Origin of the sequence: Allochromatium warmingii (assembly GCF_900107145.1) — a bacterium.
Lineage (GTDB): Bacteria > Pseudomonadota > Gammaproteobacteria > Chromatiales > Chromatiaceae > Thermochromatium > Thermochromatium warmingii.
This window is the reverse complement of sequence record NZ_FNOW01000025.1, coordinates 1-44700: the sequence shown is the minus strand read 5'-3', so window position 1 is coordinate 44700 and position 44700 is coordinate 1. Positions and strand designations below refer to the sequence as shown.

General features: G+C 56.3%; 46 protein-coding genes, 1 other RNA gene and 1 pseudogene. 29 read left to right on the top strand and 19 right to left on the bottom strand.

Annotation, left to right across the window (positions count from 1 at the left end; translation table 11 throughout):
• The 11 genes from BLW10_RS08875 to BLW10_RS08825 form a co-directional block, all read right to left on the bottom strand.
• The coding region (locus BLW10_RS08875) for a transposase (protein ID WP_143117043.1) at nucleotides 1-239 on the bottom strand (239 nt) is incomplete at its 3' end.
• A gap of 160 nt (nucleotides 240-399) precedes the next feature.
• Nucleotides 400-885 (bottom strand): efflux RND transporter periplasmic adaptor subunit, encoded by a 486-nt coding sequence (locus BLW10_RS08870; RefSeq protein WP_177169034.1) that lies wholly within the window; start codon nucleotides 883-885, stop codon nucleotides 400-402.
• A gap of 41 nt (nucleotides 886-926) precedes the next feature.
• Nucleotides 927-2438: a site-2 protease family protein gene (locus BLW10_RS08865; protein WP_091334010.1), complete on the bottom strand. Its 1512-nt coding sequence runs from the start codon at nucleotides 2436-2438 to the stop codon at nucleotides 927-929.
• A 30-nt stretch (nucleotides 2439-2468) separates the two neighbouring features.
• On the bottom strand, nucleotides 2469-3812 hold the full coding sequence (locus BLW10_RS08860) for an efflux RND transporter periplasmic adaptor subunit (RefSeq protein ID WP_091334008.1): 1344 nt from the start codon (nucleotides 3810-3812) through the stop codon (nucleotides 2469-2471).
• Nucleotide 3813: 1 nt separating this feature from the next.
• The gene (locus BLW10_RS08855; RefSeq protein ID WP_281241132.1) at nucleotides 3814-4455 is read right to left on the bottom strand and encodes an efflux RND transporter periplasmic adaptor subunit; all 642 of its coding nucleotides are present in this window, start codon (nucleotides 4453-4455) and stop codon (nucleotides 3814-3816) included.
• Between the two features lie 9 nt (nucleotides 4456-4464).
• The gene (locus tag BLW10_RS08850) at nucleotides 4465-4725 is read right to left on the bottom strand and encodes a hypothetical protein (RefSeq protein WP_091334004.1); all 261 of its coding nucleotides are present in this window, start codon (nucleotides 4723-4725) and stop codon (nucleotides 4465-4467) included.
• 18 nt (nucleotides 4726-4743) lie between these two features.
• A complete protein-coding gene (locus BLW10_RS08845) occupies nucleotides 4744-5817 on the bottom strand; it encodes a TolC family protein (RefSeq protein WP_091334002.1) in 1074 nt (357 codons plus the stop codon).
• Between the two features lie 3 nt (nucleotides 5818-5820).
• Entirely contained in the window at nucleotides 5821-6180 is a 360-nt protein-coding gene (locus BLW10_RS08840) for a hypothetical protein (protein WP_177169033.1), read from the bottom strand.
• 324 nt (nucleotides 6181-6504) lie between these two features.
• Nucleotides 6505-7425 carry an ornithine carbamoyltransferase gene (gene argF / locus BLW10_RS08835; RefSeq protein ID WP_091333999.1) on the bottom strand — a complete coding sequence of 307 codons (921 nt, stop codon included), beginning with the start codon at nucleotides 7423-7425 and terminating at the stop codon, nucleotides 6505-6507.
• A gap of 26 nt (nucleotides 7426-7451) precedes the next feature.
• A complete protein-coding gene (locus BLW10_RS08830; RefSeq protein ID WP_091333997.1) occupies nucleotides 7452-8630 on the bottom strand; it encodes an aspartate aminotransferase family protein in 1179 nt (392 codons plus the stop codon).
• 315 nt (nucleotides 8631-8945) lie between these two features.
• Nucleotides 8946-9527 carry a superoxide dismutase gene (locus BLW10_RS08825; RefSeq protein ID WP_091333996.1) on the bottom strand — a complete coding sequence of 194 codons (582 nt, stop codon included), beginning with the start codon at nucleotides 9525-9527 and terminating at the stop codon, nucleotides 8946-8948.
• A 166-nt stretch (nucleotides 9528-9693) separates the two neighbouring features.
• Between BLW10_RS08825 and BLW10_RS08820 the strand changes: the two genes are divergently transcribed.
• Complete coding sequence (locus BLW10_RS08820; RefSeq protein WP_091333994.1) at nucleotides 9694-11475, top strand: N-acetylglutaminylglutamine amidotransferase; 1782 nt, start codon at nucleotides 9694-9696, stop codon at nucleotides 11473-11475.
• A gap of 139 nt (nucleotides 11476-11614) precedes the next feature.
• Entirely contained in the window at nucleotides 11615-11974 is a 360-nt protein-coding gene (gene grxD / locus BLW10_RS08815; protein ID WP_091333992.1) for a Grx4 family monothiol glutaredoxin, read from the top strand.
• Here grxD and BLW10_RS08810 read toward each other — a convergent pair.
• Entirely contained in the window at nucleotides 11868-12911 is a 1044-nt protein-coding gene (locus BLW10_RS08810; RefSeq protein WP_091333990.1) for an IS481 family transposase, read from the bottom strand. The two genes, grxD and BLW10_RS08810, sit on opposite strands and share 107 nt — an antisense overlap.
• A gap of 183 nt (nucleotides 12912-13094) precedes the next feature.
• Between BLW10_RS08810 and BLW10_RS14535 the strand changes: the two are divergent.
• The 3 genes and pseudogenes from BLW10_RS14535 to recQ all read left to right on the top strand — a co-directional run.
• Nucleotides 13095-13289, top strand: a pseudogene (locus tag BLW10_RS14535) (transposase family protein); the annotation flags it as partial.
• A gap of 162 nt (nucleotides 13290-13451) precedes the next feature.
• Nucleotides 13452-14051, top strand: coding sequence for a hypothetical protein (locus BLW10_RS08800; RefSeq protein WP_091333987.1), 600 nt, complete (start codon nucleotides 13452-13454; stop codon nucleotides 14049-14051).
• A 4-nt stretch (nucleotides 14052-14055) separates the two neighbouring features.
• Entirely contained in the window at nucleotides 14056-15885 is a 1830-nt protein-coding gene (gene recQ, locus BLW10_RS08795) for a DNA helicase RecQ (RefSeq protein WP_091333986.1), read from the top strand.
• Between the two features lie 125 nt (nucleotides 15886-16010).
• Here recQ and BLW10_RS08790 read toward each other — a convergent pair whose 3' ends face one another.
• Nucleotides 16011-16901, bottom strand: a complete 891-nt coding sequence (locus BLW10_RS08790) for a phosphoribulokinase (protein ID WP_091333985.1) — start codon at nucleotides 16899-16901, stop codon at nucleotides 16011-16013.
• Nucleotides 16902-17074: 173 nt separating this feature from the next.
• Here BLW10_RS08790 and BLW10_RS08785 point away from each other — a divergent pair, with 173 nt between their 5' ends.
• Nucleotides 17075-17731, top strand: coding sequence for a DUF4124 domain-containing protein (locus BLW10_RS08785; protein WP_177169032.1), 657 nt, complete (start codon nucleotides 17075-17077; stop codon nucleotides 17729-17731).
• 8 nt (nucleotides 17732-17739) lie between these two features.
• Here BLW10_RS08785 and BLW10_RS08780 read toward each other — a convergent pair whose 3' ends face one another.
• The 3 genes from BLW10_RS08780 to BLW10_RS08770 all read right to left on the bottom strand — a co-directional run bounded on the left by BLW10_RS08780 (nucleotide 17740) and on the right by BLW10_RS08770 (nucleotide 19872).
• A complete protein-coding gene (locus BLW10_RS08780) occupies nucleotides 17740-18033 on the bottom strand; it encodes a YkgJ family cysteine cluster protein (RefSeq protein WP_091333982.1) in 294 nt (97 codons plus the stop codon).
• Complete coding sequence (gene asd / locus BLW10_RS08775; RefSeq protein ID WP_091333980.1) at nucleotides 18030-18923, bottom strand: archaetidylserine decarboxylase; 894 nt, start codon at nucleotides 18921-18923, stop codon at nucleotides 18030-18032. The genes BLW10_RS08780 and asd overlap by 4 nt, the downstream gene beginning before the upstream one ends.
• Nucleotides 18924-19014: 91 nt before the next feature.
• Nucleotides 19015-19872: an NAD(+)--dinitrogen-reductase ADP-D-ribosyltransferase gene (locus BLW10_RS08770; protein ID WP_091333979.1), complete on the bottom strand. Its 858-nt coding sequence runs from the start codon at nucleotides 19870-19872 to the stop codon at nucleotides 19015-19017.
• Between the two features lie 180 nt (nucleotides 19873-20052).
• On the opposite strand from BLW10_RS08770, the gene nifH reads away from it, so the two are divergent.
• The 18 genes from nifH to minE all read left to right on the top strand — a co-directional run bounded on the left by nifH (nucleotide 20053) and on the right by minE (nucleotide 36785).
• The gene (gene nifH / locus BLW10_RS08765) at nucleotides 20053-20937 is read left to right on the top strand and encodes a nitrogenase iron protein (RefSeq protein WP_091333977.1); all 885 of its coding nucleotides are present in this window, start codon (nucleotides 20053-20055) and stop codon (nucleotides 20935-20937) included.
• A gap of 112 nt (nucleotides 20938-21049) precedes the next feature.
• Nucleotides 21050-22510 (top strand): nitrogenase molybdenum-iron protein alpha chain, encoded by a 1461-nt coding sequence (gene nifD / locus BLW10_RS08760; protein WP_091333976.1) that lies wholly within the window; start codon nucleotides 21050-21052, stop codon nucleotides 22508-22510.
• A 170-nt stretch (nucleotides 22511-22680) separates the two neighbouring features.
• Nucleotides 22681-24252: a nitrogenase molybdenum-iron protein subunit beta gene (gene nifK, locus BLW10_RS08755; RefSeq protein WP_091333974.1), complete on the top strand. Its 1572-nt coding sequence runs from the start codon at nucleotides 22681-22683 to the stop codon at nucleotides 24250-24252.
• A 133-nt stretch (nucleotides 24253-24385) separates the two neighbouring features.
• Nucleotides 24386-24604 (top strand): putative nitrogen fixation protein NifT, encoded by a 219-nt coding sequence (nifT, locus tag BLW10_RS08750; RefSeq protein ID WP_091333973.1) that lies wholly within the window; start codon nucleotides 24386-24388, stop codon nucleotides 24602-24604.
• A 21-nt stretch (nucleotides 24605-24625) separates the two neighbouring features.
• Nucleotides 24626-24826, top strand: coding sequence for a 4Fe-4S binding protein (locus BLW10_RS08745; RefSeq protein ID WP_091333972.1), 201 nt, complete (start codon nucleotides 24626-24628; stop codon nucleotides 24824-24826).
• A 139-nt stretch (nucleotides 24827-24965) separates the two neighbouring features.
• A complete protein-coding gene (locus tag BLW10_RS08740) occupies nucleotides 24966-25673 on the top strand; it encodes a dinitrogenase iron-molybdenum cofactor biosynthesis protein (protein ID WP_091333970.1) in 708 nt (235 codons plus the stop codon).
• Nucleotides 25670-25939, top strand: coding sequence for a DUF6129 family protein (locus BLW10_RS08735; protein ID WP_091333968.1), 270 nt, complete (start codon nucleotides 25670-25672; stop codon nucleotides 25937-25939). Before BLW10_RS08740 ends, BLW10_RS08735 begins: the two co-directional genes overlap by 4 nt.
• Nucleotides 25932-26894, top strand: coding sequence for a hypothetical protein (locus BLW10_RS08730; RefSeq protein ID WP_091333967.1), 963 nt, complete (start codon nucleotides 25932-25934; stop codon nucleotides 26892-26894). The genes BLW10_RS08735 and BLW10_RS08730 overlap by 8 nt, the downstream gene beginning before the upstream one ends.
• A 182-nt stretch (nucleotides 26895-27076) precedes the next feature.
• Nucleotides 27077-30130, top strand: a complete 3054-nt coding sequence (locus tag BLW10_RS08725) for a PAS domain S-box protein (protein WP_091333965.1) — start codon at nucleotides 27077-27079, stop codon at nucleotides 30128-30130.
• A gap of 139 nt (nucleotides 30131-30269) precedes the next feature.
• Nucleotides 30270-31298 carry a quinone-dependent dihydroorotate dehydrogenase gene (locus BLW10_RS08720; protein ID WP_091333964.1) on the top strand — a complete coding sequence of 343 codons (1029 nt, stop codon included), beginning with the start codon at nucleotides 30270-30272 and terminating at the stop codon, nucleotides 31296-31298.
• 135 nt (nucleotides 31299-31433) lie between these two features.
• An RNA gene (gene ffs / locus BLW10_RS08715) (signal recognition particle sRNA small type) lies at nucleotides 31434-31530 on the top strand.
• Nucleotides 31531-31616: 86 nt separating this feature from the next.
• On the top strand, nucleotides 31617-33242 hold the full coding sequence (gene dnaX / locus BLW10_RS08710) for a DNA polymerase III subunit gamma/tau (protein ID WP_091333962.1): 1626 nt from the start codon (nucleotides 31617-31619) through the stop codon (nucleotides 33240-33242).
• Between the two features lie 116 nt (nucleotides 33243-33358).
• Nucleotides 33359-33688 (top strand): YbaB/EbfC family nucleoid-associated protein, encoded by a 330-nt coding sequence (locus BLW10_RS08705; RefSeq protein ID WP_091333961.1) that lies wholly within the window; start codon nucleotides 33359-33361, stop codon nucleotides 33686-33688.
• Between the two features lie 16 nt (nucleotides 33689-33704).
• Nucleotides 33705-34304: a recombination mediator RecR gene (gene recR / locus BLW10_RS08700; RefSeq protein WP_091333959.1), complete on the top strand. Its 600-nt coding sequence runs from the start codon at nucleotides 33705-33707 to the stop codon at nucleotides 34302-34304.
• A gap of 48 nt (nucleotides 34305-34352) precedes the next feature.
• Complete coding sequence (locus BLW10_RS08695) at nucleotides 34353-34697, top strand: histidine triad nucleotide-binding protein (protein ID WP_091333957.1); 345 nt, start codon at nucleotides 34353-34355, stop codon at nucleotides 34695-34697.
• A gap of 146 nt (nucleotides 34698-34843) precedes the next feature.
• Nucleotides 34844-35635, top strand: a complete 792-nt coding sequence (gene minC / locus BLW10_RS08690) for a septum site-determining protein MinC (RefSeq protein ID WP_091334016.1) — start codon at nucleotides 34844-34846, stop codon at nucleotides 35633-35635.
• A gap of 61 nt (nucleotides 35636-35696) precedes the next feature.
• On the top strand, nucleotides 35697-36506 hold the full coding sequence (gene minD, locus BLW10_RS08685; protein ID WP_091334014.1) for a septum site-determining protein MinD: 810 nt from the start codon (nucleotides 35697-35699) through the stop codon (nucleotides 36504-36506).
• Between the two features lie 3 nt (nucleotides 36507-36509).
• Nucleotides 36510-36785 carry a cell division topological specificity factor MinE gene (minE, locus tag BLW10_RS08680; RefSeq protein ID WP_091333956.1) on the top strand — a complete coding sequence of 92 codons (276 nt, stop codon included), beginning with the start codon at nucleotides 36510-36512 and terminating at the stop codon, nucleotides 36783-36785.
• 41 nt (nucleotides 36786-36826) lie between these two features.
• Here minE and dapE read toward each other — a convergent pair whose 3' ends face one another.
• The 3 genes from dapE to dapC all read right to left on the bottom strand — a co-directional run bounded on the left by dapE (nucleotide 36827) and on the right by dapC (nucleotide 40235).
• Nucleotides 36827-37954, bottom strand: coding sequence for a succinyl-diaminopimelate desuccinylase (dapE, locus tag BLW10_RS08675; protein WP_091333954.1), 1128 nt, complete (start codon nucleotides 37952-37954; stop codon nucleotides 36827-36829).
• Between the two features lie 150 nt (nucleotides 37955-38104).
• Nucleotides 38105-38926, bottom strand: coding sequence for a 2,3,4,5-tetrahydropyridine-2,6-dicarboxylate N-succinyltransferase (gene dapD, locus BLW10_RS08670; protein WP_091333953.1), 822 nt, complete (start codon nucleotides 38924-38926; stop codon nucleotides 38105-38107).
• An 88-nt stretch (nucleotides 38927-39014) separates the two neighbouring features.
• Complete coding sequence (gene dapC, locus BLW10_RS08665) at nucleotides 39015-40235, bottom strand: succinyldiaminopimelate transaminase (protein ID WP_091333950.1); 1221 nt, start codon at nucleotides 40233-40235, stop codon at nucleotides 39015-39017.
• 219 nt (nucleotides 40236-40454) lie between these two features.
• Between dapC and BLW10_RS08660 the strand changes: the two genes are divergently transcribed.
• Genes BLW10_RS08660 through BLW10_RS08640 form a run of 5 tightly spaced genes read left to right on the top strand, consistent with a single transcriptional unit; the run spans nucleotide 40455 to nucleotide 44674 of the window.
• Nucleotides 40455-42131, top strand: a complete 1677-nt coding sequence (locus tag BLW10_RS08660) for a TM1802 family CRISPR-associated protein (RefSeq protein WP_091333949.1) — start codon at nucleotides 40455-40457, stop codon at nucleotides 42129-42131.
• On the top strand, nucleotides 42128-42577 hold the full coding sequence (locus BLW10_RS08655) for a DUF29 domain-containing protein (RefSeq protein ID WP_091333947.1): 450 nt from the start codon (nucleotides 42128-42130) through the stop codon (nucleotides 42575-42577). Before BLW10_RS08660 ends, BLW10_RS08655 begins: the two co-directional genes overlap by 4 nt.
• Nucleotides 42578-42616: 39 nt before the next feature.
• On the top strand, nucleotides 42617-43603 hold the full coding sequence (cas7b, locus tag BLW10_RS08650) for a type I-B CRISPR-associated protein Cas7/Csh2 (RefSeq protein ID WP_091333945.1): 987 nt from the start codon (nucleotides 42617-42619) through the stop codon (nucleotides 43601-43603).
• Between the two features lie 2 nt (nucleotides 43604-43605).
• The gene (cas5b, locus tag BLW10_RS08645; RefSeq protein ID WP_091333942.1) at nucleotides 43606-44322 is read left to right on the top strand and encodes a type I-B CRISPR-associated protein Cas5b; all 717 of its coding nucleotides are present in this window, start codon (nucleotides 43606-43608) and stop codon (nucleotides 44320-44322) included.
• The gene (locus tag BLW10_RS08640; RefSeq protein ID WP_091333941.1) at nucleotides 44291-44674 is read left to right on the top strand and encodes a CRISPR-associated endonuclease Cas3''; all 384 of its coding nucleotides are present in this window, start codon (nucleotides 44291-44293) and stop codon (nucleotides 44672-44674) included. Before cas5b ends, BLW10_RS08640 begins: the two co-directional genes overlap by 32 nt.
• Nucleotides 44675-44700 lie beyond the last annotated feature (26 nt).

Genomic DNA, 44700 nt, shown 5'->3' with positions numbered 1-44700 from the left:
CACTTATTGTAGTAATAGTTAACCAGTTTGTAAGATGGAAAATCATTTGGGAGATAACGCCACGGACAACCTGTTTTGTTTAAATAAAAGATAGCGTTCAAGATTTCGCGTAGATCACTTGATCTTGGGCGGCCTGTTGTATAAGGCTCAAGTTCTTCGAAAATTTTTTCGACAATCTCCCATTCTTCATCGGAGATATCGCTTGGATATTTTGGCGAAGAGTTTTTTTCTGAAGTCATATTCACGATATGAGTGATGTTAATTAACTCGCAAAATTTGCCATATTCTCGAAAAAATCTACTTCAAAATCAATAGTTTAGTTTTTAGACAGCCTCTTAGGGTATTAAGCAACCAACTTTCCGGGCGTCCGCTGATAACACCGACACCACGCAACACGCACTAGGTGCGTGGTCGATCAGCCAGCGCCACCCGAATACGATAGAGCGCATCGCGTGGGGTCGGTGCGGTCGCATTTGGAATCAACGGAATCGGGCCTCCATGCTCCGAAGACAGCAAATCCAATGGCAGCGCCGCCGTGCGCGTTGTGGCAATATCAATAACCTGTCCGCGCATCGGATATAATGCCTCACCCTCAATATAAAAGCGCACATCCGCGCCTAATTCAATTCGTGCCAGATCATCCTGATCGACAAAGAGTTCGACCTGCCACGCATCCGACGCAATCAGCCAAGCTAATGCTGTTTGTGGATTAACCCACACGCCCGCCGCTAATTCGGGATCGATATCCACAAGCTGACCGGCAAACGGAGCCGTTAAAATCAAACGCGCCCGTTCATCTTGTTGCGCTCGCTGTTCGGCTAAATGCAGCGCTCGTTGGCGTTCTAGCGCCGCACGATATTCTTCACCGCTGTCTAATCCACGCAAACCGCGTAATTGTTCAGTTAAAGCCGCTGCCGAAACCGCCGCTAATTGAGCGCGATAAGTTGACTCCGGTGCGGTGCTTCTAATACAAACAACGATTGACCGGCTGTGACGGCACCTAATTCCGGCGGCGCGGCGAGTAATTGCGCCGGTAGCGGGCTATAGATCGCGTGCATCTGTTCAGGATGTGCATAACCTGGGCCATGTACCACTGTTTGCCACGGCCAGACGGCTAACAGCATTAAACCGGCAATCAAGACGAGCCAAAAAACTCGGCGACTGAGGCGAATTTCGGCTCGACGTTGATGCCACACAGTTAGCTCGCGCCAGATTGGAAATAATATAAACCAGAGCAACTCAATGGCAAACAAGATGAGGCCGAGAAGCTTAAAAAACAAGAGATAAACAGCAACCGCAATACCAATAAAAACAATTAAACGATACAGCCATGTCAACCAAGCGAAGACAATTAACGCTCGACGACGGCTGGGTGCAAAGTATTCGGGATCGGGATCACCAAAATCAAAGAGTGTGTTACGCAATGCAACCCGCGCAAGGGCGAACGCACGTTCATGCAAATTCGGCAAATCAAGCCAATCTGACAGAATAAAATAACCATCAAAGCGCATGAAGGGACTGGCATTCAGCGCCAGCGATAACACCCAGGAGGTTGTCGCTAAAAAAAACAGCGCCTGCTTCAAATCGCCATCATCGGTTAAATTCCACGCCAGCGTTGCGAATGCGGCAATGGCCAGTTCAGTGAGAATACCCGCCGACGCAATCGCCAACCGCTGGCGGGATTGCGCTAATCGCCAAGCTTCGCCAGTATCAGTATAGAGCATTGGCCACATCACCACGAAAGCAATGCCCATGTGCGCCACTCGCAAACCATAGAGCGTTGCAGTCAGCGCGTGACCGAGTTCATGCAGACTTTTGGTAATCGCTAAAGCAATTAAATAGCCAAAAATACCGCTCGGAGAGAGCGTATCAACAAAGCTTGAAGTAAAAACATCCCATTGACGTGCTGTAAGTGCTAAACCAATTACACCAAGCAGCAATACAATCAATACAGTTGTGCGTGAAAAAATCCAACTCAGCCAGGGCAGTAACCGCTGCAATGTCTGTGCGGGATAGAGCAGCGGCAGGCGAAAAAACAGATAATTATGAATCAGCCATTTGACGCGGTTAGTGCGCTGTTCGCGTAAGCGTGTGATAAGCGCCTGTTTATAGGCAGGATCGCGCTGTTCAAGTAATTGATGCTGTAATAAAAATGCGTGTAGATGTGCTAATTCATCGCGGCTAGGGTCTAATAATGTTTCGGCGTGCGTGCTGGCTAAAATCGCTTCAGGGTTTGCCAAATCCCACCGCGCCAGCAATTCAAATTCTAACCAACCAATGCGATAAAACGCATTCGAGATCGGATCTTGAATCACCCAAGCCGGTGAGCCGTCACGATTCGTACCTACAGCAAAGAGCTTTAAATCTTCGCGCAATGGCGGTAAAGCTGCTGCGGCTGGTTTAGCAATCAGCGCCAAGGCCGGATTGAACGTTAACATAATAGCGCCGGAATTGGTTACAGTCAGCCGCTATATACCAACCCATTGGCGCAATGCGCCCAATGGACGACGCAGAATCCAATACAACAGCGGCTGGGATTCGCCGTAAATTTTTGCCACGCCGCGCAAACCAATATGCACTGGTTCCGCCGTTTGCAGCCGCCCGCGTAGACGGTACGCGGCAATTCCTTCGGGTGAAAGCGTCGCCTGATAACTAGTCTGGATCAATTCAGCCTCCAGCGCATCTAAAGGCGACACTTGTAAATAAACGCGAATCAGCGCACCGAGCTGCAAGGCAATTGCGTCATTGACTGGCAACCAAATCAATACGCCTAATGCATTCGGCTGGGCTAATTGGGCGATACGTTCGCCAGTAACAACAGGTTTACCCAGCCAATCATTCGGATCGCCATAAATCAATACTCCAGCGTGCGGGGCGGTTATTTCCACGCGACCGAGTAATGCTTCGATATATAAAACTTCAGCTTGTTTTTCACGCACATGACCGCGTAAGGCAGCTAATTCGGCTTTGCTATCAAAATGATCGAAGGCTTTTTGTTCGGCTTTGAGCGCCTCAGTTTCCGCAACAGCGAGGGCTTCGCGGGCAATATCAAGCCGATTACGCAGCGTTGTATCATCGAGTGAAAAGAGTCGCTGCCCGGCGCTTACTGGCTGATTAGGTCGCACATGCACATTCCGAATCACCCCCTCCATCGGCGCGGCGACAACTTCAGATTGCAAGGCGATGATTTCCCCCGGAGCCAGCGCCGACAGGCGCACCGGAATCGCGGCCACGCCTACCAGTAGCAGCGCCAGCACCCCCCACCACAGCATCCGCCAGCGTTGCGCTCGCCATCGTGCCAGCAGGCCGATGCGCCGCTGCACATGCGCGAGGCAATAGGCGTACTGCACATGCAGCTGCGTCAATGCATCGCGTTCGGGCGCTGTCCAGGGTGCATCCCGAACATAGATCACGGCACCGAGCATCTGCCCGGCTGGGGTAAGCAGCGGTTGATAGAGCGCGTGCGCTTCCCACCATTCGCCCCAATCAGCGTGTAAAGCATCTGGCAGATCGTGTGCAGTAAACACCGCAGACTGCGTCGCCGCGACCCGCGCTAAATGGGCACCGACCTGCCCGGCCCAGAGCGTAAAAGGCGTGTCGTCGAGCACGCTGATGAGACCCGACACGGCACGCAAACGCGGACGCTCTAGCGCATCGTTGACAAACACCAGCGCCTGACGATAGGAAACCAGATGCCAGGTGTCATTGGCGATGGTGAAACTCAGCGTCTGGCTGTCGGTAGCCGTTAGCGCCTGCTGTTGCAGACTGACCAGCAGCGGCCAGTTGAGATCGGGTGCCGTGGACGTGGCCACATCAGCTCGACGGATTCGGTGACGGACTCAGCGACGGATGAAACTGCGCCGTGCCGCTCATCCCGGGCAGCAGTTCGGGCGCGTGATTGAGCATTTTGGCTTCGATTTCGACAGTTTGACTGACAGCATCAATCCGCCCATTCAGCGTGCTCACCTGCGCTGGATAGCGTTTGCCGGTCTCGTCGATCATCACGTCAAAGCGTGCGCCCGGTTGTAGCCAGTTGACCCAGCGTGCCGGAACATTGACGCGCAGTTTCAGCGGGCCATCACTGACAATTTCTAGCAGCGGCTGGGCGACTGCGACGCTTTGATACGCTTTGGCGGCAAGCTTCACCACGCGCCCAGCAAAGGGGGCTTTGAGCGAGCAGTATTCCAGTTGCACCCGTAGCAGCTTGACCTGCGCTTGAGCCTTTTCCAGTGCGCCAGCAGCCAACGCCACCTCAACTTTACCCGCCTGCTTGAGTTCCTGCATTCGGCGCTTAGCCTCATGCGTAGCCTGCGCAGCGGCGCGCTCGGCAGTAGCCATATCAAGCCGTGCTTGCTGTTCGGCGCAATCAAAACGCGCTAACGTCGCACCGGCAGCAAAACGCTCGCCTAAGCCGACAGCGAGTGCTGTTAAGCGCCCGGCCATTGGACTGGCCAGCGTCGTTTCCTATGCTGGGGCGAGTAACACACGCACTTGATGTTCAGGGTTAACGGCGTCTGTGTTGTCAGCGATTGGCGCTACGATTGCTGAGGCGCTGGTGGCGTCCTGCGATGACGGTGACGCGGTCTCATCTGCGGCCGTCAATGTCGGTAGCAACAGCAGCAGGCCGAGGAACGCACGCCACGACAATTGCGGCTGCGCATGTCCTACTACGTATTGCAGTATGCGGGTCTGCATTCGCTGCATCATCTGGAGCATAGAAAACATGGCGCATTCCTCAGCGGATCAGAGCGTTTCAGGGAGCGTGGCACGCTGCACCTGCGAGACATGCGTTGCCACCACCTCGGCGAGTTCAGTCAGCGACAGCTCAGGTTTGAGCGTCGCTGGCAGCACTGCCAACCCAACCGAGTTGTAAATCCGCCCATACGCTGATTGCGCACTCGCAAAGGCACTGTAGAGCGCATAGTCGGAATTGAGCGCACGAGTGTTGGCACGGATAACATCGAGTTCACCGCCGGTTTGTGCTTGCAGACTCGCTTTGGCGTGATTAGCCAAGCGCGTATCCAGTGCCTGCGATTGCTGCGCCAGTTCATAGGCATGCAGCGCCAAGCGATAGCGTTCGAGGGCCACCCGTACTTGCGTCAGAATTGCCATCGACAGCGCCATGCGCCGTGCATCATCGACCTTAACTTGCGCGTCATTCACACGTTTTGCTGCGGGCAACGCTGGCAATTTCAACAAATTGAAGCCAATTTGCAGCCCAGAGTCGATCCAATCCTGATTACGGTTGTAGGTATTAGAATCGTATTGCAGCGTGACACTTGGACTCAAACTTGGAAAAAATGATAGAAACCGCGCTCGGATATCGTCAGCTGTGATCCGCGCTTTATAGTCCTCTTCGCGCAGTTCAGGGCGATTGCGCAATGCGAGATCTTCAAGTGTGCGAGCGTTCGTTGGCAGCGGCGGCAGGCGCTGATCGAGCCGGTCAGCGAGCCTAAAAGGTGTGTTGGGCGGGATGCTCATCAGCGCCGCCAATTCGCGCTTGGCGATTTCTAAATCTTGTTCACGCTGCGACAATAGCGTCACAGCATCGAGCATCGCCCGCTGCGCATCGAGCGTCTCTTTGCGCGGCGCGACTCCTTCGCGTTCGGCACGGCGGTACATCTCCAGTGCCTGCTGTGCTTTCAGATGTAGCTGGCGCGTTTGCTGCTCCAGCTCCTGCGCGGCCAGCGCCCGCCAATAGGACACACGCACATCCTGCAAGATGTTCTGAATCACGCGCTGACGGCGCTCTTCGGCCATCAACAGTTCATTCGCTTTTTGGCGGGCACGGTAGTAGCTGACGCCAAAATCGAGCACATCCTAGGTCAGCGCAGCGGAGGCAATTTGGCGATTTTTTTCTTGTGACGTTGTGTTTGACAGCAGCACCTGACCAGTGTCGATATCGACGCTATCAGTAACGTAATAGTTGTTGCGCGATACATAGCCTGCTGAGGCCAGCAGACTGGGGAGCATGTCGTAGGTCACAAACTGCGCCTGACCGGAGGCCAGCGCCGATTCCATCAGCTTGAGACGATAATCTAAGTTGTATTTCAGTGCCCGCGCTACGGCATCTTCAAACCGAATCGGTGCACGGATCGGCTCTTGATTGGCGTAGATTTTGGCTTGATCGGCAGCGGCGCGAGCGGCAACTTCATCCGAGGTGACTGGCTTGGGCTGCATTGCGCAACCGGCAGTCATGAGCAGTATGAGGACGGTGAGCAGCGACAATCGATACCGACCGCTCGATTTAGCGTACGCATGCAACATAAGGCGTCGAACCTCGCGTACAAAAGTGTGTACATTTTAGATTGATTTCGAACTATACCGAAGATGCGCTTGAATTACAGTATTAAATAATTTAATAGGAGAACCTCGCGGGCGAGGAACACAGGATAACTTCTGTGCGGTACATGATCGTGCGGGATGCAAAAGCGAAACGACTCAGACGATTGCCGCCTGAGTACCGTAAGAATCGCCGTTCTTCAGAGCGGCGAGGATGTCAACTCAATGCGGAATCAAAAATTCGAGCAGTGCTTTTTGGGCATGAAGTCGATTTTCCGCCTCATCCCAGACCACCGAACGCGGGCCGTCGATCACTGACGCGGCCACTTCCTCGCCGCGATGCGCGGGGAGACAGTGCATAAAAATCGCATCCGCGCTGGCGCGATCCATCAACGCATCCGTGACTTGATAGGCAGCAAACGCCGCCTTGCGTCGTTCTTGCTCCGCCTCTTGGCCCATGCTGGCCCAGACATCGGTCGCAATCAAATGCGCACCGGCTGCCGCGGCATGAGGATCGCGCACAATCGTGCAGCGCCCGGCGCACGCGGCCACGAGCGCGGCGTCTGGCTCGAATCCTTCGGGACAGGCCACGCGCAGTTCAAAATCAAACAGTTGCGCGGCTTCCATGAACGAATGGCACATATTGTTACCATCACCAATCCAGGCTACACACTTGCCCTGAATCTCGCCGCGATGTTCATAAAATGTCTGCAAATCGGCGAGCATCTGGCACGGATGACAGCGGTCGGTCAGACCGTTAATCACTGGAACCTGTGAATGCGCGGCAAAAATCTCGACGGTTTGCTGCTCAAAGGTGCGGATCATCACCGCATCGACCATGCGCGAAATCACTCGCGCACTGTCCTCAATCGGCTCGCCGCGTCCGAGCTGGGTATCACGCGGCGAGAGAAAGAGCGCGTGACCGCCAAGCTGCACCATGCCGGCCTCAAACGAGACGCGGGTGCGGGTTGAGGATTTTTCAAAAATCATCGCCAGCGTGCGTCCAGCCAGCGGCGTGAAGGAGTGGCCGGCGGCACGCAGCCGCTTGAGTTCAGTGGCGCGGGCAATCAGGGTGCGGGCCTCGTCGCGGCTCAGATCGAGCAGCGAGAGGTAGTGCCGGCAGTGTGTCTGTTGATGGGCCATCGGGGGAGGTCTCGCGCTGGTCGTTTTCAGGCGTCGCCTAAAAAGCCGTGAATCAGTCCGGTGAGGGTCGCCACGAGTGTGTCGATCTGAGCGCGGTCGATAATCAACGGCGGCAGCAACCGAATCACCCGCTCGGCGGTGACGTTAATCAGCACACCTGCTTCCAGCGCCTGACCGACGAGCGCCGCACACGGGCGGTCGAGTTCAATGCCCAGCATGAGGCCGCGTCCGCGAATCTCGACCACGCCCCGCGTCGCGCCGAGTGCGCTGCGCAGGGCAGTGAGCAGATATTCACCCTGAACGCCAGCAGCGTCGATCAGATTCTCTGCAAGCAGCGTCTCCAGCACCGCCCGCCCGACGCGACAGGCGAGCGGATTGCCGCCGAAGGTCGAGCCGTGTGACCCAGGCGAAAAGACTTCGGCTGCTGCGCCTCGCGCCAAGCACGCGCCAATCGGCACCCCGTTGCCCAGCCCTTTGGCGAGCGTGACCACATCGGGCTGAATCTCACTGTGCTGGAAGGCAAATAAGCGCCCAGTGCGCCCGATACCGGTTTGAATTTCATCGAGCATCAGCAGCCAGCCGGAGCGGTCGCAGATCTCGCGCAGGCGGTTGAGATAGTCGTCAGACGGCACGCGAATGCCGCCTTCGCCCTGAATTGGCTCGATCAGAATGGCGACGATATTGGGGCGGTTGGTCGCGGCGGTCTCAATGGCATCGAGATCGTTATAGGGCACGCGCACAAACCCCTGCACCAGCGGCTCGAATCCAGCTTGCACCTTGCGGTTGCCGGTGGCGGAGAGTGTCGCCAGCGTGCGCCCGTGGAAGCTGTGCTCGGCGACCAGAATCGCTGGATTCTCGATGCCGCGCCGATGGGCATGGAGCCGCGCCAGCTTAATGGCCGCTTCGTTCGCCTCGGCACCGGAGTTGGCGAAGAACACGCGATCCATGCCCGCTTGCGCGGTCAGCAGCGCCCCAAGACGCTCCTGCTCGACCACGCCGTAGAGGTTGGAGGTATGAATCAAGCGCCCGGCTTGGTCGCACAGGGCCTCGCGCACAGCGGGATGGGCATGACCCAAACCGCAAACGGCGATACCGGCCAGCGCGTCCAGATAACGCCGTCCGTCCGTATCCCAGAGCCAAACGCCCTCACCCCGGTCGAAGGTGACGGGTAGGCGATTGTAGGTGGCCATCAAGGGTTCGCTCATCGGTCTTGCGCGAGAACCCCGTCCGCTTGATTGACGGGGAGGGAGACTACACCGCGCCCAGCGCGATGCGGCCTCCCGTCTCGCTTCCTCCGTGTCTGGTTTTAGGTTGGAATCGGGCCGGCTGTCTACCGGCTGGGCTATCAGGTTCTGCCCATCAGGTTTTGCTCATCGGGGATGATCCCGATTGAGCGTGCAATAAAAATAAAAAAGGCGGTTATCCCACAGGGGAAACCGCCTCTGTGTATAAGGCGAAGTGGGCGAATATAGCGCGATATTTAGGCGCTTGACAAGGATCGCCGTGGCACTGCGCGGGTTTTAATCGGCGTAATTGGCCGCAACAAACGCCCAGTTGACCTTCTCCCAGATGCTTTCGAGATATTTTGGACGGGCATTGCGATAGTCAATGTAATAGGCGTGTTCCCAGACATCGACGGTTAAGAGCGCGGTTTTGCCCGCAGTTAGCGGCGTGCCGGCATTCGAGGTGTTGAAAATCTCAATCGAACCGTCGGCGTTTTTCACCAGCCAAGTCCAGCCGGAACCAAAATTGGTTACCGCAGATTGCGCGAATTGCTTTTTAAATTCGTCGAATGAGCCGAATTTGGCGTCGATTGCCGCCGCCAGCGCCCCGCTCGGCGCACCGCCACCGCTGGGGCTGAGGCAATTCCAATAAAAGGTATGGTTCCAGACCTGCGCGGCGTTGTTAAAAATGCCGCCGGAGGACTTGAGCACGATGTCCTCCAAACTCATGTCAGCAAACTCGGTGTCTTTAATCAGATTGTTGAGATTGGTGACATAGGTCTGATGATGCTTGCCGTAGTGATACTCGATGGTCTCAGCCGAGATCACCGGTTCGAGCGCGTTGTTGGCGTAGGGCAGAGCGGGCAGAACGTGGGTCATGGGCGTGCAGTCTCCCGAATTGAAGGTTGCGTAATAGTTGTTCGGTCAGTGTTTGAATGCACCGTCACCATGCGGCCAACGCGCCGATTTTGCAACCATCTCCGGCGAGCGATTCGGCTATGCTCTAGGCCAGCGATAGCGATGATGTAGCGGGAGATGAACGGATATGTGCGGAATCTGTGGCGAACTGCGGCGCGATGGTGCGCCAGCCGATCTGGAGGCGATTGGGCGCATGATGGCCCAATTAACGCGGCGCGGCCCCGATCATGGCGGCAGTTATAGCGATGGGGCGCTGGCGTTCGGACATCGGCGATTGGCGATTATTGATCTGTCGGTGCGCTCCAATCAGCCACTGGTTGATGCCGAATTGGGGCTGGCGCTGGTGTTTAACGGCACGATTTACAACTATCGGGCGCTGCGCCGCGAGCTAGAGGGCGCGGGCTATCGCTTTTTTTCCGAAGGTGACAGCGAAGTTATTCTCAAAGCTTGGCACGCTTGGGGAACGGCGTGCGTCGAGCGGCTGCACGGGATGTTCGCGTTTGCCGTCTGGGATGCGAATCGGCGTTCATTGTTTTTGGCGCGAGATCGCTTCGGTATCAAGCCGCTGTATTGGTCAGAATCCGCGCACACACTGCGCTTTGCCTCCAATCCGCAAGCCTTGCTCGCCGCTGGGGGCGTGGAGACAGCACTGGATCCGGTCGCGCTCCATCATCTGTTCACACTTCATGCGGTGGTTCCGGCACCGCGCACCATTTTGCAGGGAGTGCGCAAGCTCGCGCCCGGCCATTGGCGGTTGATCGAAGCCGACGGGCGGCAGACCGAGCAAGCCTATTGGCGGCTGACGGCGCAACGTCCGGCGTCGCCATTATCTGAAGGCGAATGGCTCGAAGCGATTCACGCCGCGCTCCGGCACGCGGTCAAAATTCGCAGTGAGGTCGCGGATGTGCCGGTCGGCGTGCTGCTCTCCGGCGGGCTGGATTCTAGTTTGCTGGTCGCCTTGCTCGCGGAAGCGGGCGTTGCCGATCTGCGCACCTTCTCGGTTGGCTTTGAGGACACGCCCGAAGAAGCGGGCAGCGAATTTGAATACTCGGATCTGGTCGTCGCGCACTCCGGCACGCGCCACTGCAAGTTCCTCGTGCCCAATGCGCAGGTGCTCACGCGCCTACCTGAGGCCATTGACGCGATGGCCGAACCGATGTTCGGTCAGGATGCGGTGGCGTTTTATCTGCTCGCCGAGCAGGTTTCACGCGAAATCAAGGTCGTGCAATCGGGGCAGGGCGCAGATGAGGTGTTCGGCGGTTATTTCTGGTATCCGCGCATGATGGCCGAGACCGACGGCACGCCGCTGGAACGCTTCGCCAAGCATTATTTTGACCGCGATCACGCCGAATATCAGCGGCTGATTGGCGCGGATTACGCCGGCACGGGTGAAGATTACACCTCGGCGCTAATCGCCGAGCGGCTGGCCGAACCGAACGCGGATAGCTTGATGGATGCGGTGTTGCGACTCGATGTCACGACACTGATTGTTGATGATCCGGTCAAGCGCGTCGATAACATGACGATGGCGTGGGGACTCGAAGCGCGGGTGCCGTTTCTCGATCATCAGCTTGTCGAACTGGCCGCCCGCTGTCCGCCGGAACTCAAGCTGCGCGATGGCGGCAAATATCCGCTCAAGGCGCTGGCGCGGGGGTTGCTGCCGGATGCGGTGATCGACCGACCGAAGGGCTATTTTCCGATGCCGGCGCTCAAATATGTACGTGGGCCGTTTTTGGAAATGATGCGCGATGCCCTGACCTCGCGTGCCAGCCGCGAGCGCGGGCTGTATCGTCAAGCCTATCTCGATCAGCTTTTAGCTGCGCCCGACCTGCACCACACGCGCATTCAGGGCAATAAACTCTGGCATCTGGCGCTGCTAGAATTATGGTTACAGCGGCATGTTGATTAACATCAATTTAGACAGGATTCACACGATTACTCAGGATAAACAGGATTTTTTTAAATTAAAAAATCCTGTCAATCTTGAAATATCCTGTTAATCCTGTCTGATTTCACACCACGCAACTGTCAATACAACGGTGAATGAGATGGATATTTTGGAACGCATCGGCGAGCAGGTCAAAAGCAATCCGGTGGTGATTTATATGAAGGGCACGCCACAATTTCCGCAATGCGGATTTTCAACGCGGGCCGTGCAAGCCTTGCAACAGTGCGAAGTGCCCTTTGCTTATGTCAACGTGCTGCAAGATCCGGAAATTTTCGAGCATCTGCCGCGTTTTGCTGATTGGCCAACCTTTCCGCAAATTTATATCGACGGCGAGTTAATCGGCGGCTGTGATATTACGCTCGAATTGCACGCCAACGGCGAGTTAAAACCGATGATGGAACAGGCGGTGGCGAAAGCAGCGGGGTGTCAAGTCCCGCGAGATTATAGACACGCTTTTTGAAGCGTTCGGGGCATTGTTGTTGCCAGTCCTTGAGTGCTTGAATCGGCGCGATGTGTCCGAGCGCCTTCTGCGGGATCTGATGATTGTATAACCGCACGTAGCCGTTGAGGGTGTCGGCTAGGTTCTGGGAGGAATCAAAGCGGGTGGTAGCGAGCACCTCGGCAATGCGCCCATTGAAGCGTTCGACCATGCCGTTGGTCTGCGGATGACGGGGGGCAGTGAGGCGGTGTTCGATGCTGTGATCGGCACAGCCTTGGTCGAAGAGATGGCGTCCAGTCGGTTCACGTTCGCCGGTGGCGCAGAAGCGATCAGTGAATTCCTTGCCGTTGTCGGTGAGGATCTTCTCAATCGTGAACGGGGCTTTTTCGACCAGACGCCGCAGGAAATCGCGGGCGTTGGCGGCGGTTTTCTCGGGCAGGATTTCGACATAAACCCAGCGCGAGGCGCGGTCGATGGCGACAAACAGGTATTGATGTGCCGCCGCGTCTGGCATCTGCGGCAGGTATTTGACATCGATGTGGACAAACCCTGGTGCGTCGTCCTTGAAGGTTTTGACCGGCTTGGCTTCGCCTTCCGGTTGCGGAATCAAGGCGCTGAGATTGGAGACGCCGTGGCGGCGCAGACAGCGATCTAGGCCCGACCGCGAGACGGCTGGATGGATGAACTCGCGGGTGACCGCTAGCAGATCGTCTAACGGCAGCAGCAGGGTTCGGCGCAGCGTCACTACCACCTGCTCCTGCACTGGGCTCAGCGTGGCGCGAATCCGATGCGGGCGGTGCGACGCATCCTCACCAGTTGCGCGCCGACGCCATTTGCGCACCGTGGCACGATTCAAGTTGTACACGCGTGCCAGTTCGCGCTCTGACTTCGTGGACTCGCGTAGCTCCTGACGAATCGCGGGCGTGGTGCGGGCGTTGCGATGTAGGTTCAGATTCATGATGAGATGTTCCCTCAGGTCGCGGATGGTGTCGTCGGCAGTCGCCGCTTGGTCGTCCTCAGCTCATCACTGAGTGTGCGCAGTGCCTCGCGGGCTTGGAACAAAGGATAGCTCCTTTTCGGAATATAATCCCACGGGACGGAACAGTTACCTCATAAAACACCACGTAAGTCAAAAAATAACCCTAATCCCAAACTCACTCAAAAACAGAAAAAAGAGAATCGAAAACATGCTCAGCTACGCATCGCTGTTGAGCATGCCATCGGTGGGATGAAGCACATGTACTGCTTGGTGCATCGAATTAGAAACCACTCAAACTCAATTGTCGATCAATTCTTCCGGCTTTCTGCTGGACTTTGGAACTTCAGAATTTCTTAGAAATCAACAGGTTATCATCTGGAACAACTCTAATCTTTGTGTCCTTTGCGCCTTTGCGGTTTTCAATAATTCACGCCCAAGCGATTCACAGTTGCCAGTCACCGCTCTCATGCGTAGCATCCGCGCCTGTCATCTCACCTGTTTTTCAATTCGAGGTTTATCTTGGCTAGTCAGGCGGTACGCGCATCCATTCAGGGGCAACCCTTCAACGACGTGCTCAACGAATTGCACGCCCACACCTTTTCCGGTGCGCCCGGGGAGTCCGACCCCTTCACCCTTAGCGAACTCGACCGCGAGTTCATCGCCTATGCGCTGGCAATTTATTATCAGTGCGACCATTGCCAGCAGTATCACGGGCGCGTCGTCGAGCGCCTGCGCAGCGAAGCCCACGCCAAGCCCTGGGCCTGGCAAGCGGAGTTCGTTAAGATCGTGCTGTTTTTGCGCACCAGTCGTCAGAGCGTCTCCGAAGTCGAATGGGAGGGCTGGATCGAATCTTGGCGGCGTTTTGCCACCCGCCTGCATTACCGTCATCCCGGATTTGTCTGCCACATCGCCTATGCCGTCGGCATTGCCCGCGCCGATGAAACCTTGATGGAGCTGGCCTTTGAGTCGCTCATCAAACACTATCCCGAGGGTCAAACCCTGCTTGGTGTCATCCGCGACATCGACCGCGTGGTGGTGTTTATGAAGGCGGCGACCTCAAAAAATCGCACCGATCCCATCGTGCGCCGTCAACTCAAAACCCTCGGCGTGCAGATTTAACCCGATGCCCGATGCGCCGCGTGAACTGCTCCGCCGCGTGTTCGGCTATGACCAGTTTCGCGGCGCTCAGGCTGACATCATTCATCATCTGCTCGGCGGTGGCGATGCGCTGGTGCTCATGCCCACTGGCGGCGGCAAATCGCTCTGTTATCAGATTCCGGCGCTGCTCCGTCCAGGCACCGCTGTTGTTATCTCGCCGCTGATTGCGCTGATGCAAGATCAGGTCGATGCCTTGCAGCAGCTTGGCGTGCGGGCGGCATTTCTCAATTCATCCTTAGAACTGGGCGCAGCCCGTGCTGTGGAGCGATCGCTACGTGCCGGTGCGCTCGATCTGCTTTATATCGCCCCAGAACGCCTGCTCACGGATCGCTGTCTGGCTCTCTTGGAGAGCATCGACATCGCGCTCTTTGCAATTGACGAGGCGCACTGCGTCTCGCAATGGGGCCATGATTTTCGCCCCGAATATATCCAGCTCAACTGTCTGCATGAACGCTGGCCGCAGGTGCCACGCATCGCGCTCACCGCGACCGCCGACACCCCAACGCGCAATGAGATCATCGCGCAACTGCGGCTCGAAGCAGCGCGGCTATTTGTCGCCAGTTTTGACCGTCCGAATATCCGCTATCGCGTGGTCGAAAAAGCTAATCCGCGTCAGCAACTGCGTGATTTTTTGCGCCGCGAGCATCCCGAAAGCGCCGCAATCGTCTACTGTTCGGCGCGGCGGCGCGTCGAGGAAACCGCGCTCTATCTGCAAACCCAGGGATTTAAGGCGCTGGCCTATCACGCCGGCTTGCCAGCGGACACGCGCCGCACGCATCAACTGCGTTTTCTGCGTGAAGAAGGGCTAGTCATGGTGGCGACCATTGCCTTTGGCATGGGCATTGATAAACCCGATGTGCGCTGTGTGGCGCATCTGGATATGCCCAAAAGTCTCGAATCCTATTATCAAGAAACCGGACGCGCAGGCCGCGATGGGCTGCCAGCCGATGCGTGGATGACCTATGGTCTGAGCGATGTGGTGATGCAGCGCCGCCGTATCGAGGAATCCGAAGCCGACGAACGCTTTAAGCGCATCGAGCTGCATAAACTCGATCAGATGCTCGGCTTTTGCGAAACCGCGCACTGTCGGCGGCAGGTGTTGCTGCATTATTTTGGCGAGACGCTAGAACAGCCGTGTGGCAACTGTGACACCTGTTTAGAACCGGTCGAGACCTGGGACGGCACCGACGCGGCGCGTAAAGCCTTGTCCTGTATTCATCGCACTGGTCAACGCTTCGGTAGTGCTTATCTGACGGATGTGCTGCTGGGCAAAGCGAACGAGCGCATCCGCCGCTTTGGTCACGACCGCGTGAGCACCTTCGGCATCGGGCAGCGCATCGACGGCCGCACCATGACCGCTGAGAATTGGCGTTCAGTGTATCGGCAACTGGTGGCCGCTGGGCTGGTTGCGGTGGACATCGAAGGGCATGGCGCACTGCGTTTGACCGAAGCGGCGCGGCCGCTGTTACGCAATGAATGCACGATTCAACTGCGGCGCGATCCTGAGCGTCAGCGCAGTCGTGACAAAACCCGCGCTCCGCGTAGCAGCGGGCCGAGCGATCCAGCGGATGCGGCATTGTGGCAGGCATTGCGGGCGCATCGGTTCGCGCTGGCGCAAGAGCAGGATGTGCCGGCCTATGTGATTTTTAATGATGCGACCTTAAAAGCAATGCTAGAGCGACGGCCACGCACGCTGGTCGAATTAGGTCGATTGCCTGGGGTGGGGGAAATGAAGCTGGCGCGATTTGGGGCGGGATTTTTGCGCGTGATTGCCGCGCATGAGCAGTCGCGTTAATTTAGACAGGATTAACAAGATTTGACAGGATTCACAGGATTTTACAAGATTTATAAATAAATTTATAAATAATTCTGTAAATCCTGATTCATCCTGTTAATCCTGTCTACTGTATTTCCAATCGATTAAACGCGCCGCGCATCCATCATGCGTTCAATGATCGGCTGTAAGATAACTTCCATTGCAAAGCCCATCTTGCCGCCGGGCACAACCATCGAATTACGGCGCGACATGAATGAATCATGGATCATCGCCAGTAAATACGGGAAGTCGATTTCGAGCTTTTCCGGATCTTTGAAGCGGATGATGACAAAACTTTCATCCGGTGTCGGAATATCGCGGGCAATAAACGGATTAGAGGTGTCAACCGTCGGCACGCGCTGGAAGTTAATATCAGTGAGCGAGAATTGCGGCGTGATATAGCGGATATAATCCGGCATCCGGCGCATAATCGTATCAACAATCGCTTCAGCCGAATAACCGCGCTCTAAATTATCGCGGTGGATTTTTTGAATCCATTCCAGATTAACAATCGGCACCACGCCAACACCTAAATCAACATGCTGCGCGACGTTATTTTCTTCAGTGACTACCAGCCCGTGCAGCCCTTCATAAAACAGCAGATCGGTGCCAGCCGGAACATCTTCCCAGGGGGTGAACTCACCCGGATTGAGCGCCGTGCCGAGCCGCGCATTGAGCTGGTGCGCTTCGTCATCGCTATGAATGTAATAGCGTTTTTTGCCGGTGCCGCTCTCGCCGTATTCGCGGAATAATTCTTCAAGCAAATCAAAGCGGTTAGCTGCCGGGCCGAAATGACTCAGGCTCTCACCACGCTGGGCGGCGGCGGCCATTTCGGTTTTCATTGCGGCGCGGTCGAAGCGGTGGAAGCTATCGCCCTCGATCACCGCTGCGCTGATATTGTCGCGGTGAAAGATATGCTCAAAAGCACGTTTAACAGTCGTGGTACCAGCGCCGGATGAGCCAGTGACGGCGACAACAGGATGTTTTTTGGACATACGTCGGTTCTCTCCCCGTTCTCAGTTGTTATTTGAATCTTTGCACGGCATCGCGGCCAAAGTGGACAGAACGAGCCGTTAGTTTGAAATGATTGGCTAATATATCACGAACCTGAGCAGGCGCTCGCCGGATGCGTGGGTCAGTCTGCCGCTACAGTGGAGCGAATCACGCGATGCGCCCAGTTACGATTATCCTTGTCCTTACTGCGCTGTTGAGCGTCGAGGTCGCGGCTGACACGCTCTATCGCTGTCAGGATGCTGCTGGCCAAACGCTGTTCTCCGATGCACCCTGCGGCCCAACGGCTGAGGCGGTCGAACTCAACATTCATCGTCCGAGCGCGAGCGAGCAGCGCGACGCGCAGAGCCGAGCGGCGCAGACCATCGCCATCAGTGATGAGATTCAGCGCGAACGGCTGCTACAGCGTGAGTTAGCGCGGGCGGCGGAAATCCAGTTGCAGCAGGAGCGGCAGCGTCAAGCGGAACGTAAGCGCGAGTTAGCAGCACGCGAAGCCGAGCGTGAACGCGAGCAGGCGGCGCTGGCCGCGTGCGCTTGTGAGGATCGCGGTACGACGACAGTGCGGAATGGTTCGCGGCGCTGGTCGGCTGCTCCGCCACATCAACGCCCGCAGTGCCGCGAGCGGACACGCCGCGATTTCAACCCGCCTGACACCCAATATCAACGCCAACCTCTGCCCCCGCCGCCGTCGGGTCTGCGTCCCTATCGACCGGATCGAGAGCGCGATAGTGCGCAGCGTCATCCGCATCGCCCATCGCCGCAATTGCAGCTTCGTTTGCCGAACCTTGAGCTAATCTATCGGTCACGGCGCTGATGCCGGATTCAAGATACGTTCGGAGCCGTCAGGCGCTCCAATTCAGCCAGATGCGCGAGCGCGTGCGCACGATCCGCGCCGCACATCTCCACACTCGGCTTGAGCGAACCGCACACACGCGGGCGCTCTGGCTGGCCGAATAGCCGACAGGTTAGATCGGGATTCAACTGCACACAGGCGACCGCAGCGGGTTTACCGTGTGGCATTCCCGGAATCGCGCTGGTGATCGAAGCAGCGATGCAGCAAGCGGCGCATCCCGAGCGGCAACGGACGGGGGCGGCTTCGATGAACGAATCCGTCATCCGCCGCTCTCGGATGGCGCGAGACAGATGCCGAGACGCTGCCCAAGCTGCACGCGCTCCCCAACGCTCAATCCCGCATCCCACTCAGCGCGACCGGGCGGCAGCAGCATAATCACGGTCGATCCGAGATTAAACCGCCCCAGCTCCGCGCCGCGTTCTAAGCGAATACACTGTTCATCGACTTCATAATCCCAGCGTTGCGGCTCACCGCCAGCATGAGGCGGGGTGACTTCACCGGCCCACACAGTTTCGATCCCACCGACAAAAATGGCCCCGACCAAAATCAATGCTATTGGGCCAGCAGCGGTTTCAAAGCGGCAAATCAGCCGTTCATTCCGCGCAAACAAATTCGGCACACCGGCGGCTGTCACCGCATTGACGCTAAATAATTGTCCGGGGACATGAATCATTTGATCGAGTCGCCCATCAAGCGGCATGTGGATGCGGTGATAATCACGCGGCGATAGATAAATCGTCGCAAAGCGTCCGCCCGCAAATGGATGCAATTCACCCGGCGCAAGTGCCAATAAAGAGGTGACGCTATAATCACGGCCTTTAGCTTGAATAATTTGATCTTCCGTAATTGTTCCAATTTGACTGATCGCCCCATCAACCGGACAGAGAATTGCCGCCGGATCGGGATCAAGCGGGCGCACCTCAGGCCGAATGGCACGGGTAAAAAACGCATTAAAATGCGGATAGGCGTCGAGATCGGGTTGCTGCGCAAGCTGCATATCAATTTGATAATGACGCGCAAACTGGCGAATGATTAAAGTTTTCAGCGGTCGCCATTCAATCCGTGCTAATTGATACATGCGCTCCGAAAGCCAGCGTTGCGGAATCAGATATTGCAGCGTAATGAATAGTCGGTCGGCGAGCGAGCGTAGCATAGCGGTAATCCTAAATGCGTAAATAATTGGGTTGAGCGGTCAGCTTTGATTGCTGGAAGCTGATAGCTGGCGGCTGATAGCTAACAGCCATTCACAACGTACTCATCCGCACCTCATACACCCCGCCGATGACAACATATTCATCTTCACCCCGTAGCAATCCGGGTAAAAGCTGGTTATAAAAAAACACTTTCGCCAGCGGCACGGCGACTTCGAGAATGTAATCACCAAATTCATCAGCGCGTTCGCGCTCACGGGTAAAACTATTGAGATTATTCAACAGCACCCGATAGCGCGAGCGGTCGGCACGTTCGAGAATTTCATGCTCATCAATGCGGTTAATTCCGCGATATAGCGACACATGCGTTTGCTCCGGCTGGGTGCGGACTAATTCATATTGACAATAGGCGTAGAGCAAATCGAGCTGCGATTCAAGTGCATTGGTCGCATACAGCCCACGTGAACCTTCATATAAATAGCGTTGATAGCCATCGCTGTGGCGATCCAGCAGCGAACCGGCATGATGCCGCGCCAGCAATCCAAAACGGCTCTCAACCCAGCGTTTCAGCACCGCGCCCTCACGTCCATCCGAATCGAACGACCAACCGCGCACCAACCGCCGATAGTTCGCCTTGATCCGCGCCGGTTTAGTCCCGTTCGGCATCGATCCGGCTTCCTCCGGCTCGTCGAGCAGAAATCGCACCGTCATGTAATCCATAAAGCGTTGCGCCCGATCCAGCGGCTCAGGCAGGCCGTCGAGCATCTGAAATAACCCGGCGTGCAGATCGCGGATGCCATCGATCTCCAGCGCCACCGGATGACGCTGAAAACTCAAGCTGCCCAAAATCACCGCCGGCAGATTGCAGCGATTGATCGGCTGACGGGCGCTTGCTGGCAGCGTCGGCGGTGGCGGCACGGCCGCATGTCGGGTTTGTCTGTCGTTCTCCATACAGACCCTAAAGCTTTGTCGCGGATGCGACTATCACCCGGACGGCAATTCGCATCAAAAAAGTTGAAGCAAATCAGATTGATACAAGCAAAAATCGCGTTGGCATGGTGTCTGCTAGAGAGCTGGCGAGTGAGTTGTTCATTCGATCCCCAGCCACAGCGAACCAACAGGAGCATCCCCATGGCAATGCGTCAATGCGCAATCTACGGTAAAGGCGGAATCGGCAAGTCTACCACCACGCAGAATCTGGTGGCCGGTCTGGCCGAACAGGGTAAGAAAGTCATGATCGTCGGCTGTGACCCGAAGGCTGACTCCACCCGCCTGATCCTGCACTCCAAAGCACAGAATACCATCATGGAGATGGCCGCCGAAGCTGGTTCGGTGGAAGACCTCGAACTGGAAGATGTGCTCAAAGTCGGGTACGGCAACATCAAGTGTGTTGAGTCCGGCGGCCCCGAGCCGGGTGTTGGCTGCGCTGGTCGCGGCGTTATCACCGCCATCAACTTCTTAGAAGAAGAAGGCGCTTACGAGGCTGATCTGGACTTCGTGTTCTATGACGTATTGGGCGACGTGGTGTGCGGCGGCTTTGCTATGCCGATCCGCGAAAACAAAGCCCAAGAAATCTACATCGTTTGCTCCGGCGAAATGATGGCCATGTTTGCTGCCAATAACATCGCCAAAGGCATCGTGAAATACGCCAGCTCCGGCGGCGTGCGTCTGGCTGGTTTGATTTGCAACAGCCGTAATACCGCCCGTGAAGACGAGCTGATTATGGAATTGGCGCGTCAGCTTGGCACCCAGATGATTCATTTCGTCCCGCGTGACAATGTTGTGCAACGCGCTGAAATTCGCCGCATGACGGTGATCGAATACGACCCGAAATGCAAGCAAGCCGATGAATATCGCACGCTGGCGCAAAAGATCATCGATAACAAGATGTTCGTGGTGCCGACGCCGATCTCAATGGATGCGCTTGAAGATCTGCTGATGGAATTCGGCCTCATGGATGGCGAAGACGAAAGCATCATCGGCAAAACCGCTGCTGAAGAAGCTGCTACCGCTTAATTCCAGTACAGGCCGTCGGGTACGCCGTGCGTACCTGAAACAGCGTAATTGATTACACGATTGACTTTCAAGCCGGGCGTCCGCGAATTGGCGGCACGGCGGGAGAACCCCAATGGCGACATTGACTCGTGATGAAGCGCAAGCACTCATTCAAGAAGTGCTTGAAGCCTATCCAGACAAAGCAAAGAAAGATCGCGCCAAACATTTGGCCGTCAATGATCCTTCGGTCGAGCAATCGAAAAAGTGCATCATCTCCAACCGCAAATCCCAGCCGGGTGTAATGACCATTCGTGGTTGCGCCTATGCCGGTTCAAAGGGCGTAGTGTGGGGGCCGATTAAAGACATGGTGCATATCTCACATGGGCCAGTTGGATGCGGTGCCTATTCGCGTGCTGGACGGCGGAATTATTACGTCGGACATACGGGCGTAAATGTCTTTGGCACGATGAATTTCACCTCCGACTTTCAGGAGAAAGACATCGTGTTCGGCGGTGATAAAAAGCTCGAAAAGCTCATCGACGAAATCAATACGCTGTTTCCGCTGGTTAAAGGCATCAGCGTACAATCTGAGTGCCCGATTGGTTTGATCGGCGACGATATTGAAGCCGTCTCAAAAAAGAAAGGCAAAGAACTCAATAAGCCAATCGTACCAGTGCGCTGCGAAGGGTTTCGTGGTGTCTCGCAATCGCTCGGCCACCATATTGCGAATGACGCCATTCGTGATTGGGTCATCGGTAACCGCGATGGCGACACTACATTTGAAGCTGGCCCGTATGATGTCGCTGTAATCGGTGACTATAACATTGGCGGTGATGCGTGGGCCTCGCGCATTTTGCTTGAAGAAATGGGCTTGCGCGTGGTGGCACAATGGTCAGGTGATGGCACCCTGTCAGAAATGGAGCTGACCCCAAAAGTCAAGCTCAATTTGATTCACTGCTATCGCTCGATGAATTACATCAGCCGCTTCATGGAAGAAAAGTACGGGATTCCGTGGATGGAATATAACTTCTTTGGCCCGACCAAGATCGCCGAATCGCTGCGCAAAATCGCTGCATTCTTCGATGAGACGATTCAGGCTAATGCCGAACAAGTCATCGCGAAATACCAAGCCGAATATGAGGCCATCATTGCCAAATACCGTCCGCGTCTGGAAGGTAAAAAGGTCATGCTCTATGTCGGCGGTCTGCGTCCGCGTCATGTTGTTGGCGCGTATGAAGATTTAGGCATGGAAGTAGTCGGCACTGGGTATGAATTTGCCCACAATGACGACTATGATCGCACCATGAAAGAAATGGGCGAAGCGACCTTGCTCTATGACGACGTGACCGGCTACGAATTTGAGGAATTCGTTAAAAAGGTCAAGCCCGACCTGATTGGCTCTGGTATCAAGGAAAAATACATCTTCCAAAAGATGGGCGTTCCATTCCGCCAGATGCACTCTTGGGATTATTCCGGCCCATATCATGGCTATGATGGCTTTGCCATCTTCGCCCGCGATATGGACATGACCGTGAATAATCCTTGCTGGAGCCAATTACAGGCACCCTGGTTAAAGTCAGCCGCGAGCGCCTAATTCGGGAATTTAAACCGCAAAGACGCGAAGCGCACAAAGCTAGATTGTGAAAAACAATTTAAAAAAACTTTGCGTTCTTTGCGTCTTTGCGATTCAAAAAAACACTGATTTCCAGAATTCCTAACCTGATGTCGTTGTCCGCCAATTAGCGGCGCGGCCGGAGCATCCCCATGAGCCAGACCGTCGAAAAGATCAAGCCTTGCTACCCGCTGTTCTGTGATGCGGATTATGTCGAAAACCTCGCCAAGAAGCGCGAATTGGTCGAGGAAGTCCCCGCACTCGATAAAATCGAGGAAACCTTTGCGTGGACGACGACCAAAGAATATCAGGAGCTGAATTTTAAGCGTGAGGCCTTGACCATCAATCCGGCCAAAGCCTGCCAGCCACTCGGTGCGGTGTTGTGCGCACTTGGCTTTGAAAAAACCCTGCCCTACGTGCATGGTTCACAGGGCTGTGTAGCCTATTTCCGCACCTATTTTAATCGTCATTTTAAAGAGCCGGTGGCCTGTGTTTCCGACTCAATGACCGAAGATGCAGCGGTATTCGGCGGTCAGAAAAATATGTTTGATGGTCTCGAAAATGCAAAAGCACTCTATAAGCCGGAGTGTATTGCCGTTTCGACGACCTGTATGGCGGAAGTCATCGGCGATGATTTAAATGCCTTTATCGGCAATGCTAAAAAAGAAGGGCATATTCCGCCGGAATTTCCGACCCCCTTTGCCCATACTCCGAGCTTTGTCGGCAGTCATACCACCGGCTGGGATAATATGTTTGAGGGCATTCAGCGGTATTTCACGCTGAATCAGATGGAGGACAAGGTTGTCGGCTCCAATGGCAAGATTAACATTGTGCCCGGATTTGAAACCTATCTGGGTAATTATCGCGTCATGCACCGCATGATGCAGGAAATGGGCGTCGGTTATAGCCTGCTGTGCGATCCAACTGAGGTGCTGGATACGCCGGCGGATGGCGAATTCCGCATGTATGCCGGTGGCACGCCGCTTGCGGAAATGAAAGACGCACCCAATGCCATTGATACACTGCTGCTTCAGCCGTGGCAGTTGCCCAAAACCAAGAAATTCGCTGAAATTACTTGGAAGCATCCGGTCAATCACGTCAATATTCCAATGGGCTTGGAATGGACGGATGAGTTTTTAATGACGGTTTCGCGCCTGACTGGTAAAGAAATTCCAGCATCTCTGACCAAAGAGCGCGGGCGCTTGGTCGATATGATGACCGATAGCCATACCTGGTTACATGGTAAGAAATTCGCGCTCTATGGTGATGCGGATTTTGTGCTGGGTCTGACAAAGTTCTTGCTCGAATTGGGCGCGGAACCGACGCATATTCTGTGCAATCACGCGAATAAGCGTTGGAAAAAAGAAGTTGAAAAAGTGCTGGCCAGTTCGCCCTATGGTGCCGGTGGGACGGTGTATATCGGCGCAGATTTATGGCACCTGCGTTCGCTGTGCTTTACCGATAAGCCGGATTTCCTGATTGGCAACAGCTACGGCAAGTTTATTCAGCGCGATACGCTGCATAAGGGTAAAGCCTTTGAGGTGCCGTTGATTCGTCTCGGTTTCCCGATTTTCGACCGTCATCATTTGCATCGTATGACCACTTTGGGATATGAGGGTGCAATGTATATGCTGACGACGCTGGTGAATGCAGTGCTGGAGCGTCTCGACGAAGAGACCCGCGAAATGGGCGTGACTGACTTCAATTACGATCTGGTACGCTGAGTCGGAATTTAAGTTTGTAACCGCAAAGGCGCAAAGCACACTAAGATTATTTATAATTTTTTAAAAATCCTTTGCGTGCTTTGCGTCCTTTGCGGTTCAAAAAAACCCGCACTACAGACCAAGCGAGATTCCGATGCCCAACGTGATGATTCGCAAAAACGACGCCGGAGACTTACTCTTCTACGTCGCGAAAAAAGATATGGAGGAGACGATCTCCTCTGTAGAAACTGATACACCGGAAACTTGGGGCGGTGAGGTGGTATTAACCGATGGTTCGCGCTGGTATATCGATCCCATTAGCCCACCGCCCAGTTTTCCAACAACATTGCGCTTTAAGCGCGGTGATGAATGAACCCAATACAGGAGATAACTCATGGCGCTGAAAATCGTTAAAGATCTCTGCACTGCGTGCGGTGATTGTGAGCCGGTATGCCCGACGATGTCGATTACGCCTTTTAAGGGCGTTTATAAGATCGACGCCAATACGTGCAGTGAATGCGAAGGCGACGGTGAACCCGGCACGCCGCAGTGCATGGAAGCCTGCATGGAAGACGGCTGTATCGTTCCGGCTTGAATGATTTGAATTGTTTCAAACCGCAAAGGCGCAAAGAATACAAAGTTTTTTAATATTTAATTTTAATATTTTTCTTTGTGCTCTTTGCGCCTTTGCGGTTCAACGCAACTAAACTCACGCCACGCGGCAGGAGATTCAAATGGCTACCACCACGCTGACCGAAGATATGGCACTGCGCATCGGCTTGGCAGCACGCACGTTGCCCGATACCGATCCGGCGCGTCTGCTGCGGGTGTTGGCCGATCTTGTGGGGTTGCCGCCGAGTGCCGAGCGGCTCGCCGCTGTGCGTGTGAAGGATTTAAAGCAGGCCGGAGATGGCGAATTGGCGCATCTCGATCAGGCGGAACTCAAAGCCGCGTTGGCGATTTTGCAGGGCGCGGGCCTCGATTCCGCCGAACCGCCGCCCGCTGTCGAACCCTATGCCGACGGCGATATGCCCGATTCAATCCGCGTCGCCTGTGCATCGGATCATGGCGAAGACCTCGATGGCCATTTTGGGGCCGCTCGGCGGTTTTTGATTTATCAGGTTTCAGCAACTGATCTGCGCTTGATCGATGTGCGCTCGGTCGATGAATCCCAAGCCGGTGATGACCGCAATGCCTATCGCGCCAGCTTGATTGCCGATTGTCAGGTGCTCTATGTCGCGTCCATCGGCGGCCCAGCAGCGGCAAAAGTGGTCAAGCGCGATATTCACCCGATCAAAGATGCCGCTGGCGGCCCGATCCGCGAGCGGTTGCAGGCGCTGCAAGGCGTGCTCGCCGGTCATGCGCCACCCTGGTTAGCCAAAGTGATGGGCCATGCACCGGAGGCGCGGGTGCGCTTTGAGCGCGACGAGGCCGAGGCATGATCGAAGCGATCCAGATCGAGCAGATTGCCGCCATCGTTCGCCGCGCTGGTCTGAATGCGCCGATGTTGGCCGCACTGCGCGAGCAGTTTAGCCCACTGCATTTTAGTACCTGCTTAGACGACGAACTCGGCGCAGATGAGCCGTTTTTAACTGATGAACACTTTAATCTGTATCTCGTCGATGGCCGCGCCCACTGCCTGACCCTGACCGGCGATCTCGCGTGCGCAACCGGCGTGCTCTTAGCTGAGGTCAGCGCCCATGCTTGACGATGCGCCCACGCAAATGCTCATTCCCGAAGCAACAGCCAGCGTGCGGCTGGCGCAGCTTTGTCAGGAACTGCCCGCCGGTGCCGATCTGGAAATGCTGCTTGCCGCGATTCAGGCCGCCTTGCCCGAACTAGAATTGCGTCAGGTGCTGACGCGCTCCGGTTGGCATCGACTCGGCGGCGTGGTCGATCTCGATGGCCAGCGCATCGCGCACCATCTGGCCGATTGGGCGGAGGCGGAATCCGGTGGCGATGTTGACGAATTGTTATTTAAGCTCGCCGATGTCCAATATTTCGCTACGCGCTTCAATGGGCGCACACATTATCTGGTGGCACCGACCGGCCCATTGGCGCGGGATTTTGTGCAAATCGAAATCGAAGAACTGCAAGAAGTCTTAGATCGCACTTTGACCGATCCCGATTGGTTCCCCGAGACGCTGGCCGAATTTGTCGATCCGTTTGAGTTTCCGCGTCTCCAGCCCGATCCGATTGGTGCGCCGCGCTTTGTGTTTCGGCGGCTGACGCCAATTGCCGAGTTCATGGACTCGCCCGACGCCGGACGGACATTAAAACGCTTTTTGGCCGACTGGGATCGCAGTTCAGCAGCCGAATCTGAGTCATTTTGTCATCAATGGGTGTTAGCGATCCGCGAATATCTGGATCGTGACGGCGAGGGGCGCTTGAGCGCCAAGCCGGTATCCGCACTCACGGGGCGCATTCCGACGCTGCCAGATGGTGCAGTCGCTCGCGGGGCCAAACTTGCCAATCAGATTCACGGTTTTGACCGCGAGGCCGGTTATCCCTTCGCTTGGTATTTCCACATGCTCACCAGTCGGGCGGTCTCACATAAATTAGCTGAGGCGGTGCATTCGGATCTGATGGGTGCGTATGATTATTTGCCCGCCCGTGATCTGAAAATTCTGCGCGATTGGTACCGCGAACCCTACGGACTGTGATCGGGTTGCGACCTCGCTAAATTGCGTTCCGCGCCGGTCTATAGCAGTATGCGCATCCGTGCGCATCGCTGGACATTGACACATATTGACGGATTACGTGAGTGATTTCCGTCATAGCTTTCAGAAGTCTCTGCTCGGACAATCGCGCACCGCGATCCGACCTCAACCGGCGAGACTTTAGGATGGATAGAGCCAAAACCCCCGAGGAGCACTCCCCACCCGCCTCGGGCCATAGCGCACCGCCCGATATCCGCGAAGCGTTGCGCGAACGCGATGAACTCTATCGTCTGATCTTCAATCAGGCCGGTGATGCCATTGAACTGGTCGATGCCGAAACCCTCCACTTTATCGAAGTCAACGATACCGCTTGCCGTCTGCTCGGCTATACCCGCGAGGAATTAGTTGGCCGCTCGTTGATGGAGATTCAGGTTGACCTAGACGAAACAACCATTCGCGCTAATTTACAGGGCTGGGTTAAAAAGCATGGGCGCGTTCGCATTGACAACCGCCACCGCTGCAAAGATGGGCGGATTCTCGATGTGCAGGTTGGCATTCAACTCGCCCAGCTCGATGGTCGTCCGTGCTTTGTCGCCGTTTGGCACGATACGAGCGTTGAAAAAACCGCACAACTGGCGCTTATCAATGAAGCCGAATGGCGACGGGCGCTGATTGAGCATTCCCGCGATGGTGTGGCAATTTTCAACGCTGAACATCGGCTGATTGAAGCCAACGCCCGCTTTGCCGAACTGCTCGGCTATAGCCACACGGAATTACTGACGCTGCATTCGTGGGATGTTGATGCCGACTTAACCGAAGCCGACATCTGCGCTGGCTTTGCCGATCCGCTCTCGGTCAATCAACTCATTCTCACGCGCCACCGTCGCAAAGACGGCAGTCTCTATGACGCTGAAGTCAGCATTCAGGGCGCACAGATCAACGGACGCAACGTTTTTATCAGCACTACGCGCGATGTCAGCGAGCGCAAACGTGCCGCCCGCGCCCTGCGCGAGAGTGAAGAACGCTATCGCAGTTTAGTCGAAGGCTCGCCAGATATCGTTTATTCGTTTTCGGATAAACGCGGCGGGCTGTTTTGGTCAATTCAGGTTGAAGTCGTGTTCGGCTATCGGCTCGCCGACTTGCAAGCCGATCCCTTTTTGTGGTCGCGTTTGATTCATCCTGACGATCAACCACGCATTCAAACTGCACTGCGGGCGTTTGAGCAGGGCACGCCCTTTGATCTCGAATATCGCATCCGCACGCGCTCCGGTGCGTGGCGCTGGCTACGTGATCGGTCGATTCAGCGCCGCGTGCTCGATGATGAAGTCATTGTTGACGGGCTGGCCAGCGACATCACCGAACGTAAACAGACTGAACAGGCGCTGCTGGAAGCCAAGCTTGCCGCCGAAGCCGCGACCCTAGCCAAAAGTGATTTTCTGGCGCACATGAGCCACGAACTGCGCACGCCGCTCAATGCCGTGATTGGCTTAACTCAGGTATTAGAGCAGGCCGAACTGCCGCCGGAGCAGTGTGCGCTGGTGCAGCACATCCGGCTCGCTGGACATACGATGCTGCAAATCAGCAACGATATTCTCGATCTCGCCAAGATCGAGGCCAATCAGATCGCTATTGAAGTGCGCCCCTGTCAGTTAGCGACCGTGTTAAAGCGCATCGAAGCGATTCAGGGCGACGCCGCACGGGGCAAAGGTCTGACACTGGCGATTGTTCCGCCACCTGAGTTCGTCGGTCAGGTGCTCACCGATCCACTGCGGCTGGAGCAAATTTTGACCAATCTGGTCAGTAACGCGATCAAGTTCACCGAACAGGGGACGGTACGGCTGTGGATCGAGCCGCTCTCACTCACCGCAGAACACGCCTGTTTACTATTTGCCGTACAAGACAGCGGCATTGGCATTGCACCGGAGACGCAAGCGCATCTGTTCACCCCGTTTACGCAAGCTGATGCCAGCATTGCGCGGCGCTACGGCGGCACTGGGCTAGGGTTATCGATCAGCAAACGGCTAGTCGAACTGATGGGCGGCACGATTGGTGTTGAAAGCCATGCCGGTGAGGGCAGTTTATTTTGGTTTGAATTGACGCTGGCGCGAACCGCGCCCACCGCGCCCACTGAGATCGCCGAGACAGCAGCACCCACCGCGCCGGTACAGCGACCACGCGGCATGAGGCTCGGCGGTTTGCGCGTGTTGACGGTCGATGATAACCGGCTGAATCTCGATGTGGTCGCACAGTTATTGCGGTTGGAAGGCGCACATGCGACCACTGCACTCCACGGAGCTGAGGCGCTCGAACTGTTGCGCCGCGATGCGCACGCCTTCGATGTCGTGTTGATGGATGTGCAAATGCCGGTGCTCGATGGCCTGCGGGCGACACTGGCAATCCGGCACGAATTGGGTTTGCAGGATTTGCCGGTGATTGCGCTCAGTGCAGGCGTGCTCCGCGACGAACAGCAGCGCACCCGCGAAGCCGGTTGTAATGATTTTTTAGCTAAGCCAGTCGAGCTGGAAGCATTAGTGGCAATTCTGGAACGCTGGGCCGGTCAAGCAATCACGGCTCCAGCGTGTCCGCTCGCGTCGGCACAGATATCAGATTCGGCGACAGTTACAGCCGCGTTACTGCACATTCCGGGCATTGATCCCAATCGCTTGCAACAATTAACGCAGGGCGATTTGGGTCTCGCACGGCGCTTGCTGTGTCGTTTTTTAACGGACATTGGCGATCTACCACGCTTGATTGCAGCAGATTTATCCAACGGCGCACTGATGAGCGCAGCGGCGCGGCTGCACGGTTTGCGCGGCGCGGCAGCGAATCTCGGCGCATTGGAATTAGCCGAGCTTGCGGGCGTACTTGAAGCGGCACTCAAAGCGGAAAATGCCGTTGATCCGGCGCTGTTAACCGCGCATTCGACGCAACTTCGCGCCTGTTTTGAGCAATTACGCCAGACGCTGACCGCTTATTTAGGTGAGGCGTCCGTGCTATCGACCGTGCCGTCGCTGGCTGATAGCACCCAAGTAGACAGCGATAAGCTCCAGCAATTGCGGGCGGCATTGAGCGCCAATCGCCCGCAAGCGGCGCGGCGATTATTTACAGAATTAGAAGCGGAATTGCTGGCGGTGTATGGCGAGCAGACAACGCAGACGCTGGCAGTGGCATTAGAGGGATTGCAGTTTACCGAAGCGTTGGCGATGTTAGAGACGGTGCGGGATATTCGACAGGATTAACAGGATGATTCAAGATTGACAGGATTTTAATAACAAAAATTGCATATCAATCATCTTATTAAAAATCCTGTTCATCCTGAATGATCCTGTTAATCCTGTCTCAATTTTCCCCGCTCCCACCACAGGAATCACGCTTCTGATGCTGATGACCCCACCCTGGCCACTCACTCGCGCCCTTTTGTTCAAACTCGATCCCGAACGCGCCCACAACCTCACCCTCGGTCTGCTTGCCCGCTGGTCGGCGCTGTTCGATGGGCGACTGCCGCCACACGATAGCGCCCGCCGTCCGACGCTGGCGCGGGACGTGATGGGCTTGCGCTTTCCCAATCCCGTCGGTCTGGCCGCTGGGCTAGATAAACAGGGCGAAGCGGTTCCCGCTTGGCAAGCACTCGGCTTCGGGTTCGTCGAGGTCGGCACCGTCACCGCGCATCCGCAGCCCGGCAATCCGCGTCCGCGTCTGTTCCGCCTCACCGCCGATGATGCCCTCATCAACCGCATGGGTTTTAATAACGACGGCGCGGCGGCGATGGCGCGACGGCTCCAGCGGCTCCGCGCACGCGGTCTGCCTGAAATCCCGCTCGGCATCAATCTCGGCAAATCCAAAATTACACCGGCTGAACAGGCCGCTGCCGACTATCGCCACAGTTTTGAGCAATTAGGCGAGCTGGCCGATTATGTCGTCGTCAACATCTCCAGCCCGAACACCCCCGGCTTGCGCGATCTACAACGGGTCGATGAGGTCGTCCGCATTCTCGATGCCATTCAACAGCCCAATCAGCGCCTGAGTCGTCCGCGGCCACTGCTGGTCAAGTTAGCCCCCGATCTGGCTGAAGATGAGGCTATTGCGTGTGCGCAAGCGGCACTCGCCGCCGGAGCCAGCGGGCTGATTCTCACCAACACCACGATTTGTTTTGATGGTCTCATCAGCTCTACCGAGGGCCTGAGCGGTGGATTATCGGGTCGCCCGCTGCTGTCGCGCTCGACCGAACTGCTTGCGCAGGTGCGCTCGGCGGTCGGCCCCGCGCCCGTCATCATCGGCGTCGGTGGCATTCTCGATCCCGAGGGCGCACGCGCCAAGCTCGCCGCCGGTGCCGATCTGATCCAACTGTATACCGGCCTGATTTATCGCGGCCCGCGCCTGGTGCGCGAACTATTGCGGGCGCTTTGATCGCATACTCTGGCCCCATTGTTGAGCACCAATGGCAGTCAAGCGGCTGAGATTTGTGTTCCCCGTCGGTCTCTGCTACGCTTCGCGCTCACTTTGGCTGGCCGTCGGTCGCCGAGTGAGCGTCATGGTGGCCTGCATCGGTCCCCTCGCAACGTGAAACCGTGAACCCGGTCAGGCCCGGAAGGGAGCAGCCGCAGCGGTGGAATCGGGTGCCGGGGTGTGGCTGGTGTAGGTTGCCACCCAATCGTTGCCATCCGGCCTCTATTCCCCCCGCGATTCCGCGCCCGCTGTCCAAGTTCGGACTGATATAATCGCGCCATGTCTTATCAAGTACTTGCCCGTAAATGGCGTCCTCGGTCGTTCGACGATATGGTCGGGCAACAGCATGTCGTGCGTGCGTTATCTAACGCGCTCGACCGCGATCAACTCCATCACGCCTATCTGTTCACCGGCACCCGTGGCGTCGGCAAAACCACGCTGGCGCGGATTCTGTCGAAGGCACTCAACTGCGAACAGGGTATTAGCTCGCATCCGTGCGGGGTGTGTGCGGCGTGCCGCGAGATCGACAGCGGACGTTTTGTTGATCTGCTCGAAGTCGATGCCGCCTCGCGCACCAAAGTTGACCAAACCCGCGAGCTACTCGAAAACGTTCCTTACGCGCCAGCGCGGGCACGGTTTAAGGTGTACCTGATCGACGAGGTACACATGTTTTCGGGGCATAGTTTTAACGCGCTGCTCAAAACGCTCGAAGAGCCGCCGCCACATGTGAAATTTTTGTTGGCGACCACCGATCCGCAAAAAATTCCAGTTACGGTGCTCTCGCGGTGTTTGCAGCTCAATTTGCGCCGTTTATTGCCCGGCGAGATTGCCGACCGCCTGACCTATGTGTTGCAGCAAGAGGGGTTAGCATTCGAGCCGAATGCGCTGCCGCTGCTGGCGCGGGCCGCTGATGGCAGTTTGCGCGATGCGCTCAGTTTGCTCGATCAGGCAATTGCCTTCGGCGGTGGGCGCGTGATTGAAGCCGAAACCCGCGCCATGCTCGGCACGGTAAGCGGGGATTTGGCGCTGGATATTCTCGATGCGCTCGCGGCAGGTGATGGCGCGGCGGTGCTCGACGCAGTGGCGCGAGTGGCAGCGATGACACCTGATTTTGCCGAATTACTGCGCGAGTTGATCGGCTTGTTACATCAGCTGGCGCTGATCCAACAGGTGCCGACCACGCTCGCGGCAGATGATCCCGACCGCGCCCGATTGCTGGCACTGGCTACGCAGCTTGCGCCGGAAGATGTGCAACTGTTTTATCAGGTTGCGCTGACCGGACAGCAGGATTTACCGCTTGCGCCCGATCCACGCGGCGGACTGGAAATGGTGCTATTGCGGGCGCTGGCGTTTCGTCCGGCGACCGATGCCGCACTGCTCCGACGGGAATCGGCGGCGGTTTTAACCTCAGCTTCCGCATCGCCCGCGCACGCGCCAGCAGCGGTAGTAGTTACATCAGCACCAGTGACGCGCACGCCGACCCCATCGGAACCTGCCGCCGGCCCGATGAAGCTCGACAATGCCGATGACTGGCGGCAACTGGTCGGGCGCTTGTCGTCCCTCGGCGGCCTTGCTAATCAGTTAGCGACTAACTGCGCTTTTCGCGAGTTCAGTGCCGGACGTTTGCGGCTCGATCTTGACCCATCGACCGCCGGGCTACGCACCAATATGACCTTGAATCGGCTCAAGAGCGGCATTGAACAGGCGCTCGGGCAGACCATTGAGCTAGAGATCAAGATTGCGCATCCCGAACAGGAAACCATCGCGCAACGCCAAACCCGCGAAGCCGTCGTTCGTCAGCATACGGCTGTTGAACAGCTCGAAGCCGATTCAGTCGCCCGCGCTCTGCGCGAGACGTTTGAGGCGGATTGGGCACCGGGGAGCATTCGTCCGCTCGGTGACTAAAACATAAAACACAGCCGATCCAATTTTTAGGCAGGATTCGCTCACCGATTTGATCGGTCGCATCCAAGCGCCAGCAGCAGCGGGCGCGTATCATCACTCTTGAGGTAGCACAAGTTATGAAGGCACCTGGTCTAGGTGGTCTGCTCAAGCAGGCGCAGAAGATGCAAGAAGACATGCAGCAGGCGCAGGCGCGTCTGGCGCAAGAAGAAACCATCGGCGAGGCCGGCGGCGGTCTGGTCAAGGTCACGCTCACTGGCCAGCATCAGGCCAAGCGCGTTGAGATCGACCCATCGCTGATGAGCGATGATAAAGAGATGCTCGAAGACCTGATTACCGCCGCGATCAATGCCGCCAGTCAGCGCATCGCCGAAAAAGCCAAAGAGACCATGAGCGAGCTGACCGCCGGAATGCCGCTGCCGCCGGGCATGAAGCTGCCCTGGTCATAACCCAAACGGGTGGCGCGTGGGCGAGCGGTCGCTGCTGAATCAATTGATCGACGCCCTACGCTGCTTGCCGGGCGTGGGGCCAAAATCAGCACGCCGCATCGCTTTTTATTTGCTAGAGCGTGACCGCGACGGCGGCGCACAGTTGGCGCGGGTGATGGCCGAAGCGATGGTTGCCATTCGGCGCTGTACCCGCTGCCGTACCCTGACTGAACACGACCTTTGCGCCCTCTGCGCTAATCCACAGCGCGATGCGGCGCTGTTGTGCATTGTCGAGCAGCCCTCGGAAGTGGTCGCACTCGAACAGGCGACAGATTATCGTGGCCAGTATTTTGTGCTCGGTGGGCGACTCTCGCCGCTCGATGGCATCGGCCCGGATGAACTCGGCTTGAACATGCTGGAAACTCGCCTGCGTGATGAAGCCATCACCGAGATCATTTTGGCCATTAGCCCGACGGTTGAAGGCCGCGCCACCGCGCAGTTGATTACCGAACGTGCAGCGCGGTACGGCATCCGCGTGACTCGCATTGCACAGGGTGTACCGTTGGGTGGCGAACTCGAATATCTCGACAGCGGCACGCTGGCGCTGGCCTTCGCCGGGCGGCGGGATGTTGTGTAACAGCGGCCAGCTACCAGCCCATACTTTAAATTGAAGGAAACCCCATTCGTGTCCGACACCATTTTTGGCCAAATCGCCTCTGGTGAGATCGCCGTCGATCTCGTCTATCAAGATGAGGATGTGGTCGCGTTCCGTGACATCAGCCCGCAGGCACCGACACATCTGTTGGTGATTCCGCGCAAGCCGATTCCGACGCTCGATGCCGCTGGCCCCGAAGATGCTGAATTACTTGGAAAATTGCTGCTCGTAGCCGCACAGGTGGCGCGTGAGGCGGGCATTGCCGAGCGCGGCTATCGTACCGTGATTAACTGCAATGCCGAGGCCGGTCAGACCGTGTTCCATTTACATTTGCACGTCCTCGGCGGGCGGCCACTGCAATGGCCACCGGGTTAAGCGCCGCGCTCCGGCCATGTCAGGGTACGGGATAACGCGCCATGCGCGATCCTGCTCCCGCTGCTGTTCGGCTCGATGCGCCCGCCGCGCAGCGACTTGACGACCGCCGCAGACCACACTCACGCCTGTCGCGCACGCCCAACACCATGGCCGAAAAATCGACTGTTTCAGCACATACCGCTCAGAGTGCCGGTGCGTTCGAGCTTAAAACCAGCAGTTTTACACTGCCGGTGATTCGGCTCTTTGACGCTGATCTCGAAGCCCTCGCGTTGCGGCTGGGCGCTAAAGTGGAAAAAGCCCCCGATTTTTTCCGTCATACGCCGGTGGTCATCGACCTGAGCGAGCTGGTCAAACGCCAACTGACCATTGCACTTGCGCCGCTCATCGGACTGTTGCGTAGCTATGGCATGATTCCGGTTGGGGTGCGCGGTGGCACACGGGAACACGCAGCGGCGGCAGAAGCACTGGAATTAGCGGTCTTGCGCGACGCCCCAACGCGGCGCAACGCGGTCGCGTCCAGCACACCTGCGGAACCGAAAACTTCGGCTGCACCGCCAAAACCCATTGGGCCACTGACCATCGCCGATCATCCGCCGACGCAGCAATCGGATTCAGCGTTTATGCTGATTACCAAGCCGGTGCGCTCGGGGCAGCGGATTTATGCCGCAGGCGGTGATTTATCGATTGTTGCGCAAGTCAGCTCCGGGGCTGAATTAATGGCTGACGGGAATATTCATGTTTATGGCACCTTGCGCGGACGGGCACTGGCCGGAATGAGCGGCAATTTGGAAGCACGCATCTTTTGCCATGATCTTCAGGCTGAATTAATTTCCATCGCTGGCAATTATCGTGTCAGCGAAGGAATTCCAAGTGAATTGCGCCGAGTTCCGGTTCAGGTTTTTCTGGATCACAACATTCTGCGTATCGAAAAACTGTAATAACTTATGACTTTCCGCCGCGCCGTCAATCGGAGCGGAACCCCCACAGGAGGGTGTGACCTTGGCAAGAATCATCGTGATCACCTCGGGTAAAGGTGGGGTCGGTAAAACCACGACTGCTGCCGCCTTATCAATGGGGTTAGCGCAGCGCGGCAAACGAACCGTCGTCATCGATTTTGATGTCGGTCTGCGCAATCTGGATCTGATTATGGGGTGTGAAAGGCGCGTTGTGTATGATTTTATCAACGTGATTAACAACGAATCCACGCTCAATCAGGCGCTAATCCGCGATAAACGCTGCGATAGCCTCTATATTTTACCGGCGTCACAAACCCGCGATAAAGATGCGCTGCACAAAGATGGCGTTGAGCGCGTGCTGACGGAATTAGCCGATAATTATGATTTTATCGTCTGTGATTCACCGGCTGGTATTGAGCACGGCGCTTATATGGCGATGTATTTTGCCGATGATGCGATTGTTGTGACTAATCCCGAAGTCTCATCGGTGCGTGATTCGGATCGAATGCTAGGGATTTTATCCAGCCGTTCTAAACGCGCTGAAACCGGTCAAGAACCGGTTCGCGAATATTTACTCTTGACGCGCTATGATCCGCTCCGTGTGGCCAATGGCGCAATGCTGAGTGTCGATGATGTACAAGACATTCTGTCATTGCGGCTACTTGGTGTGATTCCCGAATCAAAAGCTGTGCTCAGTGCCTCCAATGCCGGGATTCCGGTCATTCTCGACCGCGAAAGCGATGCCGGTCAAGCCTATGGCGACATGGTAGCGCGTTATTTAGGCGATGATGTGCCACATCGTTTCCTGCATCCAGAGAAAAAGGGCCTATTTAGCCGCATCTTCAAGGGGTAAATCATGGGTCTGCTCGACTATTTTGCAACCACGCGCCCGCCCCAAAAAGTGGGTAATGCCAGTATCGCCAAAGAGCGTTTGCAGATTCTTGTGGCCCGTGATCGAATCGCTCGGGATAAGCCGTCGTATTTACCGCAGCTTGAACAAGAAATTCTTGCGGTAATCCGTAAATATGTCGAAGTAGACATGAATACGGTGTCGGTGAAATATGAGCTGGCTGAATCACATGAAGTATTGGAGCTGAATATTATTTTACCGGATTCAGCCGGGCCGCCGTGATAGCTGCCAGTTATCAGCCAGTAGGGTACGCAATGCGTACCCTACTGTAACAACTGCTCCATCATCCGCACATAAATCCGCTGTAACGCATCTAAATCAGCGACCGCGACGCATTCATCGACCTGATGAATTGTCGCGTTGAGCGGGCCGAGTTCAACCACTTGCGCACCAGTCGGCGCAATAAAACGCCCGTCTGACGTGCCGCCGCTGGTTGAGAGTTCGGTTTCAAGATCGCAGATGTCACGAATTGCTGTGCGAGCGGCTTCGACTAATTCCCCAACCGGCGTTAAAAAGGGCGAGCCAGATAAACGCCACGACAGTTCGTAATCAAAATCGCCCTGATCGAGAATCCCGCGCACGCGGCGCTTAATCGTATCGGGGTCGAGTTCAGTCGAAAAGCGCAGATTAAATTGCGCGTCTAATTGACCTGGAATGACATTTTCTGCGCCAGTGCCCATATTGAGATTAGCGATTTGAAAACTGGTCGGCGGAAAATAGGCATTACCGTGATCCCAGATTTCCGCACAGAGCGCCGCTAATGCAGCGGCAGCGGCATGAAATGGATTATTGGCCAAATGCGGATAGGCGACATGCCCCTGTTTGCCGTGAATAGTCAAAAAACCCGACAAACTGCCACGTCGCCCATTTTTGATGGCATCGCCAAGCCGTTCGCGGCTCGACGGCTCGCCGACTAGCGCGTAGTCGATCTGCTCGCCGCGCTGTTGGAGCCGTTCGATAACTTTCGCCGTTCCGTTGATTGCCGGGCCTTCCTCGTCGCTGGTAAGCAGCACGGCGAGCGATCCCCGATGGTCGGGATGAGCGCGAACAAAGGTTTCCAGCGCCGTCACCATCGCGGCAACGGATCCCTTCATATCCGCCGCGCCGCGCCCATAGAGCATACCGTCGCGGATCACTGGCTCAAAGGGGTCAGAGTCCCACAGATCGAGCGGGCCAGCCGGAACGACATCGGTGTGTCCGGCCAGACAGAGCAACGGCCCCTCGGTGCCGCGCCGCGCCCAGAGATTCGTGACCTCACCAAAAGGCATGGCTTCGACCGCAAAACCGAGCGCGGCCAGTCGGTTGCCAATCAGCTCCTGACAGCCGTGATCGTCGGGCGTGACCGACGGGCGAGCGATGAGTTCACAAGCCAATTCAAGCGTGGGCGACATGCACGAAGCCTCGTCGTTGCGAAGGTATTATTTGAACCGCAAAGGCGCAAAGGACACAAAGAAGAATTTTTAGTTTTTTATTTTTTAATTAAAAATCTTTGCGTTCTTTGCGCCTGTGCGGTTCAACATCAATCTAAAACAATTCCAGCGTTAAATATCACGTAGCAGTTCATTAATGCCAACTTTGCTGCGGGTTTTGGCATCAACCTGCTTAATAATCACCGCACAATACAGGCTGTGACTGCCATCTTTGGCCGGTAAATTCCCCGACACCACAACCGCTCCCGGTGGCACGCGCCCATAGCTGATTTCGCCAGTTTCACGGTTATAAATCTTGGTGCTTTGACCGATATACACACCCATTGAAATTACCGCGCCTTCACCGACAATCACGCCCTCAACAATTTCTGAGCGAGCGCCGATAAAACAATGATCTTCAATAATAGTCGGCGCGGCCTGCACCGGCTCTAATACACCGCCAATTCCAACGCCGCCCGACAGATGCACATTTTTCCCAATCTGCGCACAGGAACCGACTGTTGCCCAGGTATCAACCATCGTACCGGAATCAACATAGGCACCGATATTCACATAGGATGGCATTAAAACACAGCCCGATGCGATATAAGCACCACGCCGCGCCGTCGCGGGCGGTACCACACGCACTCCGCCATCACGAAATTCGCGTGAATTAGCATCCGCATATTTTGATGGCACCTTGTCATAATAATTGGTGAAACCGCCTTTCATAAAAGCGTTATCTTCAATCCGAAATGACAATAGCACCGCTTTTTTTACCCATTCATTGACGATCCATTCACCGTCATGCTTTTCAGCAACCCGCACTGTGCCCTGATCGAGGCGGGTGATGACATCCTGCACCGCATCGCGCACATGGGTTTCAACAGTACGCGGGGTAATCTCGGCACGGCGCTCGAAGGCTTCGAGAATAATATTGACTTGATCGGTCATGTCGCTTATTGCTGCTCTAGTGTGTGTGGTGAAAGAAGGAATGATTCGTACCAATGTTTTGAGTCATTCAGCGCCGCTGTATTGATATTTAGCGTTGATAACCGAGGCGTTCAATAAAAGCACGCATCCGTTTTGCGGCATCAACGCATTCATCTAGCGGCGCAACTAAGGCAATCCGCACGCGGTCAGCGCCGGGATCCTCGCCATTGATAGCACGCGAGAGAAAACGCCCCGGTAACACCGTGACATGCTCTTGCAAATACAGCTCGCGAGCAAAATCGGTGTCAGGAATTGGAGTGGCGAGCCACAGAAAAAAGCCGCCTGCTGGGATTTCAATCGGTAGCACATCGCTGAGAATGGCGCTCACGGCAGTGAATTTCTCACGATACAGCCGGCGATTTTCGCGGACATGCGCTTCATCACGCCAAGCAGCTAGGCTGGCATATTGCACCGGCAATGACATCGCGCAGCCGTGATAGGTTCGATAGGCGAGAAAATTGCGAATTAACGTGGCGTCACCGGCGACAAATCCCGAGCGCAAGCCCGGAGCATTTGAGCGTTTGGATAAGCTATGAAACATGATGCAGCGGGCAAAATCTGTCTTACCTAGTGCAGCAGCGGCTTGTAATAAGCCCGGTGGCGGGGCGCTGTCATCTTGATATAAATCGCCATAGCATTCATCAGACGCAATAACAAAATCATACTGTTCGGCGAGTTCAATTAAACGCATCAGCGTTGCTTGATCGAGCACTGCGCCGGTTGGATTACCGGGTGAGCAAATATAGAGTAATTGACAGCGTTCCCAAGTTGCAGCGTCTACGCGATTAAAATCAGGAATAAAACCATTTGCAGCATGACAGGCTAAATACTGCGGTTCGGCTCCAGCTAATACTGCCGCGCCTTCATAAATTTGATAGCAGGGATTTGGCATTAACACGAGCGGCGCGGGGCGGGTGCGATCTACAACCGCTTGTGCAATCGCAAACAACGCCTCACGCGTCCCATTGACCGGCAAAATCTGCTGCTCAGGATCAACAATCAGCGGTGCGCCATCAGCTGCTTGAAACCGCACCCGCAACCAGTCGGCAATCGCGGTGCGCAGTTCGGGCAGGCCGCGTGTGGTCGGGTAGACCGAGAGCCGATGCAGATGCGCCAGCAACGCTTCGGCAATCAAACTCGGCGTCGGGTGTTTCGGTTCGCCGATCTGCAACCCAATCGGGTCGCGCTCGCGGGGCGGGGTGATGCCCTGCGTGAGCGCGGCGAGCTTCTCGAAGGGATAGGATTGGAGGCGGCTCAGATCGGGATTCATGAAGTTCGCGCTTCGTGACACTTAACGCTGAAAGAAGCACGGTAGTATAGGGCAAGTAGGTGGCTTGGCTCTACGTGGATGGCTGGCGAAACACGTTTTTGAGGTGACTGACGCCTTACCTGTGCCGAACCTTGAGTCACAAGCTTGTGACATTGGCTTCGTGTTCTCAATGCTGATTTAATCGCAAACACTGAACACACACGGAGGCGTTGGATTCGCATGTTTCATCGTTTATACGAACTGGCACGTTGTTTACCTGAGCGTGCGAGCTGGGAGCGGCTCAACGAAGGAATGCCCGATCTCTATGATCGTGGCTTGGCACTGTGCTTCGGGCCGGCGGGTGAATGGTGCGGCGTGCGTACCTATCAGGGCAATCAGGGTGTGCTCTGTGCTAAGGCAGCGGAGTTTAGCCCCGAACAACGCGCTTGGCTCCATGCCTCTGGTGAGACCTTTCGCACGCATCAAGACACCATCTGGACTGAGGTCGAAACTGCGCGTCAGCAAGCCGGTATCGACGACAAGACCCATCGCGGCTATGTCTACTGGGCTGATGCGCAGATGCAGCCGGTGCATGGTTGGCCTGAAATGCGGGAGGCGCTGGTGCGTCAGGTCACGGAGTCTTTCGCCGACAAAGGTGGCGCACGCGATAGCGGCTGCTGTGCGGTGTGCGGACGCGACGCCGTGCGCGTCTATGGCAACTATGCGGTATTGGCCTGCTACAACTTGAATAATCGCGGCAGCATCGCCGGTGGTTTTCGCGCCAATGCCGCACATCGCAATTTTCCGGTCTGTGGCGAGTGTGCCCTGAGCATCGCTGAGACTTTCACCTTTGCCAATACGCATCTGGCCAGCAGTATGGCCGGTCAAACCTACCTTGTTTTGCCTTACAGCAACGCCGATGCGGTGCGCGAAGAATTGCGTATCCGGTTTAGTCAGCAACCGCAGCGTTACAGTCTGGGGAAGACGTGCGATCTGGTTGCCGATGAATTGGCGCTTACCGATGAATTTAGCGGATATGGCGATCAACTTGCGCTCGCGCTCATCTTTTACCGCGAGAAGAACGCCGCTTGGCGGGTACAGGCCGAGGTGCAGCATCTGTTGCCCAGCCGTCTGCACGAGCTGCACGCCGCCGCCCGCGCCATTGAACGCGCTGCCGATCTAATCGTCCTGAGCAAAACGGAAGAACAGCCGGTACGTATCAGTGCCCTGACGTTTAAGACCTTTGCGGGCGGTAATAACCATGCGAGTGAAGAAACCTTGCGCGATTGGCTGGCCGCGCTATTTGCTGGTGAGTCCATCGACCCGCGCCATTTTCTGCACGCGCTGGTTGTGCGGCTGATCGATACCGGTCAGCGCAATCCGACCCTATTGCACTGGATGACACGCCACGCTTGGGGGCTGTACCGCTATGCCCAACACGTTCATTTGATTCTTGCTGATTTCACGGAGGTATCTGCTGTCATGTCTGAGGTCATTCCCAACAGTCCTTATGGGCGCTATGTGTGTGAACACGCGAATTTTTTCCGGCGGCCTGAGCTGGTTGTTGCCTTTTTAACGGGCGTCTATGCCGCTCAAGTCACCTCGGTACAGCGTCAGGAACGCGGGGCCGATCCCTTCGCTAAGAAATTCGTTGGCCGCGTGCTCACCCGTCAGCATCTCCAGCGCCTCTATCGTGAAGGTCATGCCAAGCTCGCGCAGTACGGCAAACTGGGCTATGTGATCGCCGGATTGGATCCAGATTTAGCGAATGCGTGGGTTGTTTGCGGTGAGACTTGGGCGATCAGCGATGAGGAAGCTACCTTCGCTTTCACTATTGGTTACAGCCTAGCCTACCGGATCAAGCAGCTTGCCGACGCCAGTGAGATCGAGGACAACCTGGGAGACGACACACCATGACTGCGCCCGGTTACAACGAGGATTTCTTTCTCTGGACGCAACAGCAAGCCACCCTACTCCGGCAGGGACAATGGAACACACTCGATGCGGCGAATCTGGCCGAGGAAATCGAAAGCATGGGCAAGAGCGACCGCCGCTCCCTGACCAGCCATCTCGTCAATCTGTTGCTGCACCGGCTCAACTGGGATTACCAGCCTACGCGACGCGGCACAAGCTGGCGGCTGTCGATCCGCAATGCACGCCGCGAAATCGGGCTGATCCTCGACGATAGCCCGAGTCTGCGACGGCAGTTGCCCGACCTGATCGAAACCGCCTATGCCACCGCACGCCGCGACGCTGCCGAGGAAACTGGATTGCCGCTGACGACCTTTCCCGAACAGTGTCCGTTTACGGTCAAACAGTTGCTAGACGCCGCTGGGCCAGATCCGTTAGCGCCAACGCCATAACTGTTAGGCAACCTTATTAAGGATTAAGGAGCAACACGCATGACCACTATCACCAACCGCTACGAAATTCTCTTTCTCTACGAAGCTCGCGACTGCAATCCCAATGGCGACCCGCTCGACGAGAATCGCCCGCGCACCGATCCTGAAACCGGTGTGGCCACAGTCAGCGATGTGCGCATCAAGCGCACCGTGCGCGATTATCTGTTGAGTTTGGAACCAGATGTCGCCAAGCGTCTGGCTGCTGGACAAGAGATCTTGATCCGCGACACGCTCAAAGCGGATGGCCATTTAGCCGAGGGCAAGGATCGCGCCGAGCAGTTTCTTGATGCTGCCGCGAAAGGCAAGAAAGGTGAAGCCAAACGCCAAGCGTTAGAAGAAGCAGTGACACGCGGCTGCATTGATGCGCGGCTGTTCGGTGCTACGCTGCCGCTGGGCAAGGCCGAACCCTCGTTGCAACTCACTGGCCCGGTGCAATTCTCGGCTTTCAATCGCTCGCTGCATCGTGTCAGTCCCACGCTGGTACAGCAGACCGCTGCCTATGCGGGCAACGCGACGGCAAATCAAAAATCTTTTGCCGAACGCTGGCTGCTGCCCTATGCGCTGATCGCCGCTTATGGCGTGGCCAACGAGGTCGCCGCACGCAGCACCGGCCTGAGTGAAGCTGATCTGGAGCAGTTGTTTGCGGGCTTGTGGCAGGGCACGGCAGCACTCAACACGCATTCCAAGCTCGGGCATGAGCCGCTACTGCTGGTGGTGGCCGAATATCAGCCCGGTTATCGGCTCGGCGCACTGACGCAGCGGCTGGCGCTCGCCAATCAGCGCGTCGAGGACACCGCACTGCGCTCGACCCAAGATTTTGAACTGGACGTGACCGCCGTGCTCGATGCGTGGCGGGCCTATCCGCGTCTGCGCGGTCTGCGGATCATGCAGGACAGCCGTCTGCGCTGTCGGGTCGGTGAGCATGTGGCGGACTTTATGACGCTGGCTCAAGCGGCTGGGTTGAGCATTACGGCACTGGATCTATAGCCATGCGCACGCTGGTCTTTGATGTGGCCGGTGAGTATGGGCTGTTTAAAAAGCCGTACTCGCCGATGAGTCCGGTGAGCTATCCGCTGCCGCCACCGCCGGCGGTACTCGGAATGCTCGGTGCCTTGCTAGGAATCGATAAGGACGCCTATCACCAGTATTTCGGTTGGGAACGGGTACGGGTTGCGGTCGCACTCGGTGCGCCGGTGCGTACCTTTCGTGCGGCACTCAATCTGCTCCAAACGAAAGACGGCACCGATGGCTATTTTCGGCCGCGTGCTGGCCAGAATACGCATACCCAAGTGCCCTGTGTGTTTTTGCGTGAGCCGCGTTTTCGGCTGTTTGTCGCTGGTCTTGACAGTCGGGTAGCGGATGCACTGACCGAGGCATTACAGGCCGGACAGTCGCATTACACGGTGACGCTGGGATTAGCGAACTGTCTCGCCGATCTAACATGGGTTGGTGACGGCGAGCGGCAGACGTTGGCGGCGGGCGAATATGCGGTCAACACGGCTGTGGCGCTGGTGGATGGTGTGAGCGTTCACTATGAAGCGGGACGGCGTTATCAACGTCTGCGCCTTCCAGCCGTCATGGACGCCGAGCGCGTGGTGCATCGCTATCAAGAAATCGTACTGGCCGAAGATGGCGAACCGATTCGCGTCACCGTTCCTCACGGAGTGCTACAGCATGTCGGCAGTGATTGTGTGGCCTTTCTCTGAGTGTGAGGCGCATCCAGGCGATGCGCTCGCCGCCCATCTGGAGCGCGTGGCCGAACGCGCAGCATTAAGTATTGCCCCCGGTGCGCGTCCTGAAATTGCGGCCATCGCCTGTGTTGCCGGACTGTTTCACGATCTCGGCAAGGCGACGCCCTGGTTTCAGCATTATCTGCGCCAAAGCGGACGGCGCTCTGCCCTGACCCATCATGGCGAACTCAGCGCCCTGCTTGCGTGGTGGTATAGCGCCGAACTCGACTGGTCGCTGTGGATGCGGCTGGCGCTGTTTAGAGCCTATCCCAAAAGGTGGTATTCTAGGCGGAAGTTTCCTCGATCACAGGAGTCAGAACGACGATGAGCTTGGCGGTTAAAGATGATGGTTGG

Coding starts and splice junctions, on each gene's coding strand:
- BLW10_RS08865 (WP_091334010.1), bottom strand. CDS start 2,438: ATGTTAACGTTCAATCCGGCCTTGGCGCTGATTGCTAAACCAGCCGCA.
- BLW10_RS08850 (WP_091334004.1), bottom strand. CDS start 4,725: ATGTTTTCTATGCTCCAGATGATGCAGCGAATGCAGACCCGCATACTG.
- BLW10_RS08840 (WP_177169033.1), bottom strand. CDS start 6,180: ATGCAGCCCAAGCCAGTCACCTCGGATGAAGTTGCCGCTCGCGCCGCT.
- argF (WP_091333999.1), bottom strand. CDS start 7,425: ATGGCCCATCAACAGACACACTGCCGGCACTACCTCTCGCTGCTCGAT.
- BLW10_RS08830 (WP_091333997.1), bottom strand. CDS start 8,630: ATGAGCGAACCCTTGATGGCCACCTACAATCGCCTACCCGTCACCTTC.
- BLW10_RS08825 (WP_091333996.1), bottom strand. CDS start 9,527: ATGACCCACGTTCTGCCCGCTCTGCCCTACGCCAACAACGCGCTCGAA.
- BLW10_RS08820 (WP_091333994.1), top strand. CDS start 9,694: ATGTGCGGAATCTGTGGCGAACTGCGGCGCGATGGTGCGCCAGCCGAT.
- grxD (WP_091333992.1), top strand. CDS start 11,615: ATGGATATTTTGGAACGCATCGGCGAGCAGGTCAAAAGCAATCCGGTG.
- BLW10_RS08810 (WP_091333990.1), bottom strand. CDS start 12,911: ATGAATCTGAACCTACATCGCAACGCCCGCACCACGCCCGCGATTCGT.
- recQ (WP_091333986.1), top strand. CDS start 14,056: ATGCCCGATGCGCCGCGTGAACTGCTCCGCCGCGTGTTCGGCTATGAC.
- BLW10_RS08790 (WP_091333985.1), bottom strand. CDS start 16,901: ATGTCCAAAAAACATCCTGTTGTCGCCGTCACTGGCTCATCCGGCGCT.
- BLW10_RS08785 (WP_177169032.1), top strand. CDS start 17,075: ATGCGCCCAGTTACGATTATCCTTGTCCTTACTGCGCTGTTGAGCGTC.
- BLW10_RS08780 (WP_091333982.1), bottom strand. CDS start 18,033: ATGACGGATTCGTTCATCGAAGCCGCCCCCGTCCGTTGCCGCTCGGGA.
- asd (WP_091333980.1), bottom strand. CDS start 18,923: ATGCTACGCTCGCTCGCCGACCGACTATTCATTACGCTGCAATATCTG.
- BLW10_RS08770 (WP_091333979.1), bottom strand. CDS start 19,872: ATGGAGAACGACAGACAAACCCGACATGCGGCCGTGCCGCCACCGCCG.
- nifH (WP_091333977.1), top strand. CDS start 20,053: ATGGCAATGCGTCAATGCGCAATCTACGGTAAAGGCGGAATCGGCAAG.
- nifD (WP_091333976.1), top strand. CDS start 21,050: ATGGCGACATTGACTCGTGATGAAGCGCAAGCACTCATTCAAGAAGTG.
- nifK (WP_091333974.1), top strand. CDS start 22,681: ATGAGCCAGACCGTCGAAAAGATCAAGCCTTGCTACCCGCTGTTCTGT.
- nifT (WP_091333973.1), top strand. CDS start 24,386: ATGCCCAACGTGATGATTCGCAAAAACGACGCCGGAGACTTACTCTTC.
- BLW10_RS08745 (WP_091333972.1), top strand. CDS start 24,626: ATGGCGCTGAAAATCGTTAAAGATCTCTGCACTGCGTGCGGTGATTGT.
- BLW10_RS08740 (WP_091333970.1), top strand. CDS start 24,966: ATGGCTACCACCACGCTGACCGAAGATATGGCACTGCGCATCGGCTTG.
- BLW10_RS08735 (WP_091333968.1), top strand. CDS start 25,670: ATGATCGAAGCGATCCAGATCGAGCAGATTGCCGCCATCGTTCGCCGC.
- BLW10_RS08730 (WP_091333967.1), top strand. CDS start 25,932: ATGCTTGACGATGCGCCCACGCAAATGCTCATTCCCGAAGCAACAGCC.
- BLW10_RS08725 (WP_091333965.1), top strand. CDS start 27,077: ATGGATAGAGCCAAAACCCCCGAGGAGCACTCCCCACCCGCCTCGGGC.
- BLW10_RS08720 (WP_091333964.1), top strand. CDS start 30,270: ATGCTGATGACCCCACCCTGGCCACTCACTCGCGCCCTTTTGTTCAAA.
- dnaX (WP_091333962.1), top strand. CDS start 31,617: ATGTCTTATCAAGTACTTGCCCGTAAATGGCGTCCTCGGTCGTTCGAC.
- BLW10_RS08705 (WP_091333961.1), top strand. CDS start 33,359: ATGAAGGCACCTGGTCTAGGTGGTCTGCTCAAGCAGGCGCAGAAGATG.
- minC (WP_091334016.1), top strand. CDS start 34,844: ATGGCCGAAAAATCGACTGTTTCAGCACATACCGCTCAGAGTGCCGGT.
- minE (WP_091333956.1), top strand. CDS start 36,510: ATGGGTCTGCTCGACTATTTTGCAACCACGCGCCCGCCCCAAAAAGTG.
- dapE (WP_091333954.1), bottom strand. CDS start 37,954: ATGTCGCCCACGCTTGAATTGGCTTGTGAACTCATCGCTCGCCCGTCG.
- dapD (WP_091333953.1), bottom strand. CDS start 38,926: ATGACCGATCAAGTCAATATTATTCTCGAAGCCTTCGAGCGCCGTGCC.
- dapC (WP_091333950.1), bottom strand. CDS start 40,235: ATGAATCCCGATCTGAGCCGCCTCCAATCCTATCCCTTCGAGAAGCTC.
- BLW10_RS08660 (WP_091333949.1), top strand. CDS start 40,455: ATGTTTCATCGTTTATACGAACTGGCACGTTGTTTACCTGAGCGTGCG.
- BLW10_RS08655 (WP_091333947.1), top strand. CDS start 42,128: ATGACTGCGCCCGGTTACAACGAGGATTTCTTTCTCTGGACGCAACAG.
- cas7b (WP_091333945.1), top strand. CDS start 42,617: ATGACCACTATCACCAACCGCTACGAAATTCTCTTTCTCTACGAAGCT.
- cas5b (WP_091333942.1), top strand. CDS start 43,606: ATGCGCACGCTGGTCTTTGATGTGGCCGGTGAGTATGGGCTGTTTAAA.
- BLW10_RS08640 (WP_091333941.1), top strand. CDS start 44,291: ATGTCGGCAGTGATTGTGTGGCCTTTCTCTGAGTGTGAGGCGCATCCA.